The 55,053-nt window shown below is 61.9% G+C and carries 45 protein-coding genes and 1 tRNA gene (1 of these 46 only partly in view); 29 read left to right on the top strand and 17 right to left on the bottom strand.

Features of this window, described 5'->3' with window-relative positions:
- Nucleotides 1-41: 41 nt before the first annotated feature.
- Together imuA and BN2476_RS35210 are read left to right on the top strand one after the other, a co-directional pair.
- Complete coding sequence (gene imuA / locus BN2476_RS35215) at nucleotides 42-752, top strand: translesion DNA synthesis-associated protein ImuA (protein WP_087738811.1); 711 nt, start codon at nucleotides 42-44, stop codon at nucleotides 750-752.
- 48 nt (nucleotides 753-800) lie between these two features.
- Nucleotides 801-1,763, top strand: coding sequence for an SOS response-associated peptidase family protein (locus BN2476_RS35210; RefSeq protein WP_087738810.1), 963 nt, complete (start codon nucleotides 801-803; stop codon nucleotides 1,761-1,763).
- 43 nt (nucleotides 1,764-1,806) lie between these two features.
- Here BN2476_RS35210 and BN2476_RS35205 read toward each other — a convergent pair whose 3' ends face one another.
- On the bottom strand, nucleotides 1,807-2,115 hold the full coding sequence (locus tag BN2476_RS35205) for a hypothetical protein (RefSeq protein ID WP_087738809.1): 309 nt from the start codon (nucleotides 2,113-2,115) through the stop codon (nucleotides 1,807-1,809).
- A 544-nt stretch (nucleotides 2,116-2,659) separates the two neighbouring features.
- Between BN2476_RS35205 and BN2476_RS35200 the strand changes: the two genes are divergently transcribed.
- On the top strand, nucleotides 2,660-3,325 hold the full coding sequence (locus tag BN2476_RS35200) for a hypothetical protein (protein ID WP_087738808.1): 666 nt from the start codon (nucleotides 2,660-2,662) through the stop codon (nucleotides 3,323-3,325).
- Between the two features lie 186 nt (nucleotides 3,326-3,511).
- Here the strand turns inward: BN2476_RS35200 and BN2476_RS35195 are convergent, their stop codons facing one another.
- A complete protein-coding gene (locus tag BN2476_RS35195; RefSeq protein WP_087738807.1) occupies nucleotides 3,512-3,856 on the bottom strand; it encodes an H-NS histone family protein in 345 nt (114 codons plus the stop codon).
- A 182-nt stretch (nucleotides 3,857-4,038) separates the two neighbouring features.
- Here BN2476_RS35195 and BN2476_RS35190 point away from each other — a divergent pair, with 182 nt between their 5' ends.
- Nucleotides 4,039-4,899 carry an H-NS histone family protein gene (locus BN2476_RS35190; protein ID WP_087738806.1) on the top strand — a complete coding sequence of 287 codons (861 nt, stop codon included), beginning with the start codon at nucleotides 4,039-4,041 and terminating at the stop codon, nucleotides 4,897-4,899.
- Nucleotides 4,900-4,969: 70 nt separating this feature from the next.
- On the opposite strand, the gene BN2476_RS48740 is transcribed toward BN2476_RS35190, so the two are convergent.
- The 3 genes from BN2476_RS48740 to BN2476_RS35175 all read right to left on the bottom strand — a co-directional run bounded on the left by BN2476_RS48740 (nucleotide 4,970) and on the right by BN2476_RS35175 (nucleotide 6,744).
- Nucleotides 4,970-5,206 (bottom strand): hypothetical protein, encoded by a 237-nt coding sequence (locus tag BN2476_RS48740; RefSeq protein ID WP_087738805.1) that lies wholly within the window; start codon nucleotides 5,204-5,206, stop codon nucleotides 4,970-4,972.
- 53 nt (nucleotides 5,207-5,259) lie between these two features.
- Nucleotides 5,260-5,571, bottom strand: a complete 312-nt coding sequence (locus BN2476_RS35180; protein WP_087738804.1) for a hypothetical protein — start codon at nucleotides 5,569-5,571, stop codon at nucleotides 5,260-5,262.
- Between the two features lie 405 nt (nucleotides 5,572-5,976).
- Entirely contained in the window at nucleotides 5,977-6,744 is a 768-nt protein-coding gene (locus BN2476_RS35175) for a hypothetical protein (protein ID WP_087738803.1), read from the bottom strand.
- 1,335 nt (nucleotides 6,745-8,079) lie between these two features.
- Between BN2476_RS35175 and BN2476_RS35170 the strand changes: the two genes are divergently transcribed.
- From BN2476_RS35170 to BN2476_RS35145, 7 genes are all read left to right on the top strand, one after another.
- Nucleotides 8,080-9,807 carry an SIR2 family protein gene (locus BN2476_RS35170; protein WP_218274571.1) on the top strand — a complete coding sequence of 576 codons (1,728 nt, stop codon included), beginning with the start codon at nucleotides 8,080-8,082 and terminating at the stop codon, nucleotides 9,805-9,807.
- 2 nt (nucleotides 9,808-9,809) lie between these two features.
- Entirely contained in the window at nucleotides 9,810-11,255 is a 1,446-nt protein-coding gene (locus BN2476_RS35165; RefSeq protein ID WP_087738801.1) for an argonaute/piwi family protein, read from the top strand.
- Nucleotides 11,256-11,344: 89 nt separating this feature from the next.
- The gene (locus BN2476_RS35160) at nucleotides 11,345-13,135 is read left to right on the top strand and encodes an HsdM family class I SAM-dependent methyltransferase (protein ID WP_235851100.1); all 1,791 of its coding nucleotides are present in this window, start codon (nucleotides 11,345-11,347) and stop codon (nucleotides 13,133-13,135) included.
- 263 nt (nucleotides 13,136-13,398) lie between these two features.
- A complete protein-coding gene (locus BN2476_RS35155; RefSeq protein ID WP_173819697.1) occupies nucleotides 13,399-15,891 on the top strand; it encodes a hypothetical protein in 2,493 nt (830 codons plus the stop codon).
- Entirely contained in the window at nucleotides 15,875-16,354 is a 480-nt protein-coding gene (locus tag BN2476_RS47500) for a hypothetical protein (protein WP_173819696.1), read from the top strand. Before BN2476_RS35155 ends, BN2476_RS47500 begins: the two co-directional genes overlap by 17 nt.
- Before the next feature lie 15 nt (nucleotides 16,355-16,369).
- Nucleotides 16,370-20,077, top strand: a complete 3,708-nt coding sequence (locus BN2476_RS35150; protein ID WP_173819695.1) for a DEAD/DEAH box helicase — start codon at nucleotides 16,370-16,372, stop codon at nucleotides 20,075-20,077.
- Between the two features lie 12 nt (nucleotides 20,078-20,089).
- Nucleotides 20,090-22,297, top strand: coding sequence for a DUF8724 domain-containing protein (locus BN2476_RS35145; protein WP_087738800.1), 2,208 nt, complete (start codon nucleotides 20,090-20,092; stop codon nucleotides 22,295-22,297).
- Nucleotides 22,298-22,508: 211 nt separating this feature from the next.
- Here BN2476_RS35145 and BN2476_RS35140 read toward each other — a convergent pair whose 3' ends face one another.
- The 5 genes from BN2476_RS35140 to BN2476_RS35120 all read right to left on the bottom strand — a co-directional run bounded on the left by BN2476_RS35140 (nucleotide 22,509) and on the right by BN2476_RS35120 (nucleotide 28,798).
- Nucleotides 22,509-24,230 carry a site-specific integrase gene (locus BN2476_RS35140; RefSeq protein WP_087738799.1) on the bottom strand — a complete coding sequence of 574 codons (1,722 nt, stop codon included), beginning with the start codon at nucleotides 24,228-24,230 and terminating at the stop codon, nucleotides 22,509-22,511.
- A 174-nt stretch (nucleotides 24,231-24,404) separates the two neighbouring features.
- A tRNA-Met gene (locus tag BN2476_RS35135) sits at nucleotides 24,405-24,481 on the bottom strand.
- Between the two features lie 87 nt (nucleotides 24,482-24,568).
- Nucleotides 24,569-26,227, bottom strand: coding sequence for an MFS transporter (locus BN2476_RS35130; protein WP_087738798.1), 1,659 nt, complete (start codon nucleotides 26,225-26,227; stop codon nucleotides 24,569-24,571).
- Nucleotides 26,228-26,455: 228 nt separating this feature from the next.
- Complete coding sequence (locus tag BN2476_RS35125) at nucleotides 26,456-28,003, bottom strand: sensor histidine kinase (protein ID WP_087738797.1); 1,548 nt, start codon at nucleotides 28,001-28,003, stop codon at nucleotides 26,456-26,458.
- Between the two features lie 9 nt (nucleotides 28,004-28,012).
- Nucleotides 28,013-28,798 (bottom strand): response regulator transcription factor, encoded by a 786-nt coding sequence (locus BN2476_RS35120; protein WP_087738796.1) that lies wholly within the window; start codon nucleotides 28,796-28,798, stop codon nucleotides 28,013-28,015.
- Between the two features lie 248 nt (nucleotides 28,799-29,046).
- Between BN2476_RS35120 and recA the strand changes: the two genes are divergently transcribed.
- The 8 genes from recA (at nucleotide 29,047) to BN2476_RS35080 (ending at nucleotide 37,676) form a co-directional block, all read left to right on the top strand.
- Nucleotides 29,047-30,126: a recombinase RecA gene (gene recA, locus BN2476_RS35115; RefSeq protein WP_087738795.1), complete on the top strand. Its 1,080-nt coding sequence runs from the start codon at nucleotides 29,047-29,049 to the stop codon at nucleotides 30,124-30,126.
- 7 nt (nucleotides 30,127-30,133) lie between these two features.
- Nucleotides 30,134-30,937: a recombination regulator RecX gene (gene recX, locus BN2476_RS35110; protein ID WP_087738794.1), complete on the top strand. Its 804-nt coding sequence runs from the start codon at nucleotides 30,134-30,136 to the stop codon at nucleotides 30,935-30,937.
- A gap of 172 nt (nucleotides 30,938-31,109) precedes the next feature.
- Nucleotides 31,110-31,859, top strand: a complete 750-nt coding sequence (locus BN2476_RS35105; protein ID WP_087738793.1) for a DUF2889 domain-containing protein — start codon at nucleotides 31,110-31,112, stop codon at nucleotides 31,857-31,859.
- Nucleotides 31,860-31,914: 55 nt separating this feature from the next.
- Nucleotides 31,915-33,084 carry an ADP-forming succinate--CoA ligase subunit beta gene (sucC, locus tag BN2476_RS35100; RefSeq protein ID WP_087738792.1) on the top strand — a complete coding sequence of 390 codons (1,170 nt, stop codon included), beginning with the start codon at nucleotides 31,915-31,917 and terminating at the stop codon, nucleotides 33,082-33,084.
- A 112-nt stretch (nucleotides 33,085-33,196) separates the two neighbouring features.
- A complete protein-coding gene (gene sucD, locus BN2476_RS35095) occupies nucleotides 33,197-34,078 on the top strand; it encodes a succinate--CoA ligase subunit alpha (RefSeq protein ID WP_087738791.1) in 882 nt (293 codons plus the stop codon).
- Nucleotides 34,079-34,237: 159 nt separating this feature from the next.
- Nucleotides 34,238-34,960 (top strand): TerC family protein, encoded by a 723-nt coding sequence (locus tag BN2476_RS35090; protein WP_087738790.1) that lies wholly within the window; start codon nucleotides 34,238-34,240, stop codon nucleotides 34,958-34,960.
- Nucleotides 34,961-35,098: 138 nt separating this feature from the next.
- Complete coding sequence (locus BN2476_RS35085) at nucleotides 35,099-35,716, top strand: pilin (protein WP_087738789.1); 618 nt, start codon at nucleotides 35,099-35,101, stop codon at nucleotides 35,714-35,716.
- Nucleotides 35,717-35,882: 166 nt separating this feature from the next.
- Nucleotides 35,883-37,676, top strand: a complete 1,794-nt coding sequence (locus tag BN2476_RS35080) for a PglL family O-oligosaccharyltransferase (protein WP_087738788.1) — start codon at nucleotides 35,883-35,885, stop codon at nucleotides 37,674-37,676.
- Nucleotides 37,677-37,726: 50 nt separating this feature from the next.
- On the opposite strand, the gene moaC is transcribed toward BN2476_RS35080, so the two are convergent.
- A complete protein-coding gene (gene moaC, locus BN2476_RS35075; RefSeq protein ID WP_087738787.1) occupies nucleotides 37,727-38,203 on the bottom strand; it encodes a cyclic pyranopterin monophosphate synthase MoaC in 477 nt (158 codons plus the stop codon).
- Nucleotides 38,204-38,434: 231 nt separating this feature from the next.
- On the opposite strand from moaC, the gene BN2476_RS35070 reads away from it, so the two are divergent.
- On the top strand, nucleotides 38,435-40,123 hold the full coding sequence (locus BN2476_RS35070; RefSeq protein WP_087738786.1) for a M48 family metalloprotease: 1,689 nt from the start codon (nucleotides 38,435-38,437) through the stop codon (nucleotides 40,121-40,123).
- On the opposite strand, the gene BN2476_RS35065 is transcribed toward BN2476_RS35070, so the two are convergent.
- The 6 genes from BN2476_RS35065 to BN2476_RS35040 form a co-directional block, all read right to left on the bottom strand.
- A complete protein-coding gene (locus BN2476_RS35065) occupies nucleotides 40,120-40,734 on the bottom strand; it encodes a DUF2946 family protein (protein WP_087738785.1) in 615 nt (204 codons plus the stop codon). The two genes, BN2476_RS35070 and BN2476_RS35065, sit on opposite strands and share 4 nt — an antisense overlap.
- Nucleotides 40,727-41,812 (bottom strand): hydrolase, encoded by a 1,086-nt coding sequence (locus tag BN2476_RS35060; protein WP_087738784.1) that lies wholly within the window; start codon nucleotides 41,810-41,812, stop codon nucleotides 40,727-40,729. The genes BN2476_RS35065 and BN2476_RS35060 overlap by 8 nt, the downstream gene beginning before the upstream one ends.
- 66 nt (nucleotides 41,813-41,878) lie before the next feature.
- Nucleotides 41,879-42,325 carry a nuclear transport factor 2 family protein gene (locus tag BN2476_RS35055; RefSeq protein ID WP_087738783.1) on the bottom strand — a complete coding sequence of 149 codons (447 nt, stop codon included), beginning with the start codon at nucleotides 42,323-42,325 and terminating at the stop codon, nucleotides 41,879-41,881.
- A 397-nt stretch (nucleotides 42,326-42,722) separates the two neighbouring features.
- Nucleotides 42,723-43,748, bottom strand: coding sequence for a lipopolysaccharide heptosyltransferase II (gene waaF / locus BN2476_RS35050; protein ID WP_087738782.1), 1,026 nt, complete (start codon nucleotides 43,746-43,748; stop codon nucleotides 42,723-42,725).
- 188 nt (nucleotides 43,749-43,936) lie between these two features.
- Entirely contained in the window at nucleotides 43,937-44,131 is a 195-nt protein-coding gene (locus BN2476_RS35045) for a zinc-finger domain-containing protein (RefSeq protein WP_087738781.1), read from the bottom strand.
- Nucleotides 44,132-44,211: 80 nt separating this feature from the next.
- Nucleotides 44,212-45,135: a branched-chain amino acid transaminase gene (locus tag BN2476_RS35040; RefSeq protein WP_087738780.1), complete on the bottom strand. Its 924-nt coding sequence runs from the start codon at nucleotides 45,133-45,135 to the stop codon at nucleotides 44,212-44,214.
- A gap of 293 nt (nucleotides 45,136-45,428) precedes the next feature.
- On the opposite strand from BN2476_RS35040, the gene BN2476_RS35035 reads away from it, so the two are divergent.
- The 9 genes from BN2476_RS35035 to BN2476_RS34995 form a co-directional block, all read left to right on the top strand.
- Nucleotides 45,429-46,175: an AzlC family ABC transporter permease gene (locus BN2476_RS35035; protein WP_087738779.1), complete on the top strand. Its 747-nt coding sequence runs from the start codon at nucleotides 45,429-45,431 to the stop codon at nucleotides 46,173-46,175.
- Nucleotides 46,172-46,495, top strand: a complete 324-nt coding sequence (locus BN2476_RS35030) for an AzlD domain-containing protein (protein WP_087738778.1) — start codon at nucleotides 46,172-46,174, stop codon at nucleotides 46,493-46,495. The genes BN2476_RS35035 and BN2476_RS35030 overlap by 4 nt, the downstream gene beginning before the upstream one ends.
- A gap of 206 nt (nucleotides 46,496-46,701) precedes the next feature.
- On the top strand, nucleotides 46,702-47,895 hold the full coding sequence (locus tag BN2476_RS35025; RefSeq protein ID WP_087738777.1) for a phosphoglycerate kinase: 1,194 nt from the start codon (nucleotides 46,702-46,704) through the stop codon (nucleotides 47,893-47,895).
- Between the two features lie 506 nt (nucleotides 47,896-48,401).
- Nucleotides 48,402-49,838: a pyruvate kinase gene (pyk, locus tag BN2476_RS35020; protein ID WP_087738817.1), complete on the top strand. Its 1,437-nt coding sequence runs from the start codon at nucleotides 48,402-48,404 to the stop codon at nucleotides 49,836-49,838.
- A 247-nt stretch (nucleotides 49,839-50,085) separates the two neighbouring features.
- Nucleotides 50,086-51,150, top strand: coding sequence for a class II fructose-bisphosphate aldolase (gene fba / locus BN2476_RS35015; protein ID WP_087738776.1), 1,065 nt, complete (start codon nucleotides 50,086-50,088; stop codon nucleotides 51,148-51,150).
- Nucleotides 51,151-51,309: 159 nt separating this feature from the next.
- Nucleotides 51,310-52,200: a phosphoribosylaminoimidazolesuccinocarboxamide synthase gene (locus BN2476_RS35010; RefSeq protein ID WP_087738775.1), complete on the top strand. Its 891-nt coding sequence runs from the start codon at nucleotides 51,310-51,312 to the stop codon at nucleotides 52,198-52,200.
- A 28-nt stretch (nucleotides 52,201-52,228) separates the two neighbouring features.
- On the top strand, nucleotides 52,229-52,747 hold the full coding sequence (gene purE / locus BN2476_RS35005) for a 5-(carboxyamino)imidazole ribonucleotide mutase (protein WP_087738774.1): 519 nt from the start codon (nucleotides 52,229-52,231) through the stop codon (nucleotides 52,745-52,747).
- 97 nt (nucleotides 52,748-52,844) lie between these two features.
- Complete coding sequence (locus BN2476_RS35000) at nucleotides 52,845-54,053, top strand: 5-(carboxyamino)imidazole ribonucleotide synthase (protein ID WP_087738773.1); 1,209 nt, start codon at nucleotides 52,845-52,847, stop codon at nucleotides 54,051-54,053.
- 12 nt (nucleotides 54,054-54,065) lie between these two features.
- Nucleotides 54,066-55,053, top strand: partial view of an L-threonylcarbamoyladenylate synthase gene (locus BN2476_RS34995; RefSeq protein WP_087738772.1) — the 5' portion only. It continues 56 nt past the right edge of the window; 988 of the gene's 1,044 nt are visible here — the first part of the coding sequence; it begins with the start codon at nucleotides 54,066-54,068; its stop codon lies beyond the right edge, outside the window.

Below are 55,053 nucleotides of genomic sequence, written 5' to 3'. Positions count from 1 at the left end.
GTGGATAGCCCTTATATTTATACAGGTATATTTGCCACGTCATGAGCGCTTCGATTGCCTGCCCCGAGGACATCCATCCATCGCTGTGGCGCGCTTCGCAGCTCGCTCAGGGTCGCGGCCGGGTTGTCGACACCGGGTATCCCGCGTTGTCCAGGGAGCTGCCAGGCGGAGGATGGCCGCTTGCGGCGCTCGTGGACCTGCTCGTGCAACATCCCGGCGTTGGCGAACTGCGGCTGCTGCGTCCGGCGTTGAGTGCAACCTCGAAGGGAACAATTGCCTTCGTCAATGCACCGCACCAGCCTGACGGCCTTGGGCTGTACCACATTGGTGTACCTATCGACAGGGTTGTTCTGGTCAAAGCGGCGACCACAGCCGATGCGTTGTGGTCCGTCGAACAGCTTCTTCGGGCGGGCACGTGCACCAGCGTCATTTTTTGGGCACTGCACGTCAAGAATTCCTCGTTGAGGCGGCTACACCTGGCCGCTCAATCGGCCGAGAGCCTGTTTGTCATGGTGAGGCCCTTCGCGACGGCGCAAGACGCGTCGCCGGCAATCTTGCGGCTCACTTTGCGACCAACGTCCGAGGGACTGATTGTTGACATCGTAAAGCGCCGAGGCCCGACGCTGGGGGAACCAATTTCCGTGGCGCTGCAGCCGACGCCTGTTCTGCTTTCAAATCGACCCCGGGTTACGCGGCGACCCCTCGAAGAAGTCGGCCAAGTCCCAAGTGCGGTTGAGCCGACGCACGCATAACCGTAGACTTGTAACGCCGCAAAGCCACCGGACGAAATCGGAGGAGCAATGTGCTATTCCGCGCAAATTGAAGCCGACTACAAACGATATGTCAGGATGTTCGGCGCGCACATGGATATCCGCGAATTTGCCCGGCTGTATTGGGAACGCGCGGAGGGACGACTGAAGGCAAAAATCCCGAAGGCGATGGACGAAGCGTTTGCATCGCCGCAGTCTGAAGACGAGCTTGAAATCAAGAAGCTCATCGAGCAGTACAACGTTGCTCAGACTGCGGTGCTCGAGGAAGAGCTCTTTAAGCAGCGCGCACGATTTGTGGCGGCAGAGAGGACACTGCAAACAAAGACAACGAAAGCTGCGACAGAAAGCAAACGCATTGCGACGGACAAAATCGACGCGACGTTGCGCCGGCTCGATGACATCAAGCGCACCGAGAGCGAACCGCAAGACTCACGCATCTTTCCCGGTTACTACGCGCCGGTACTCATCGTCGAAGATGGGCAACGAGTTGTGAAACCCATGCGGTACCAGTGTCGGATTGCGGGCAAGCCCGCAAACTATGACTTCAAATTTCCTGGCACATACAACGCTCGGCGGGATAGCCTGGAAGGGTTTTGGAAGACCCTTTTCGGCTACTCCCACGGACTGATGCTTGTCGACGCGTTTTACGAGAACGTAGCGCGGTCAAAGATGGAAGGACGAGCACTCGCCGACGGTGAGAAAGACGAGAACGTTATCCTTGAATTTCGACCGAACGAGGGGCGGCAAAAGCTTGTGGCGTGTCTGTGGTCAAAGTGGTCGGCGCCCGGTGAGCCGGACCTTTATTCTTTCGCGGCAATCACAGATGAGCCGCCCGAGGAAGTTGCGGCGGCTGGTCATGACCGATGCATCATACCCATAAAGCCTGAACATATCGATGCGTGGCTAAACCCCGACCCGAAGGACCTCGCGGCGCAGTATGCGATTCTTGATGACAGGGACCGGCCGTATTATGAGCATCGGCTAGCAGCCTAAGCCGGAGCTGCAATCGCCCAAATCGAACGACAGCGCAAGGCGGCTACCGCTTGCCCTTCATGGTGAAGGGAGCAAGGAGTGACTGTACGTCGACCTGCTGTCCTTGTAGGAGAAGCAGTCGCGCGTGAAGCACCGTGTTTTCAAGAACAAGCTTCGCCGTGCTCAGCAGGTACATCGCGTGGACGTCGGAGACAGACATGCCCGCCTCAATCACGTGGTGGCGCTCGACGAGTGAATTCATGACGAGGCGCCTGAACTCCTGCTCCGCGAATGGCAGCTCCGCGTAGTCAATGGGGTCCTCGGCTTCGACCTCTCGCAGCATGTCCACAAGCGTTTCGGTGCTCACTTCCACGTATCAGCTCCTTACCTTATTAAGGGCTCGTGCAGCCAAGCTATTCGCACACCTAGCCTAACGGTTCCGGATTCTGCAGTCCAGCCCGAGTCGGCATGAAACACCTATGCAAGGGCTGGCTAGCCGCTTGGGCGCCCAGTACGGCGCTGGTGCGGTCACCGCAGCGTCCGAGCTTGCAAGGGTTCCAAAACGTCGGCCGCCCTGCAGTCAGCCGAGCAAGTCTTGCGCCTGGAACTTTTGCGACTGCCATTTTATAGGCGCACCGCACCACGTTCGGCCATCCCTCGTCTGCACCTCAGCGAGTGCATCGTGACTGCGGACAGGATTTGCCCTTTGTTGGGTTGCAGACAGACAGTCCTTCTGCTGGCTAAGAAGATGAGGAGTGGCTTCACTCGCCCACTTGACAGAGTTGCTCGAAAACTTAGTGGTTAATGTTCCGGACTTGGATTGTGCAGGTTGGACGAAGCACACGTTCCGGATTAGCACTTGCAGGCCGCGCCGAGGGGCTCGTATTGCAACATCAGACGGGGAGAACTCGGACATCATGGACATTAACGACTTGTGGTGTTCAATTGACAAATCGGCGTGGGTGGCCGCGCTTAATCACTATTGGAGCTTCGTCCGTCCTGAGAATCTGGCGTTGGAACTCGCGATGTCAACCCTCGACATCGAGCGACTGCGTAACTTCAGTGCCTTCGACTGGTACGCCTTCCTTGAGGACGAGTACTTTCGCTGGAAATACACGGCCCCTAACCGCTATGCCACCACGACAGCCCATCTTCGCCGCTTCGTCCAAGAGGGCCGTCTGGGCGAGCTCGACACCATCCGGCAAGCGTTGGTGCAATTGGACACGAGCAACATTAGGGCGAGTCTGAACAAAGCCAGCGAAATCCGAGGCTTGGGGACAGCCGGCGCCTCGGGACTGCTTGCGCTAATGTATCCAGCCTCGTTCGCGACGGTAGACCAGTTTGTCGCGCTGCAGCTGCGAGAACTCAATGACTTGCCGGAAAGACAAGAGCTTGCGCGAATGAATCCCACGAATCTCTCTGTACAAAATGGTGTGACGCTCATCGGCATCATGCGGCGCAAGGCAAAAGAACTGAATGACCAGTTCGGCACGAACGAGTGGACTCCCCGCAAAATCGATATGGTCCTATGGTGCAATCGACCGCCGCGACGCAATGCCCGCATGCTGCGGTGCTATCAATGAGCGGACGTCGAAATGTCGACGGCGGTGACTGCTGCTGCATACGCCGCTGTTTCGAATGCAAGAACCTCGGTGCAAAATCGAGCGCTTTGTCTACATCTTTGACCGACAACCGGTCATATTCGTGAAGGCTTGGAATTTGTCACGTGCAGGTGGCAGCAGGGGGCCTGCCAGAGGACATCGACAGCATTAACGTGTTTCGATGGTTGACGTATGCACAGTCGCCAGTCGGCTGCCTGCAAACGGGTCCTGGCTCCAATTGACGCCGGCTTTTGCAGCACCGGGCACTTGCTGCAGTTTGTCGCTCACGGCGAAATGCTCCAGTGATTGGCCCGCGCTGATTGCCTGCTTGAGCCATCGGGGCATCTCGCCTTTGCCCGACCACGTTTCTCCCGTTGCACTGCGATACCTCGCGGATTTCTCGTCGAGGTGGTCCTGTGCTATTGCAGTTGCCACGTCGTCCAACTCAATTCCGAATTCGGCCATTCTGCGGCGCAAGTAAGCGACGATGCTGTCTCGCTTTCGCTCGTCCATTCTGGATTTCCTCTACTTCAAAGACACTGTGGTTTCTAGGTGGGCGTTCCCACCTGTGCGCAAACCCCGTGCCTTCAGAATACCACTATTGATTCGGTACCCATATGGGTCTACCGTTCAATAGCCTATTTCTGCAGTTATGTGGCATAGTGCGGCCATTGCTTATTAAAGGGAAAAGAAAAATGACCACACTGGAAAAGGTACAAGCAAAAATCGCAAAGCTGCAGGCTCAGGCGAGCGCAATGGCTGCAAATCAGTCATCCGGAGCAATCGCAAAGATTCGCGACATTATGGAGCGACACGGTCTGACGACTACGGACATCGAAGCGCACCTTGGTGGCAAGAAGCGTGGGCGCAAGCCGGGCGTCGAGGCTGCCGCAAAGTCGTCGACTTCAGCGGCAAGATATCGCGACCCGAAAAGCGGCGCCACGTGGACCGGTCATGGTCGAGCGCCCGCGTGGATTGCCAAGGCCAAAGACCGCAGTAAGTATCTGATTGAAGGCAATGCCGTCGCTTCGGCACCTGCCGCCAAGAAGACGGCAGCAAAAGCTGGCGCGTATGTGCGTGGTCCTCAGCCGGCCATGTATCTCAATCCGAAGACCGGCGCAACATGGAGCGGCCGCGGCCCCGCGCCGGCATGGTTGGCTGGTGCCAAGGACCGCAGCAAGTTTCTGATTGCAGGTGCAGGAGAGCGCGCGGCGGAGCCGAAGGCGACTGCAGCCGAGAAGGCGTCGGCGAAGAAGGTGGCCACGAAGACGCTGGCTACGAAGAAGAGCGTTGTAGCGGCGAAAAAGGTGAGCGCGAAGAAAGTGGCCGCCAAGAAGACAGCGGCCAAGAAGGTCGTCGTGAAGAAGGCTGCCGCCAGGAAGGCGATGAGCGCAAAGACATCTGCGTCCAGGAAGGCACCGGCAAAGAAAGGGACTGCGAAGAAGGCGGTGCCGGCTGCAAGCAAGAAGGCGTCGACGAATAAAGTATCGATGACAGAGGCGGCCGTGACCGCTCCGATGGTCACAGTCGAGTCTGGCGCCGAGTTGACGACCTAATCGCAGTTGTCAGGTGCCCGGTGGACCAGCGATTTTCTGGTTCCACCGGGTGCACCAACCCGACGACGTTTTATTGCGCCTGCGCTGCCTGACGTTGCGCGGCTTGCTGTTGAGCGTGCTGCTTCGCAAGGTGCCTGCCGACCATACAGCCGCCGACCGCACCAACGACAGCGTGGTGTCCCGCGTAATGTCCAGCGACTCCGCCCACGACCGCGCCTTTGAGGCAGCCGGCGGCGTTTGCTGTGCCTGCCGTCGTAAAGGCCAGCGTCGTTGCAATCAAGGCGGTTCTTATCGGGCTAGCTTTCATTCGAAGATACTCTGAGGTTGGACTTTTCGGATGTGGCGCTTTCCTGCGCTGTTTCAATACCCGCGCCAATCACGATGCTTCTGCCACTCGTGCTCACGCCATTCCTGGCTGCGCCATTGACGTTCACGCCACTCGCGACGTTCGCGCCATTCGCGGGCTCGCCAGTCGTCGTCACCGCCGTACGCGACGGCGACCGGTGCGGGAGCATACACGACGGGAGGTGGCGGTGCGTAGACTGGCTCTGCCGGCGCATACACGGCGCCGGGGATGCCTAAGCCGATGGCGACGTCGACGTGTGCCGATGCTGCAGTTGATGCCGCCAGAACCGCCAGACCAAGTGCTGCGCCAAGAATGTTCTTGTTCATCTTCTCTACTCCTCGCACATTGAGTGCAATGTCAATGACTACGGCTCGGAGTGTAAGGAGCGATGTCGGACACATGTGAAACGGAGGCGCGAGATTGGTAACGCGGCATTACTAGCGTCGGCGTACCGCGAACGCTCTCAGGCACTGCGCTTGTGCCGTGTGTTAGTTGAATTCCAAGAACCCAACGCTCAGGGACCCCGTCGAAGAGTTATCACTCTCTGGAACACGCCGTATCATCCAAGGTGGATTGGCCAGCGCGGGGACTACCCCGTGGACGGTAGTGCGGAGGAAGCCTTTGTGCTTCTTTCGCGCTTTCTTCCCGCAGCGCTAGGCGCTGCGTCTGCCATGTATCACGATATATCTCGGCCCTTAATATAAAAGCCCCACGGTGAGTGGGGCTCGCTATCAGGTTTCGGCCTCTTCTTCTTCTTCTTCGCAGTCGTGGCTTCGCGGGTCGTCTACTGGCAGGTCCTCGCGTTTAAGGAAAAGCTGGCCGCGGAAGTCCCAGTACTCGTAGTCTGTCCAGTCTTCGTCCCACCAGTCCGGCGCGTCGCCTGTTTTCAGCGTCACGCTCTTAAGCACTTCATCCAGGTCTGTCCAGCAGTACTTATCCCCGTAACCCCACCGCACTTCGCGCATGCCGGACTCCCACACAATCACCCGTACACCGTAGTGGCAATCATAGTGCAGGCCCCAGCTTGCCAGCTCGTCACAGCACTGCTCGAACGAAGGCTCCCGGTCGTTCTCGCTCACCCACTCGTTCCGGGCTTGGCCCAGCAGGTGGAGCAGAAAATCGATGGCGTCATATCCGTCGCCACCTCGCTTTAGCATGTCCTCAAGGGAGCAGTTTTCAGCGCTGGTCGCGGTTGGGTACCAGGCTCGCACGAATCGCGCAAGACGGAAGCCGAAGACGTGGTTGTATTTTCCGCCGTCGATGTCAATAAACAGATTTTCGTAGTCGCGGTCGTCCACCTCCGCCACGTGCAAGTCGCACTTGTATTCGCGCCCACTGCCTTCTGCGTCCAATTCCGCCTGACACTGAGCGACATACTCCGCGTGAGTTTGTCCGCAGCTTTCTAGCGAAAGCACGTCCAGTGCGTGGTGCTCATCGCGCGCCTCGTAGTCGCCGAAAAGGTGGCCGGAAGTGGTGTTGCAAATTCGAAAGAGTTTCATTCTGGTGTTCCTTGTTGAGTTTGCTGACACCACATCACGTGTCGTCGACCGGACGCAATCTGCGGCTCATCTTCAGCTGAGGTGTCGCAGCCATATAGCGAATGGATGTTTATCTTGCCGCGAATATGCGTTTCTAAAACTTCAGAAACGCGTGCACAGGGAGCGGGGAAATATTCAACCTTGCTGTAGAGAAGCGCTCGTCGGATATGGTCGGGCAGCTCGGGAGCGAGGCGAGGGCGATGCTTTGTCCGCACGGGAACATTGACGGTACGGATGCGCGCGCCCATCGCCTGCTAATAACTCGCCTACAACTCGGAAAACCCATGGATGGTCTGAAAGAAGTCCTTCTCTCACATAAGACTTTCCAGTTCTGGATTGTGGTGGGCGTCTTGAGCTATGGGGCGAAGCTCCCCCCTAGCCCAGCAGGACGCTGGGCTAGGGGGAGCTTCGCCCCTGAGCCTGCGCGCTGGACTGCGGAGCCGGTCTCTCGTACGGGGCATCGGGGTCGCGTGCATCGCCCCGACTCGGCTGGACTATCACAAGGTATGCACACCTTGCCGCTCACCCTCCAGCCGCTGCTCCCAGGTCGCGCCCCGAGCCTCCCGCTTGGCGCCATTCCGCTGGCCGCGGGGTATCTAGCCCTCTCCTCCAGCCAAGGGTATACGTCGGCGACTTTAAACGCTGCAAGAAATCCAGTTTTGGTGGTTTCGGGCGAGGTTGCTTGCGGACCGCCTTCCGGGACTGCTGGGTCGCCACGGTACCTTGTCGCACGCGGGTCTGAGATGCGAAGAGACCATTCCGGACGCGGAGCAGGGCGGTTCAAGTGCATGGTGATTTCGCTCGACGCACGAGACGCGCCATACTGAGCGGGATAAAGAGCTTCTCTATTGTTGGGCAGCATGCCAGCGGAGTGTAGCTACGGTTCTAAATCAAACGCGGCCCAAAACACCACTAGCAGTGTGCGGCCATGGAGGGAGGTGGTCTGAACACGCGCGCTGGTTGACCAACGGTCCGGCATCTGTTGAACTTTCCGCCGCCGGGTGCCTGTCGAAGGTCCTTAGCGCGTTATCTGGGCTACGATTGCACAGTTGTCGTCGATTGATTGAATCCACTGCTTGGTTTTCGGTGGTTTCGTTTTCGCTACAATGGTTCGGGGAATGCCAGTCACGGGCAGGCCGCAGGTGGGAGATAACCACAGCCATCGGGGGCAGTTTGGCGATTCACACAGTTTCGGGCGCACAGTTCGCTAGGATGTTCTGTCTTCGCCCTACTCAATACGCATGGTTTTTGGGTGCAGGCGCATCGGCGGCAGCCGGCATCCCGACCGGCTACGCAATGATTACCGACTTCAAGAAGCGGATTTTTTGCGAACTCGCCGGCGTGAAGCTCAAGGATGTTGATGCCGACGACCCGCTCTGGATTGGCCGCATCAACTCCTATCTCGAGTCGCGCTCGGACTTGCCCCCACCGGGTGACCCGCGAGAATACGCCACCGCGTTCGAGGCCGTGCACCCCACGCCGGAAGACCGTCGTAACTACATCTCGGCGGCTGTCGAGAAAGGCACGCCGTCGTACGCGCATCGTGTACTCGCCTCTCTCATCACAACGGGCCGGGTTCCGTGCGTTTTCTCGCCCAACTTTGACAATCTGGTCGAAACGGCTGCGATGATGACGGACCAATTGGTCCCGGCGGGCGACCGCGCAAACATCGCGGTGGCTGGTATCGACAACGTCGAGCGGGCGACGCTTGCCCTGCGAGAGAGCCGCCCCCTGCTCGCAAAGATTCACGGCGACTATCAGTCGGTTCACATCAAGAACACCACCGCGGAGCTTCGTCATCAGGACCAGCAGATGCGCCAGGTGCTGACTCTTGCATGCGGTCGGTATGGCCTCGTCATCGTGGGATATAGCGGTCGCGATGAATCAGTCATGCAAGCATTGGCCAGCGCAATTGCACAACCGAACGCGTTCCCAGGTGGAATTCACTGGGTCGCGCGCTCGGCGAAGGACATTCTGCCCGCAGTTCGCGAGTTTCTGGAAGCAGCGGATGCCGCCGGCGTGCGGACCTCTCTCGTAGAATGCCACACGTTTGATGAGCTTGCCGCCGACATCCTCGACAACCTGAGTATGCCGCCAGCGCTTGAGCAGCATATTGGCGAGTTCAACGCACGTGAGGTTCTGCGTCCGGTTCCTTTGCCGACGAAAGACCACGTCTCCTACCCCGTTCTTCGCTGCTCGGCGTTACCTGTTATTTCCATGCCTACGATGGCTCGCCGAATCACCACGGCGAAGCCGCTTACGAGCGCCGACGCCCGGAAGCTGGTTCGAGATGCCGGGGTCTGGGCCATCGTTGCGAGCAACGGGCGGGACGTCGCAGCGTTCGGAGAAGACGCCGCACTCCTTCAAGCCTTTGAGCCGGTTGGTGGACGGTTGGCTGACACAATTGCGCTGTCGCCCGAGCACGACAGCTGGGCGCTCGGTTTGCTCTATGACGCACTCATCCGTGCCGTATGCCGGCGTAGGCCCATCAGAGCACGGATGCGTCGTCAGGGGCACGCCGTAATGGCGCAAGGAGAAACTGATAAGGAAACGTCGGAGGCGCGTGCGCTTCGAGTCGAGCGTCAGGCGAAATTGAAGAACGCGTACTCGGGTTCGCTGTACGGTAAGACGGAACATGGCCACCCCTTCTACGAAGGCGTGCTGCTGCGTCTCGAGCAAGCGGCGAATCGCTGGTGGCTGGCGTTTGAACCAACGACTTTCGTCGATGTGCCTCGCGACCGCTCAGAAGAAGACGAGGGCGATGAATCCGAGAGCTTTGAGCGCAAGCGCTGGGTCGACCCCTCGGTGGACTGGAGACGCGAGCGATGGGCGCGGCGGTACAACAACGTATGGGCGGGAATCATCGATGCTTGGGCACACCTGCTGGCAGGCACTGATGGGGCGGTAGTCCGCGCGACCGGTGTCAAGGAAGATGAAGGTATCGATGCCGTATTCCAGCTTTCTCCGGTGACGGCGTGGAGCCGGCCGGGGCACGATGCACCTTATCTGCATCTTGGGAACTGAAGATGGACTATCAGACATCCAAGCTCCCACCATTTTCACTTCTGGCTGAACCGGAACTCACGTTCAACAGCGAGAATACCGCCCTCGAGGTCAATCCCCTGCGTGGACTCAAGCGTCACGGTGCGTATAACGGCACCGCGTTCGAGGGGTACACGCCGAAGCTCCGCGTGGCGCTTGTGGCACCAGCAGCGGGATGGCCGAAGATTCGGGACCTGGTCGAGACTGTACGCGCTAACCATGCTGCTGGGGACCGGCGCAATTATGTGCCGCATTATCCAGGCTTTGAAGAGCTTTTCCGGGTTCCGATTGTTGCTGCGCCGAAAGGCGTCCACATCAAGTGGCCCGATGACCTGATGGCGCTGGGCGGCGGGGGGGCGCCACACGAGCGACTGTTTGCGGCAATGTCCGAGGCAATGGTGCGCTTGAATGCGATGCATGACGAGTTCGATGTTGTAATCGTGCATCTGCCGGACAGATGGGAAATGGCGTTTACCGGGTTGGGATTCGACGCCCACGACGCATTGAAAGCGTTGGGCGCTCAATATGCAATTCCGACGCAGGTCGTAAACGACCGTGTCTTTAGCTTCAAGTACAAGGCCTCGCTCGCCTGGCGTCTGTCTATTGCGCTGTTCGTCAAGGCAGGGGGCGTGCCGTGGAAACTCGCCCCGATGGAGGGGGTGCCGGAGGACACGGCATACGTTGGTCTAGCTTACGCGCTGCGCGGTGACCCACGCGCGGCACAATTCGTGACCTGTTGCTCGCAGGTTTTCGACGCCGACGGTGGAGGGATGCAGTTCGTCGCCTTCGAGGCTCGCGACCCCGTCGCAGACGTCCAAGAAGCCCGCCGAAATCCTTTCCTCAGTCGTAGTGACATGCGAGCAGTGATGGCGCGCAGCCTGAATCTTTACCTCAAGCGCAACGGCGGTCGGCTGCCGCGCCGGCTTGTCATCCACAAAACGACATCATTTAAGGAAGAGGAGCTGCGTGGTGTCTTTGACGCGTTCTCCACCGTGAAGGAGGTCGAATGCCTCGAAATAGGCAGTAGGGGTACGTGGCGCGGAGTCTGGTTGGTGGCAAGTAGCAAAAAGGGTGTGCATAGCGAACCGGACCGGGCGCCTGTCCCGCGTGGTGCGATGCTGATGCGTACGGGCAATTCGGCGTTGGTCTGGGTCGCAGGCAATGCGCCCACCGCCAGTCTCGGTGACAAGCTCTTCTACCAAGGCGCGAAGAGCATCCCGAAGCCGCTGAACATCATTCGTCACGCGGGTAGTGGACCGCTCGAAATAGCGGCCTTAGAAACAGTTGCGCTGACGAAGATGGACTGGAATAACGACGCACTGTATGACCCTGTTCCAGTGACTATCCGCTATTCACAGAAACTTGCGAAAACCATAGCTAATGTTCCGGGCTTACCAGGCAACCACTATCCTTATCGCTTGTTCATGTGAAACAAGAGGAACGCCGACGGTGTTGAAATGAACGCAGCGCGACAGACAGAGCGGCTGGCTCCCGACGTCTTTACCCAGGAGACCAGGTGATGGCACCGTTGTCGAAGCTTTCTATCAAGCGGCGCATAAGAGGTCTCGGCGTGGCGGTTAATCGTTGCGAAAGCGACGTGGCAACGCTTGTCGGTACGGTGCTGCGCATGTGGTGTAAGACTGCTTTTCCTGGGCTTCCCAAGCCGTCTCTGCCATATTCAAAGGCTCTTGCCGATGAGCCGGAGTTGGCCGCATTTGTCTCGTCCCTCAGTCATATGACTTTTCTGGATGCGACATATTGGCTCAGCTCGTCATACGCAATGCTGGCTGACGAAGGCCATCGGAGACAGCTTGCGATGTATTTCACGCCGGCATCGATTACTGACGGGCTGCTAGATGACCTGATGGCTCAAGGCGTCGATTTCGGAAGTCAGACCTTCTTGGACCCGGCCTGCGGCGGCGCAGCTTTTTTGGCACCGATTGCGCAGCGCATGCGAACAGCGCTGAGGAAACGGGGATTCACATCCCTTAGGTTGCTTAAGCACATTGAAAAGCATCTCTACGGCGCGGACCTGGACAAGACGTTGTGCATACTGTCCCGGCACTTTCTGTGCATGGCCCTGTACGACGATATCCAAGAGACTGGCTACGTTCCGTCGTTCATGGTCCATGTGGCGAATTCGCTGACGCAATTGGGCCCAGTTCTCGGGACGGTGGACGTGGTCGTTTGCAATCCGCCATATCGGAAGATGACGGCCGAGGAGCTACTACCCCTGCGCCCTGTATATGCGGACGTTATTGAGGCCCAGCCAAATCTTTACGCGCTTTTTATAACGCTTTGCGTGCGCCTGCTGCGTATCGGCGGCTATGCCGCGTTGGTCACGCCGACAAGTTTCCTGTCCGGGCAGTACTTCGGGTGCCTGCGCAAGTTCCTCCTCCGAAACACGGATGTGGCACATATCGGTATGGTCAGTGACAGACAGGGCGTGTTCATCGACGTTGAGCAAGAAACCGCACTGACCGTGCTGCGTCGGCGCACCGAAGAGGACCGTACATTTGTGAAAGCCAATGTGTCGGTCGTGTCAGTTACTGGTCAGTACACGAATGTCGGCGAATGCGTGCTTCCCAACGCCGGCTCTGTATGGCCCATTCCCCGCTCCGTCGACGATGTGGTTCTTCTTAAGAGGGCGGCGCTCTCTCGGTTCCGACTCTCAGACTACGGTTATCGCGTACGCATCGGCGCATACGTATGGAATCGCGACAAGCGCCCCAAGTTCGAATCACTCAATGATGCTCGCCGGGTAAAGGCGCACACGGCCATGCCTTTGATGTGGTCACGAGACATCGTTCTTGGCGGAATCGTTCGTCTGGAAGACAAGCCTTCCTATAACGGCGAGCATCGCTTCGTGGATTTGGGCAACAAGAGGCATACGTCGGTGGTTACGTCACCCTGCGTGGTCATGCAGCGTGTGACGTCAAATGACCAGCCTCGTCGGCTGGTGGCGGCAGCAGTATCGCCGGGCGTCTTCGACGCCTATGGCGGATTCATCGGTGAAAACCACATTGTCATCATAGAGGCGGTGAGCGAAAAGCCGGCGCTGCCTCCGACGAAGCTCGCCAAGCTGTTGAGCGCGCGGACGGTGGACCGGTATTTCAGGTGCATCTCCGGCGCCACGAATGTGTCAGCGTTTGAACTCAAGCAGCTCGCCTTGCCGGACCCGCGGGCGCTCATCGCGGCCGCGGTCGGTGGCAGGTCGATGGACGACGCGGTGAATGTAGCGTTCGGACTCGTTCTAGGAAATGACTCGACAGAGCATCAAACAGTACGGATGTCGCAATGTCTCGATTGAAGTCCTTGGCAGTGCGCAAAGCCGACCAGGCGAAAGCTCGAGAAAAGCTTGCTGAACTCGCGCGAAAGCTGACTGTTCAGCCGATGGGACGGACACGTCGACCGGCCAAATCCAAAGCACCTCCAGCCGCCCCCCCTGCACAGCCGACGCCGACGCGTGTGGAACGACCGTGGGCAAAGATTCGCGCCGGAATTGCGCCTCTGACCTACTTTTCTCGCACAGCGAGCGTGCCCATCGCTCCGCAGCCCTGGGCGAAGCAACTTGTGAGCACGATGCTCGCTGCTGCTGACCAAGGTGGGGTATCACTTTGCTTGGTCTGGCCTGCCAAGTTGACGTCTTTGCCGTTGCTGCATGCCTTGGCAGACATCGAGAGGGTATTCGCCAAGGATTTGCGTGGCATACGGACCTTGCTCTATCCGGGCACCCATGCCTGTCGCGCGCCGCTCCACAGCGTTGTCGCCAACCGCGAATTACTGAGCGCTTTCTATCGCAGTCTGTGGGTGCAGGAGAATGACTCTTTCGAAATGAAGTCATGCACGGAATCGCCAGCGTTCCTGGCCGCACTATGGGCTTTGAACGACCTTAGTCAGCACAACCCTGACTCTCCCGACCCCTCACTCGCCGAACTCATTCCGACGTTCGTTTTTGACCCCACCAAGCTTACTTGGACCTCAACAATCTCTAATCCGCTCGAACGCACTCTCGCGAAGGTCGAGCGCCTCGCGCTTCGGCGCGACCTGCGCGAGAAGGTCCGCCTTGAGTGGGATGTTCCTGACAAGGCCCCCGGCGCCCTCATGGTTGTGCATCACTCGGCGAAGAAGGGTGCGTGGCGGACGGCATTGAGTGCCTCGGCATTGAAGGGGCAGGGGCGTCCAGAGGTCTTGCTGCTTGACGCGACAGATGCCGCAACACGCACGAACTATGCTGCCGTTAAGCGCATTCCTAGTTTCCTATCGCTTGCGCACGAGAATGGCTGCTCCGATATGGGGGCCGTTATTGTGACAGATGACCCAAAGACCTTCTTCATCCTGCGCGCGCAACTCCATGAATCCAAGGTCACATTTACATCGAAAGTGTGGGCAGCGGAAGCTGACGAAACGTTGCTCGCGACGCATCCGGTTGCTCCCGACTGGCGTCCAGTGCAGCGCAACAATTCGAACTTCAGCGTCAGTGTCGTCGACCGAGACGCATCGCAGCTTGCTCTGGCGTTTCAACGTCTAGCGGCGTCGGTAGACAATGAGGAAGGTCCGGCCCACCAAGCGCTACTTCATGCGTGCATGTATATCTTGCGGTTGTCAAATATGCCTGCGGGATATACCGACCTCACCGCGATGTCGGCAGAGGTTGATGAAGGCGACTATAGTAGCCAGCAAAATGCCTGGGCACCTGTGAAGCTCGCACTCGTAGCAGCGCTTGCGTCTGGAGCGTTGAACGAGATTCGCGACTCCGTGGAACGAACGATTGCGCGCGCGGAAAGGCTCATCGATGACTGGAGCGATGCCACGCCTATGGCGTCTCGCATGCTGGCTGAACTCCGGAAATATGCGGTCCACAGCCGGCAGGGCATCTCGCTAGTGCTGCCAAGCAAGAGGTATGTGCTGCTCGCTCATCGCTTTCTCGAGCGGAAGCTTGGCAACGACTGGTCCGCTGCCGAGGCGCGCATTGAATGGCACACACTCTCCGCCGTCAACAAGACACTCTCCGGCGAACGGAAAGGCAAGCACCTGGCGTTCGTTGGTATCAATCCCGATGTGCTTCGCGTCTTGGTGACACACCCGGAAGTGCCTCACGGCACCTTGGTCTTGGTCGCCTATCGACAAGCTGAAGCAACCCTAAAGACGCTGACCAGTATGAAGGAGATAGAGGAGTTTAAGGCTTACCGAGGGCGTATCGGTTTACTGGCCTTGGAGCTCGAACGGCGCCTCGCCGAGATTCCGAATCCCTTGGTCATCGGCAAACTCCGCGAGATGCCGCTGACGTTCAAGTTTGACGAGAATGGGCATAACGCTCAAAGCAGTGAACAGACATATTTCAAGTTCGAGCTTGAAGGTGGTGGCCGGGCGTATGTCTCTGGATGGGTTTACCGTTATGCACCTGATGAAGACCCACCATTCCGGCGCGTAACCGCGAGCCAAATTGAGCCTGGCGATTTCATCTTCGATATGAGCGATGAGTTGCGTGCCAAGCTGGAGTCGTCGCTTCAGTTGAACGGTGACGGGACAAGTTCTGTGGTAGACCCCATACGGATGTTGCTTAAGCTTTACCACGATGATGTGCAAAGGCGCTGCACGTTACTGTTCAAATGCACCACGCGGTCGGCGCTAGCACGCGTGATTCATGCCAAGATGGTCGAGCTGGACCCCAAAGCGGTGGAGTGCAAACCGAGTCGCGTGTACTACTGGTTGTCACTGCAAGCGGCGAACGACACGCGCGCTCATGCGCCCCAGGATGCCAAGTACTTCAATGTCTTCTGTAGGGCCTTGGGAATCAGCAATGAAGCCGCCGAACAGCACTGGGCATTCGTCCGTAACGCGCGGCGTTTAAACCAACATCTCGGGAGAGAGCTGGTCGCCCGGTACGCCGAAATACTCTTCCAGCCTGATAGTGCAGCGGCGTATCGCAAGGTGCCCGAGGCCGTCATCCGGGACCTCCAGCAGGAAGCGCTGCACTGTGTCTATCGAGTCGAACGCGTTGTGCCGCCTCCGGCACGTGTGACCACAAGCAAGAAAGGGGAAACCAATGCCCATCCTCAGTGAGAATCCGCGCGGCATTCACCCGGCCTACAAAGAGGCCGTTGTCGACAGCTTGCTCAATGGACTATCTGCGCGACTTGCCGGCCGGGGTGAATTCTACAAGGTCGTTTACGGCACAAAGCCGAGCGCGGCATTGATGTCGGAATTCATCGTGCCGATGCCTGCCGAGGAGCGCGCCGGTGATGAGGAGGCGGACCCCATTCGCATCAGCGCGCACGGCATGGACTTTCAGATTCGCTCGTCTGCGGTGGGCACAACTCTCGGCGTATCGCTGACTGGTGCCGTGTACGTCCGAATCCTGCCGACCGAGGACGAGGTGAAGCTTGGGGGGCGGCTGGAAGCCACGTTTCCGCTGACCAGAGAGGCTCGTGCTGAAATTCGAAGTAAGGTCAAGGACGCGCTGACCAGGCTCATCACTGCGCTGCCTGGCGGCAAGACGAATCCGGACTGGGCCGTGAAGAGCTAGAAGGCGCGCAAGGGCGTGTATGAATCGATGGGCTTGCCTTTCGACAACAGGCTGGACCGCGAGTCGACGGACGGAGAAGCCGAGGCTAACGGCGCCGAAGATGAAACTGGCGAGAACGGCGAGCAGGGCGAATCACGCCCGGCTCAGGAGGTTACTGTCAGCCTCGCCATGCCCGATGGTTTGGTAGACGATATCGCTCCCCCACCGAAATGGGTCCGGCTCGACCTTATTCTGCCGTCATTCGAGTTCACGCCGGCAACCGCGGCGGTCGATGCCCAAAAGGCCACTGTTGCCCTGAACGCGGCCATCGCCACGCAGCTAGCGGATTGGGCGGTCAGTGCCGACCCAGAGATGGGGGGAAAGTTGTGGGGCTACCGTCGAGCGCGCGTCCGTCCCTCCGACGTGCGCGACTGGAAACGCTACTTGGAGGCAGTTCGCGCCTCTAATCTTGCTGTCCTTATACCGAATATCGATTTGCGTTGGGTCGTTCAGGCGGTGCCTGACCCAGTCGACGCGACCCGCATGACTGTCCATGTGGCCTTGGAGAACTGGACTGCGCCACTCACGAAGAACAATTTCAAGGAACTGGAGCCTTCGCTCTTTCAGGTATCGGTGTCCGTGACAGTGCCGGAGGGAGACCACCAATTCCTCCACTTGGACCGAGTCAAGCCGTCCTATCGATACAACCAGTACCTCAAATACCCGGCGTTGGGCTTCAACGGTGGTGTCACTCTCATCACCGACGGTGCGCTGCACCGACTTACGACGACCTGGGCACCCCGCTACGTCTTGCCGCGAATCATCCCAAGTGACACAACCGTCGAACTCAACATTGGGAAGCTGGCGCAACCGGACTGCCTTGCCGGCCTGAAACCCCTCATTAGCGCCTACGAGGCGTGGCGGACCAAGATTGAGGATTGTCCGGTGGAACAGGGGCTTGAGGGGCCGACTGCCGCCGAGCAGCGTGTTGCGGAGCGCGAAAAGTTGCGCCTGGACCTAATGGCGTGGCGTCGTGAGTTGAGCGCCATCCGGTGCGGCCTGGAAATTCTTGAAAAATCCCGCGCGCACTGGAGCGGGCCGGGCGTCCAGAAGTCACCGCTTGGCATCCCATTCGAAGCGTGGGTGTCGATGAACACCGCAATGGCCAAGGTGGCGAAATCGAAGGGTTATTCCGACTGGCGCCTGTTCCAGCTCGCTTTCATCCTGACGTCCATTCCTGCATTCGCGACCCGCATTCCCGAGTTCCACAGCTTCTACACGCCTGATGTTGCCGAACACGCCAATGCGGTGACATTGTTGTATTTCGCGACTGGCGGTGGCAAGTCCGAGGCCTTCCTCGGACTGCTTGCATTCGTGCTCTTTCTTGACCGCCTGCGGGGAAAGCAAAGAGGCGTTTCGACATTGATGCGCTACCCGTTGCGGTTGCTCACGCTGCAGCAGGCGCGCCGGACCTTCGCGACCATCGGCGCGGCTGAAGAGGTTCGGTACTCGCGTGGGCATTTCGGCGAGCCGTTCTCGCTGGGATTTTGGGTTGGCGGCAGTAATACGCCCAACTGGCATTCCGAGGAGGGATACGACGAGGTCCCCAGCGATAGCTGGACTACGCCGGATATGGAGCCGAAACAAAAGGACGTCCAGCCCTACAAGAGCGCCAGGGAACGCTGGTTGAAGCTCGCGTCGTGCCCGTTCTGTGGAAACAAGGACGGTAGTATGCTGGCTCTCCGCCGCCATTCTGGCATAGGTGCCAATGCGATGGGGCACTATTGCACGGCGTCGAAGGAAGCATGCTCTTGGAACGCGCGTTTCTCCAGGCCGACCCCGCTGCCTTTCTATATCGTGGACCAGGACATCTACGACCTGGCGCCATCTGTTCTGTTAGGGACGGTCGACAAACTGGCCGCCATCGGTCAGTCGCAGGGAACTATCCGCAAGTTCTTTGGCATGTTCGGTTTTGCGCCTTTGGTCGAAACCGACAGTGAGCGCTTATACGTGCCGATGAAAGTTAGGGATTGGGATGGGCACCCGGGAGCGGGCACACGCGCGCTGTTTCCTTCCTTCGCGTCGGGAGAAAAAAGGTTCTTCGACCCGTTCCCGGCCTTGCTCATTCAAGACGAGGCGCACCTTTTGGACGAGTCCCTCGGCACCTTCTCCGGACTGTTCGAGTCCGCGCTCGAAGCTGGGTTCGACCAGCTTGCTCCATTGCTGAAGGGGCACTTGTCATATGAACCAGACTCTGCAATCAGACGAAAAATCAAGGTAATCGCCGCATCGGCCACAGTCAGCGAACCGCAACGGCAGATGAGCAACCTCTACCAGCGCGATTCCACAGTTCAGTTCCCTTACCCCGGGCCGACCCTTTACGACTCGTTCTACTCAACGCCCCTCCAACCAGACACCACGTCGAACGATACCGAGCGAGCGGCCGTTCCGGTGGATGAAGTGGAGCTGCGCAGCCATTGGGCACGCGTCTATGCTTCCGTCTTGACCAACGGCCATCGCCACACCGTAGCGATGGCTTCAGTACTTGGCCACTTCCATCTCATGCTCACTGGCCTGTATGAGGGGCTGCGCAGTGAAGACACCGCCAAGACGGAAATCGCGCGCGCCGAGTTGATTCGGTGGGTTTCGCCCGGTCCACTTCAGGCTCAGTTCGTTCGGCTCCTTGAAAGCGCCGATGCTGCGACACTGCTGACGCTGGTGGACCTGCACCGTATCGCGCTGACCTACGTCACCAACAAGAAGGGCGGTGACCAAGTCATTGACACCGAGAAGGTGCAATTCGAGAAACTCCACCAAGCTGACGGATATGCCGACCACATTTTGAACTCCGAGCTCATATCCGGCGCCGTTTCTGCGGCAGACATTCAGGATATTGTCCGCCGAGCCGAGACTCGTGTTGGTGTCAACGAGCCTTTCCCAGAACTCAACAGTACTCTCCGGTCGGTCATTGCCACCTCAGCCATTTCTCATGGCGTCGACGTGGAAGAGTTCAACGCGATGTTCTTCGCGGGTATCCCGTCGGACATTTCCGAGTACATCCAGGCGTCGTCTCGGGTAGGCCGAACACACGTAGGCTTCTCGCTGCTAGTGCCGGTACCACAACGCTATCGAGACCGATTCGTGCTTGAGATTCACGATATTTTCCATCGGTTCCTGGAGCGGATGATACTGCCGGCGGCGGTTGACCGATGGGCCGAAAAGGCGCTCGTGCGTGTGATGCCGAGCTTCTTCCAGGAGTACGTGTGTGGAGTCAACGCTATTGAGTACCTGTGCGCAGCCGATGACGACCGGAAGCGTATCTGCCCCACGTTTGCGAAGGCGCCAGATGTACGAGACTTCCTTGACGTGCCAGCCAACATGAAGGCAACCGAACTCTTTATCGAAAAGGCCCTCGGTCTGTCGTCTTCTCCTCCGCCAGAAGGAAAGAATTACTACCGGTCATTGCTTAAGGGGGAGCTCACTCACTACCAACAAGACCTCAGCGTTGAGCGGTTGGTCAACGCGACGTACTTGGTGAAGTTTTTCGCGGTGCGTAACAGCCTGCTGCGCCCAATGACATCGCTGCGCGACGTGGACCAACCCGGATTGATTCAAGAGTCGCGCTTTGACGCATCATTCAAGCCCGTGAAGGATGGTATGACGGCGCGGGCGATGACCTTCATCCGGCGAGGGTCCGGTGCAGACATCGACTCAACTGACAGTGATACGGAAGCGCGTAGCTGAGGGAGACAAAAAATGGCCAAAGCCAAAACGATGAATCGCTCTCGCAACCAGCTTGCGACGGCCTACGCACCAGAAAGCTTTTTTACATTCGAGGGAGGAATGGGGGCATGCATTGCCCGTTCTTCGGCCGGGGAGCCGGTTCAACTATCCGAGTTGACCATGGACTTGATATTCCATCGCATAAGCGAGCTCGGCCAAGCATGGTTCGATACCGCTTCGTCTGCACGCGATGGCGACGTTACCAAACCTCGCATTCTGCCGGCGCAATGCGTCGACCACGCTATGCTGGACCCGGCTAGGACCGAATTTCAACTGCCGGGCCAAGACCGCTTTTATCTCTGCCGCCCATCACACATGGAGTACACGCCGGCACCTTTGACATTCGTCTGCCGGACATGTGGGATGTTCCAAGGTTATGAGACTCTTGCTGAGCTGGACAAGAATCTCAAGGACCTGACTCCTGAACATTGCCCCAATCCGAAGAAGAAAGGCCAGTGCGACTGGGAGCAACTGGACGTTATTTTCGTGCACTGGTCCGGCCACTGGGAGGCAGCTTTTCCAGGTCAGTGGCACTGGAGCGACCGTGATGCCAAAGTCATCAAGCGCTTTGACAACTGCGTTTGCGGAAGCTTCCAGTTCAAGCTGAACCGACGCTCGGCTGGCATTGGGGATTGGTTCTTCGAGTGTGCCGCTTGTGACAAACCGTTGTCCCCGAAGTGGCTGCAGAACGACCGCGACACGCTGCGCATTCTTGGACCAGCGATGGCGCCTGACCGGCTCACTGAGGTGCGCATGCAGGCGGCTCCTTATCGCGCGTCAAGCGCCTACTATGTCAAGTCGGACCTCTTTATCGACTTCAAGGATGGTAGCCAGCAGTTGCTGACGCGGCTGCTGCCTGGACGCGACGCCGAACTCAAGGATTTCGTTGCCAGGCAGTACGGTTTCACCGCTGAGAGCATCACTGACGATGACGTGAAGAGTGCTTGCGACGGCAAACCCGAGTGTGCCAACGACCTCGCGGACTACCTAGATGCAGTAGGGAAAATTCGGGACGTCGAACCTCACTTGGAATCCTTTCCCGACATTGCACGTGCGGCAATGAAGGGGCTACTGGATACCGCGTACAAAAGCCGACAGCGCATCCTCGATGACCTTCGGCAGAGGCAGATTCTGGTACCGAAGGTAGACTTGCCGATGTCTGTTATGTCGAACATTCGGGACAGGCAGTCCAAGTTCGCGTCGAAATTCGACCCGTTCCGGTTGGCAATCGAACACGCTACGCTCAAGAACACGCGACTCGATGTTGAGAAGAAGACAAACGGTAAGAAGCCGTACGTCTCTTTCACCAGGCTTGATGAGGACCTGGCACCGGAGGACAAGAACAAGACGGGCGAGGTGCAGGCGGTGACGCGTGCTCTGCTCGACAGGCTGGGTCTGGAGGACATGGGCCTTATCCGGGAGTTTGACCTATGCCGCTTTAGTTTCGGTTACTCGCGAATGGAGTCGACGCCCATCCTCCGAGATAAACGCGGTATGGATATGCCGGTCCGCCTGAATTTATTTCCACCCGTCAAGCAGAACGACGCCATACGGTATCCGGTGTATGTTGTGCAGCAGGGCAATGAGGCGCTCTATGTGCGCCTCAAGGAAGAAATCGTTCTTGAATGGCTGAAAAGCCTCAAGTGTTCGGATATGTTCAATTTGAACCCCGGAGAAAAGATTGGCGCCGGTCTGCTGGGCGCGGCGCAGTCGATGAACCCCTTCTTGGATAATCTGCCCGAGACTACGTCACCGCCCGTTTACTTCTACCTGTACACGCTGCTGCACAGCTACTCGCACCTGCTGATGAAACATGTGTCGGAGTACTCAGGTTTGGACTTGGGTTCGCTGGGCGAGTACATTTTCCCGGCAGACTTGGCGTTTGTGGTTTACCGGAACGGCACGACGATGGACTTGGGTAACCTGTCCTCACTCTGGCGCAATGCCGGTACGGCGATGCTGACCGCGTTGCTGGCTTCTAAGGCAACCCAGTGCGGCACGGGTTCTCTTTGCACGGAACGTGGTGGCGCCTGTCCTGACTGCGTGATGATGCCGGAGACATCCTGCATCGCAGGCAACAAGCTGCTATCGCGGTCCGTGCTGCGGTCTATTGGTGGCAGCCCTCGCCTCGACAAGCGAGGGCTGCCAATTCGTGGCTATTTCGATATGGTCCAGCCATAGGTTTCGTAGCATCTGCAAGGAGGCTTCCCGTGCTTCCAAGGAGGCGGCGTTCGCGACGCTCCAGCAAGTTCGGAGTTCACGCGGACGCTGGCAGGTTTCAGCGTGGACACGCAACAGTGGAACCACCGAGGCGTAACCTCCCGTCTGCCGTACTCACGCAGGCATTCGCATATCGTCTGTCGACTGGCCCATGCTCGGGGCGCTGACACCATCATGTGCGGTGCATCAGGTGACCGAGTTCCAGCCCGGGAAAATCCAGTTTCTCCATTGCCTGGACGAGCAGTTCAAACGGCAGCCGTTTGAACCGACCTTCCTTCCTGCCATAACGGCTGTCAGGCGCGTGCCCAATCAGTTCGTCGATGACGTGCCCACTGATGCCCGCCAGCTCGCCAAACGTCTGGAAGGTGTGGCGGAAACTGTGATACACGAGCGCGGGGTCCGTGAGGCCGATGGGCGAGCGCAGGTAGGCGTTGAACCAATTGGAGAACACAGCGCCGCGCTTGCCATACTGGTTGGTCGAGAGGTCAGGGAAGAGCCATGCCGAGCCGCCAGCTGGCCGGCGGGATTCGACGTAGTCGAGCCAGCCAAGTCGCCGCAGGTTACGGTGGACTGGAACGTGGCGCATGACAGTCCGGTTCCCGGTCCGGCTCTCGCGCTTGGAGTCGTGCAGGTGGAAGCACCATGCGCCATCGCGCTGGACCATATCGGCGACCGTGAGCCGGCACAGGTCTTCGACCCGGGCGCCGGTATGCGGGCCGAGCAGCGGCAGCCAGTAGGCGGCCTCGCCACCTCCCTTCCCCGGACGGTGTCCGTGTGTACAGACCGGTGAGGCAAAAATGGCGTTTAGCTGCTCAATGGTAAAGGCGGTGCGTACCGTCTTCCGATTGCGTTCGACCACCTTGGCGGGATATTTCATGCCGCTGAACGGGGTGCTGGCCAGCTTCGTCAGCTTCTTGCGCATGGCGAGCGTGACGAGCGGCGACAGCAGCGACAGAATCGTGTTCACGCGGCCGTGCTCGACTTCGTCCTTCTCGAGGCAGAGCGTCTTGAATCGTTCAACGTGGTCGGGCGTCAGGACCGACAGGGGCAGGTTGCCCACATGCGACTTGAAGCGCTGTACCTGCCTCGTCACGTCGTTGACGGTTTTCGGCGAGGGCATCCGCTCCGCCTTCCAGCATTTGAGGGCGGCCTCCCAGGTATCGTCTTCGTCGACCAGGGGAATCAGTTCGGGCGTCTCGCTGACTTTGCCCTCGAGGCGCCGCAGTTCTTCTTCGACGACGGCCAACTGCGCATCGGTAATCGCCCTCAACAGGGTGACGAACTCCGTCGACGCAGCGGGTAGCCAGGCGCGCTCCCACGTCAGATGTTCCTCGACGGACTCGCGTACGTCCGAAAAGTCGTCCGACGCCCGGGCCCGGCGCAACTGCTGGCGAGCCTCGAGCAACAAGCTTCGGTGTGCCTCGTCGTCGTAGTCGTCTTTGTCTTTGCCTTCGGCTTCGGCTTCGGCTTCGACTTCGTCACTCTTTTTTTTGAAGTAAGTCGGACGCGTTTCGTCATCGTTCGCCAGCGCGTTGACGGTGTAGCGCTCGACCAGTCGGGGAATCTGCACGGCGGAAAGGCGCGTCGTGCCTGGCGGTTGTGCGGTCGGGTGGTACGGATGAGGCTCGTCGTCGTCCGCCGGACGCAGGCTGTGCGGCAGCCAGCTGTCGCAGGTCGCTGCGGCCGCGTCGGCCGCAGCCCGCGCTGGGGCGATGAGGCGTTCGAATTCCAGGGCGGCCAGCGGCAGGCGGGTGATGGCCACCTCCTTGCTGGGCGTTTCGAGGCTGAGCCAGAAGTCCTTGCGTTGGAGCAGGGATTGCAGTTCGAGCGGAATTTTGCGACGGAAATAGTAGTTCGACGAACCGCGACGGGGGGCGAGGTAGGGGTGTTTCACGGTGTGCTCTCCACGGAAGGTAACAGTGGCGTGTAGCACCCGCGCCCGAAAAACGCCCCGCACCTAAAACGCACGCGCGCTTTAGACGCCCAACGCGCCTGTTCGGGCGCATTCCCGGCGTTCCAGAACAAAAAAGCCGCTGTCCTGGCGGAGCAGCGGCTTTTCTGTTGAAGCTGGTGGCGAATCAGGGACTCGAACCCCGGACCTGCGGATTATGATTCCGTCGCTCTAACCGACTGAGCTAATTCGCCGAAAGAAGCGAAATTATGAAGATGCCGTTGGAAGCTGTCAACCCCCGCCGGCATCTTTTTTGCGGCTCCTCGTCAGTTGCGCGGTGCTCAGTCCTGCGCGTAGATGTTGGAGTCCTTGGTCTCACGCACGAAAAGCAGGCCGATCACGAAGGTGCCCAGCGCGATCACGATCGGATACCACAGCCCCGAGTAGATGTTGCCCTTGGCCGCAACAATCGCGAACGCGGTCGCCGGCAGGAAGCCGCCGAACCAGCCGTTGCCGATGTGATACGGCAGCGACATCGACGTATAGCGGATGCGCGTCGGGAACATCTCGACCAGCATCGCCGCGATCGGGCCGTACACCATCGTCACGTAGATCACGAGGATCGTCAGGATCACGACCGTCATCGGCCAGTTGAGCTGCGACGGGTCGGCCTTCGGTGGATAGCCGGCAGTCTTCAGAGCGGTGTTCAGGGTCTTGTCGAACGTCGCGCCGGCTTCCTTGGCGCCCGCGGCCTTGCCGTCATAGGTGTCGATCGTCGTGTCGCCGACCTTGATCTGCGCAAGCGTGCCCGCCGGCGCAGCCACGTTGTCGTAGTTCAGGCCGGCCTTCGACAGCGCGCTCTTCGCGATATCGCAGGACGTCGTGAACTTGGCCGTGCCGACCGGGTTGAACTGGAACGAGCACTCGTCCGGATTTGCGATCACGACGATGGGCGCCTTTTGCGTCGCGGCTTCGAGAGCCGGGTTCGCGTAGTGCGTCAGCGCCTTGAACAGCGGGAAGTACGTCAGCGCCGCGATCAGGCAGCCCGCCATGATGATCGGCTTGCGGCCGATGCGGTCGGACAGCGAACCGAAGAACAGGAAGAACGGCGTGCCGATCAGCAGTGCGATCGCGATCAGAATGTTCGCGCTCGCGCCATCGACCTTCAGCGTTTGCGTCAGGAAGAAGAGCGCATAGAACTGGCCCGTGTACCAGACAACAGCCTGGCCGGCCGTTATGCCGATCAGAGCCAGGATCACGATCTTGAGATTCTTCCATTGGCCAAACGCTTCCGAGAGCGGCGCCTTCGACGTCTTGCCTTCAGCCTTGATCCGCGCGAATGCCGGCGACTCGCTCAGTTGGAGGCGAATCCACACCGAAACGCCCAGCAGGAACAGCGATGCAATGAACGGAATGCGCCAGCCCCAGCTGCCGAACGCTTCTTCGCCCATCGCCGTGCGCACGCCGAGAATGACGAGCAGCGACAGGAAGAGGCCGAGCGTCGCCGTCGTCTGGATCCACGCGGTGTAGAAGCCACGCCGGTTGGCTGGAGCGTGTTCCGCGACGTAGGTCGCTGCGCCGCCGTACTCGCCGCCGAGGGCGAGGCCTTGCAGCAGACGCATCGCGATGAAGATCACCGGTGATGCGAAGCCGATCGCCGCATAGCCCGGCAAGAAGCCGACCACGCAGGTCGACAGACCCATGATGACGATCGTGATCAGGAACGTGTACTTGCGGCCGACCATGTCGCCGAGCCGCCCGAACACCAGCGCGCCGAACGGGCGCACCGCGAAACCGGCCGCGAAGCCGAGGAGGGTAAAGATGAAGGCGGCCGTCGGATTGACGCCGGAGAAAAAGCTCTTGCTGATGTAGGCCGCGAGGGAGCCGGCCAGGTAAAAGTCGTACCACTCGAAAACCGTGCCCAACGACGACGCGAAAATCACCCGTTTCTCGTCTTTCGTCATCGGCGCGTGCGAGATTTGCCCGCTTACGGTAGCCATATGTCGTCTCCAGTATTGATATCAGTCGCGGTTCGCCCGGACAGGCGTTGCCGTCTAGCGATTATTGGAGCGGAAACTTACGGCGTTCTGACTCGGCGCGTATGCTTTTGGGAGTCATCGAAATTGGCTAAAGTTGGCCAATTTCGCGCTAATTTCGTCTATTAATGCGCGAATCGTCTGAAAACCGTCCGCATGCGATTGCTGACGGAAACGGGCCAAACTGACGGGTTAGGGTAAGTCCTGTGCACGTTCCAACATCTGCAGGCTGACACGGACGAGCGTCCCGGCGAGACGCGGCGACGCTTGATACACGTTGTCGTCGATGCTGAGCTTGCCGCCGTGCATCGTCGCGATTTCGCGGACGATCGCGAGACCGAGTCCGCTGCCGTCTCCTTCGCGTCCGAGAATTCGGTAGAAGCGCTCGAGCACGCGCTCGCGCTCCGCGGGAGGAATGCCCATGCCCGTGTCTTCGACTTCCAGATGGGCCATCCCCGCGACATCGTCGCGCCGCACCCGCACGGTGATGCGTCCGCCGGCGGGCGTGTAGCGGATCGCGTTGTCGATCAGGTTGGACAGCATCTCGCGCAGCATGACCGGGTTGCCTTCGACTTCGATCGCTTCTTCGGGCGTTTCCGGTCCTTCGTAGCCGAGATCCATCTGCTTCGCGAGCGCGGCCTGGACCCAGTCGCGCACGGCGCTGCGGGCGACGTCGCCGATTTCGACGCGCGTGAAGATCTGCCCGGACATGCGATTTTCCGCGCGCGCCAGCGCGAGCAGCTGCGTGACGAGCCGCGCGGCATGCTCAGAACTGGTCGCGATCTGTTCGAGCGAACGATGCACTTCCGCCGACGCATCCTGCCGCAGCGCCAGCTCCGCCTGAGTGCGCAAGCCCGCGAGAGGCGTCTTCATCTGATGGGCGGCGTCAGCGATGAAGCGCTTTTGCAGCTCCATGTTCTGTTCGAGGCGCGTCAGCAGGTCGTTGAACGATGTGACGAGCGGCTCGATTTCGGGCGGCGCGCGGCGCGCTTCGAGCGGCGACAGGTCGTCGGGGCGGCGCGCGCGGATATGCGCCTGCAGCGCGTGCAGTGGCGCGAGCCCGCGCGACAGCCCGAACCACACGAGCAAAATTGCGAGCGGCAGGATCACGAACTGCGGCAGGATCACGCCCTTGATGATGTCGTTGGCGAGCGCGCTGCGTTTGTCGAGCGTCTCGGCCACCTGCACGAGCACGGGCTGCGCGCCGGGCGTCTGCGGAAACTCGACGGTCGTATAGGCCACGCGGATGTCGTTGCCGCGCAGCAGATCGTCGCGGAACTCGACGATGCCTGGCTGCGGCCGGTCTTCTTCACGCGGAAGCGGCATGTCGCGATCGCCGGCGACCAGTTCGCCGCGCGTGCCCAGCACCTGATAGAACACGCTGTCGATGTTGTCGGCGCGCAGGAAATCGCGCGTAGACTCGGGCAACGTCAGTTCGGCGACGCCATTGACGGGATGAATCTGCCGCGCGAGCACGTACGCGTCTGTTTCCAGTGCGCGGTCGAACGGCCCGTTCGCAATCGACTTCGCGACCAGATACGTGACGGCGAGACTCATCGGCCACAGCAGCAACAGGGGTGCGAGCATCCAGTCGAGGATTTCGCCGAACAGCGAGCGCGGACGCGTCTCCGTGGCCGCTTCGGTTTCGTCGGGCGGCGCGAACGGATTCGCGTAACGGGCGTCGCGGACTTCGTCGATATCCGCCGCGTGCGCCGTGGCGCGTGGTGCGCGGACGGACATGGAGCGCCTTTACTTGAAGTGGTGGCTGGCGGGCATCGCCGCCGACGCGGCCGCCTCGGATTGCTGTGGCGCCGGCGTCTGCGGCGATGCCTGCTCGCTAGCCGTTTGTGGTTGCGTCTGCGGTGACGGCGCGGCCTTCTCGAGGCAATAGCCAAGCCCGCGCACGGTGATGATGCGTACTCCGCTCGGTTCGATCTTCTTGCGAAGCCGGTGCACGTACACCTCGATCGCGTTGTTGCTGACTTCCTCGCCCCATTCGCACAGATGATCGACGAGCTGTTCCTTCGATACCAGCCGCCCGATCCGCTGCAACAGGACTTCGAGCAATCCTAGCTCACGCGCGGAGAGATCGATAACCTGCTCGTTGGCATAGGCAATTCGGCCGACCTGATCGAACGACAGCGATCCGTGCCTGACGACGGTCGGGCCGCCGCCCGCGCCGCGCCGTGTCAGCGCGCGCACGCGTGCTTCGAGTTCGTTGAGCGCGAAGGGCTTGGCCATGTAGTCGTCGGCGCCGAGGTCCAGTCCCTTGACGCGCTCGTCGACGCTGTCGGCGGCCGTCAGGATCAGCACGGGCAGGTTCGAATTGCGCGCGCGCAGACGCCGCAGCACTTCGAGGCCGGACATTTTCGGTAGTCCGAGATCGAGAATCAGGAGGTCGAAAGTCTGCATCGACAGCGCGGTATCTGCTTCCGCGCCCGTCTTCACATGGTCAACGGCGTATGCCGATTGGCGGAGTGATCGGACGAGACCGTCCGCGAGTATGCTGTCGTCTTCGGCAATGAGAATTCGCATGTTGCGCCTTGCCCGGCCGGCACCGGGGCGCTCCGGCGCACAGCGTCTCCGAAAATTTTTTGTGGGTAGCGAGTGTGGCCCGCTTCGCACATGTGGACGTCCACATGTGATTCGGGCTTGCCAAAACTACTGTTTTTTTATACAGTGTCTGCGTTTAGCGTGCTGGCTGTTCATACCGTGTTCAAAGCGGTGTCGAATCAGCCGGTGCACCTGCCTCAGACGCCGTTCATCATAGCAAAGGACGATTCATGGAAGAAAGCAAGAAAGGCTCGGCTGGACTGACTGCGGAAAAGAGCAAGGCACTTGCTGCCGCGCTTGCGCAGATTGAAAAGCAGTTCGGCAAGGGGTCGGTCATGCGGCTCGGCCAAGGCGAGGCAGTTGAAGATATCCAGGTGGTCTCGACGGGATCGCTGGGCCTCGACATCGCGCTGGGCGTCGGCGGTCTGCCGCGTGGCCGTGTGGTGGAAATCTACGGGCCGGAGTCGTCGGGCAAGACCACGCTGACGCTGCAGGTCGTCGCCGAAATGCAAAAGCTCGGCGGCACGGCGGCGTTCATCGACGCGGAACACGCGCTCGACATCCAGTACGCGCAAAAGCTCGGCGTGAACGTGAGCGACCTGCTGGTCTCGCAGCCGGACACGGGCGAACAGGCGCTCGAAATCGCGGACGCACTGGTGCGTTCGGGCTCGATCGACATGATCGTGATCGACTCGGTTGCCGCGCTCGTGCCGAAGGCTGAAATCGAAGGCGAAATGGGCGATTCGCTGCCTGGCCTGCAGGCGCGTCTGATGTCGCAGGCGTTGCGCAAGCTGACGGGCACGATCAAGCGCACGAACTGCCTCGTCATCTTCATCAACCAGATCCGCATGAAGATCGGCGTGATGTTCGGCAATCCGGAAACCACGACGGGCGGCAACGCGCTGAAGTTCTACGCGTCGGTACGTCTGGACATTCGCCGTATCGGTTCGATCAAGAAGAACGACGAAGTGATCGGCAATGAAACGCGCGTGAAGGTCGTGAAGAACAAGGTGTCGCCACCGTTCCGCGAAGCGATCTTCGACATCCTGTATGGCGAAGGCATCTCGCGTCAGGGCGAAGTCATCGATCTCGGCGTGCAGGCGAAGATCGTCGACAAGGCCGGTGCCTGGTACAGCTACAACGGCGAGCGTATCGGCCAGGGCAAGGACAACGCGCGTGAATTCCTGCGTGAGAATCCCGAGATCGCGCTCGAGATCGAAAACCGTATCCGTGAGTCACTCGGCGTGAGCGCAATGCCGACGGACACCGCGGTGGCCGCGGACGCGGAAGTCGCGGGCGAAGAAGAATAATCGTCGCGTGATACGCAAGGGCCGCCGCGGTTCTTCGCGTCCTGCTTCCTTCACCAAGGACGCAGGACACGATGCGGGCGGCCCGCGTGACGACGAGGCATTCGAATCGTCGTCACGCTCATCTTCAGTTTCATCTGCGCCTGTGGCCTCGTCGTCGCGTAAACACGACTCGTCATCGGAAGATTTCGATCCGTTCGAGTCGTTCGATGCCCACGATCGTGCCGCGGGGCTCGGTCCGTCCCGTTCGTCTCCTCCCAACCGCTCGGGCGACGACAGTGGCGAGACACCCTACACCCGATCACGTCGCCAGCCTGGCGAAGCCAAATCTGCCGATACGGCAAGCCGCACATCACAACGTCCCGCGCGTTCGCTCAAAGGCCGCGCGCTCGGCTACCTTTCGCGCCGCGAATACAGTCGCGCCGAGTTGTCACGCAAGCTCGCGCCCTACGCGGAGGAGGGCGAATCCATCGACGAACTGCTGGATTCGCTCGAAAGCGAAGGCTGGCTATCCGATTCGCGTTTCGCGGAAAGCCTGATCAACCGGCGTGCGTCACGCATGGGCGCGGGCCGCATTGTCGGCGAACTCAAGCGCCATTCGGTCGGGCAGGCGCTAGTCGAAGAAGTCAGCGCGCAGTTGCGCGAAACGGAACTGGCGCGCGCTCAAGCTGTATGGCGCAAGAAGTTCGGCCAACTCCCCGAGACGCCCAATGAGCGGGCGAAGCAGGCGCGCTTCCTTGCCGCGCGTGGGTTTTCGCAGGCGATCATTGGGAAAATCCTCAAGGGTATCGACGAAGACTGGGCGTCGGAATAAGGCGAGTAAGTCGGGCGCGTTCCACGACAGAAGCGCCGGATGAAACGCGCCTAAGACCTGTGCCGCAACTCCGCGCAACTCCCGTCGGAACAAGCCCCTGCGGGCTTCGGCCAGTCTCAAATACCCAGTATGCTAAAATTCAACGGTTCTTCAATCCGGCCTTTTTTCTCGCATGCCGCTCTCCCCGCCAGTGTCCCGACAATTGCGCCATCGCCGCGCAATCCGAGTGGATGCATACGAGCGTGAAGATGACCTGTGGGATATCGAGGCGTGCCTCACCGACGAAAAGCCACGTGATGTGGCGCTTGCGTCGGGTGTCCGGCCGAACGGCCTGCCGATCCATGAACTCTGGCTCCGCATCACGATCGATCGCAAGCTCAATGTCGTCGACGCTGAAGCGTCGTCCGACTGGGTGCCGTATCCCGGTCTGTGTGAAGCCTCCAATCCCGCCTATCGCGCCCTCATCGGGCTCAATCTGTTCCGCAACTTTCGTCGTGATGCCGCCCGCTTGCTGGCGGGCACGGCTGGCTGCACGCATCTCACCGAGTTGTGCGCAGTCCTGCCGACGGCGGCCATCCAGGCATTCGCCGGCGACGTGTGGAACACCGCGAGGGGAAAGCCGGGGGACGGGCAGCAAGCGGGTTCGCAAAACGGATCGGGAGACGGTTCGAGCCAGCACGCACTGGGCAGCAACGGACGGGACGTACAACTCAACGCTTCGAGCGAGCACGCGAGCGGTCAAGCAAGCGAGCAATCAAACGACAAACCGCCATTCCAGCTGGGTCGCTGCCATGCGCTGCGATTCGACGGCGAGGCGGTGCGCCAGTTTTATCCGCGCTGGTATGGCCACGCGCCGCGTTCAGCGGATCGTGCGGACGTCGCAGCCGACGGACAGACCGTGAAGACGGCGCGTCCCGAGTAAGCGGTCCAGGCGGAAGCGAAGTTCAATCCAACTCTCAGACTGAAGGGAATCACGCATGAAGATTCACGAGTACCAGGGTAAGGAAATCCTGCGGAAATTCGGAGTCGCGGTACCGCGCGGCAAGCCGGTCTTCTCGGTGGACGATGCGGTCAAGGCCGCTGAAGAGCTGGGCGGCCCGGTGTGGGTCGTGAAGGCTCAGATCCACGCGGGTGGCCGTGGCAAGGGTGGCGGCGTGAAGGTCGCGAAGTCGCTCGACCAGGTTCGCGAATACGCGAACCAGATTCTCGGCATGCAGCTGGTCACGCACCAGACGGGCCCGGAAGGCCAGAAGGTGAATCGTCTGCTGATCGAAGAAGGCGCTGACATCAAGAAGGAACTGTATGTCGGTCTCGTGATCGATCGCGTGTCGCAGAAGGTCGTCGTGATGGCCTCGAGCGAAGGCGGCATGGACATCGAAGAAGTCGCGGAGAAGACTCCGGAAGCGATCCACAAGGTCGCTGTCGACCCTGCCAAGGGTCTGCAGGATTCCGAAGCCGACGATCTCGCGAAGAAGATCGGCGTGCCCGACGCATCGATTCCGCAAGCGCGCGCGATCCTGCAAGGTCTGTACAAGGCATTCTGGGAAACGGACGCATCGCTGGCCGAAATCAACCCGCTGATCCTGACGGGCGAAGGCAAGGTGATCGCGCTGGACGCCAAGTTCAACTTCGACTCGAACGCTCTGTTCCGTCATCCGGAAATCGTCGCTTACCGCGATCTGGACGAAGAAGATCCCGCTGAAGTGGAAGCATCGAAGTTCGACCTCGCGTACATCTCGCTCGACGGCAACATCGGCTGTCTCGTGAACGGTGCGGGCCTCGCAATGGCAACGATGGACACGATCAAGCTGTTCGGCGGCGAGCCGGCGAACTTCCTCGACGTCGGCGGCGGCGCGACGACGGAGAAGGTCACGGAAGCCTTCAAGCTGATGCTGAAGAACCCGAACCTGACGGCGATTCTCGTCAACATCTTCGGCGGCATCATGCGCTGCGACGTGATCGCGGAAGGCGTGATCGCGGCTTCGAAGGCGGTCGATCTGCAAGTGCCGCTCGTCGTGCGCATGAAGGGCACGAACGAAGACCTCGGCAAGAAGATGCTGGCTGACTCCGGCCTGCCGATCATCTCGGCGGACAGCATGGAAGAAGCTGCGCAGAAGGTCGTCGCGGCTGCCGCAGGCAAGGCCTGATCGCCCCGGCGCTTATCACCGGATTACGAATGGCGGCGTGCGAGCGGCGCGGGTAGAGAGTTTTGCCGCAAGACGCTAATGCGCATGTCGCCAAACGAACAGAGGTCAATACATGTCGATTCTGATCAACAAAGACACCAAGGTCATCACGCAGGGCATCACCGGCAAGACCGGTCAGTTCCACACGCGCGCATGCCGTGAATACGCTAACGGCCGCGAAGCGTTCGTCGCGGGCGTGAACCCGAAGAAGGCTGGCGAAGACTTCGAAGGCATTCCGATCTACGCGAGCGTCAAGGAAGCGAAGGCAGAAACGGGCGCGACCGTCTCGGTCATCTACGTGCCGCCCGCAGGCGCTGCCGCTGCAATCTGGGAAGCCGTCGAAGCCGATCTCGATCTCGCGATCTGCATTACGGAAGGCATCCCCGTTCGCGACATGATCGAAGTGAAGGACCGCATGCGCCGCGAAGGCCGCAAGACGCTGCTGCTCGGGCCGAACTGCCCGGGCACGATCACGCCGGACGAACTGAAGATCGGCATCATGCCGGGCCACATCCACAAGAAAGGCCGCATCGGCGTCGTGTCGCGTTCGGGCACGCTGACGTACGAAGCAGTCGGCCAGCTGACGGCGCTGGGCCTCGGCCAGTCGTCGGCGGTCGGTATCGGTGGCGACCCGATCAACGGTCTGAAGCACATCGACGTGATGAAGATGTTCAACGACGATCCGGATACGGACGCCGTGATCATGATCGGTGAAATTGGCGGCCCGGACGAAGCGAACGCGGCGTACTGGATTAAGGAAAACATGAAGAAGCCGGTGGTCGGCTTCATCGCCGGCGTCACGGCGCCTCCGGGCAAGCGCATGGGCCACGCCGGCGCGCTGATCTCGGGCGGTGCGGATACGGCCGACGCGAAACTGGAAATCATGGACGCCTGCGGCATTAAGGTCACGAAGAACCCGTCGGAAATGGCACGCCTGCTGAAGTCGATCCTGTAAGACGTGTGGCGATAGCGCCGGAAACGCCCGCTGGTTGCGGCGTTTTTTGATATTCTTACGAAATTCTTTCGTAAGACGCAGTTCAAAGCGAGGGAGCGAGCGATTGCTCCCTCGCTTTTTTGTTGCCTGCGGCTTTCGCCACCTTTTATTCTGCTTTCCATGCTCGAGTTCCTCGCCACGCTCCATTGGGGCGCCGTTTTCCAGATCATCGTCATCGACATCCTTCTGGGTGGCGATAACGCGGTCGTGATCGCGCTCGCCTGCCGCAATCTGCCGGCGGCGCAGCGCACGCAGGGCGTGCTGTGGGGCACGCTGGGCGCGATTCTGCTGCGCGTGGTGCTGATTGCGTTCGCCGTCGCGCTGCTCGACGTGCCGCTGCTCAAGTTCGCGGGTGGCCTGTTACTGCTGTGGATCGGCGTTCGCCTGCTCGCGCCCGCACCCGACGCGCACGCGAACGTCAAACCCGCCGACAAGCTGATCACGGCGATCAAGACGATCGTCATTGCCGATGCCGTGATGAGCCTCGACAACGTGATCGCGATTGCAGGCGCCGCCGAGGCCGCCGAGCCGCATCACCGCATTGCCCTGGTCGTGTTCGGGCTGTTCGTCAGCATTCCGCTGATCGTGTGGGGCAGCCAGCTCGTTCTGAAGCTGCTGGACCGCTACCCGATCGTCGTCACGGTCGGCGGCGCGCTGCTCGGCTGGATCGCGGGCAGCCTCATCGTCAACGACCCGGCCGGCGACCGCTGGCCGATCCTCGACACGCCGCTTGCCGAGTACGGCATGCGCATCGCCTGCGCGCTGTTCGTCGTGATAGCCGGCTACGCGCTGAAGCGGCGAAACGCGGCGCGCATCACCGGTACGCCGCCGGGAATGCATTGACGCCATTCACTCTACCGATGCATTCGCACGCGCACCATTAGCCATTCGGCCGACTGCCGGCGCCATTCGCGGCTCGCTACGATCGAAGCGCCTGTCCTGATTCCCGGGGCAGGCGCTTTCGTTTTGAGGAGTCTGCCGATGATCGCTACTGTTGCCGTTGCTTCGTTGTCCACCCTTCATGCCCCCGGGCGGCGCGCCCGTTCGATGCCCCCATGGTCCGCCGCCCTTGCGCGCATCGGGCGATTCTGGGGCTTCACGCTGATCGAGCTGATGATCGTGCTGGCGATCGTCGGCGTGATTGCGGCGTATGCCATTCCAGCCTATCAGGACTATCTCGCGCGAAGCCGCGTCGGCGAAGGAATGTCGCTGGCGGCGGTCGCACAGTTGACGGTCGGCGAGAACGCCGGCAGCGGCAACGCGTTCGGCAGCGGTTATGCATCGCCGCCCGCCACGCGCAATGTCCAGTCGATCCACATCGACGACGACACCGGCCAGATCACCATCGCGTTCACCGCGCGCGTCGCGCAAGACGGCGCGAATACGATCGTGTTCGTGCCGTCCGCGCCCGATAACGCCGACACGCCGACTGCGCGCGTCGCGCTTGCGAAGGGCGCGGTACAGAAAGGCACGATTACGTGGGAATGCTTCGCGGGCGGCAAGGCCGCATCGTCGCTGCCCGCGCCGGGCGCCGGACCCATGCCTGTCGACGCTCCGACGTTGGCGTCGAATCTCGCGCCGCCGGAGTGCCGCAGCTGACGGGAACTCGATGAAGAGTGGCGCGTCCTGAATCTGTTGAACATCGTCAAGGGTCACGGCAAAAGCTTTCGTGCCGTGGCCCGATTCGAGGTTATTTCGGCCGGCCGGCGCACAGCGCAAGGATTTTTTTGTATAGTGCGCCGGTTGCTGAGATCCCCGCTTACTCATGCCCAACCCCTTTGCACGTTACCTGTCCTTATTCCTGTTGGCCTGTGCGTTGATCCTGCCGTATGCCGTCGTCAACCACACGTACCCGATCCCGACGTTCTATGCCGAATTCACGGCGCTTTCGCTGTATCTGCTGCTGGGCGCGGGCGTCGCCTTTCTGGTGTCGACGGCCCGGCCGCGCGTGGCGTTCGCGTCACCCGTGGTGGCGCTGGTGCCTCTGGCGTTCGGGCTCGTGCTGATTGCGCAGTCGATCGTGCTGCCCGTCGCGCAGCCGTCGATGAACTGGCTCGGCGCGGGCTTCCTGCTTGCCGCGTTCATGGCGGTGCACGCGGGCTATGGGTTCAGCCGGGCGAATCTGTCGGAGACTGTGGTGACGGTGGCTGCATTCGCGCTGGTGGTCGGCGGGCTGTTTGCCGTCTTCTGCCAGGTGATGCAGCTGTTCCACCTGGAGGTGAAGGTGACGCCGCTCGTCGTCGCGTACAACCTGACGTCCGACCGCCGGCCGTTCGGCAACATGGCGCAGGCCAATCACCTCGCAACCTGCATCGCGTTCGCGACGGTGGGCGCGATGTACCTCGTGCAGACGCGACGCATCAACGTCTTTATCTGGCTGCTGGTGTCGGCAATTTACTCGGGCGGGTTTGCGTTGACCGTGTCACGCGGTCCGTGGCTGCAGATGGGCGTGATCGTCGTCGCGGGCTTCTGGATGGCGTTCGCAGAGCAGCGGCGCAATGTGTCCCGACGACGCGGCAGTCGCGAGTGGCTGTTGCCCGTCGTGCTCGCCGTGTTGTTCATCGTGGTGAATGCGGCGATCCGTTGGGCGAACCTGCATTACGACCTCGGTCTTGCCCGGTCCGCGGCGGAGCGCATGAAGGACGCAGGCCAGATCGCGCCGCGTCTCGCGCTGTGGAAATACGGCCTGACTATGTTTCGCACGCACCCGTTGCTCGGCGTCGGCTGGGGCGAATTTCCGCGCTACGAGTTCGATCTGGCAAAGGCGCTGGGCGGCGTGGAGATCGCGAACAACTCGCATAACATATTTATCGATCTGCTCGCAAAGACGGGTCTGATCGGCCTCGGCATCGTGCTGCTCGGGCTCGGTGCGTGGTTCGTGCGCGTCGTGCGCGCGCCGCACACGGCTGCGCGCGTGTTCGGCCTCGCGATGATCGGCGTGCTCGTGATGCACGCGCTCGTCGAATATCCGCAGCAGTACATGTTCTTCCTGTTGCCCGCGATGTTTGTCTTCGGCCTGCTCGATACGAAGCCGCTGCGTCTGATTCCGGGCGGCGTGTCGTTCGGCGCGTTCGTCGTGATCGTGTTCGGCGGGCTGGCTGCGCTGTATCCCGTCTATCGCGATTACGCGCGCTCGGAGGTGTTGTACTACGGCTCGCGTCCGTTCGACCAGTATCGCGAGGACCCGTCGTTCCTGTTCGGCGCATGGGGCGAGTACGGCATGGCGACGCTTCTGCCGATCAATGCGCAGGATCTGCCGCACAAGCTCGCGATGCATCGTCAGGCGATCGCGTTGCTGCCGGGCGAAACGGTGCTGCGTCGCTATGCGGTACTGCAGGCGCTCGCCGGCGATACGAACGGCGCGTTCGATACCGTCGACCGTCTGAAGATCTTCGCGGAAGAACTGCACGACTGGCCTTCACAGCTCGCGTATCTGTACGATCTGTGCGATCAGCAGAAGACGCTCGGGGCGTTCAAGGCGGAACTGATGAAGAAGTATGGAACGCCGCCGAAGGGCATCAATGACAATGACGAGGAAGATAGCGACGACGAAAGTTGAGTCGCCCGTTCCGATGTCGTAGAAACGTGAGCGGCGCGCTCAGCGCGCCGTCACTGCGCCACCCAATCCCCCGACTTCCCGCCGTGCTTTTCTAGCACCTTCACATCGGTGATCGTCATTCCGCGATCCACCGCCTTGCACATGTCGTAGACAGTGAGAAGGCCGACCTGCACGGCTGTCAGCGCCTCCATCTCGACGCCCGTGCGCCCCAGCGTCTCGACCTGCACGCGGCAATGCACGGCGGGCACCGTCTCGTCGAGTTCGAAATCGACGGCCACGCGCGTAAGCGCGAGCGGATGGCAGAGCGGAATCAGATCGGCGGTGCGCTTGGCGCCCTGGATCGCGGCAATGCGCGCGATGCCGATCACATCGCCTTTCTTCGCTTCGCCCCTGCGGATCAGCTCGAACGTCGCTGGCAGCATGCGGATCGATCCACGCGCGACGGCGATGCGTTTCGTTTCCGCTTTGCCGCCGACGTCCACCATATGCGCCTGGCCGGCTGCGTCGAAATGAGTGAGTTCGGGCATGTTGGCTCCTTCAGAGGGCGCCTATCATAGCAGCGCAGGATGCCGCCGCGCACTCGGGCGCGAATCGCCATCAGTTCACGATAGCCTGGATCGCGTGAAAGCGCCTGATCGCGCGCGAGCCGCCGCCCAGGCGTTTCAGCTGGTCTGCACATTCGCTGCAGTCGGTACAATCGCAACAGGCCCGTTCCTTCCGGCTCCTTACGCCGCTTTCGATTTCGCCCATCGTCCGCAATGCGTCTGAAACGGTTTATCGCTGCGTTGTTGTCCGTCACGCTCGCCGTTCCGCCCGCGATCATCGCGCAGCCGTCGAATACCTCGGAGCTGCCGCTCGTCACCGGGCCGCTCGACGCGTATGGCGATGCCCCCGTGCCGCACGACATCGCGCAAGGCGTGTTCGGCATGTATGGCGGCGCGCAGGCGCGCCTCTCGGGCAACTCCGGCGGCAATGCGAGCCTGCGCGCGCCGATGTCGACGCAACAGCTGCCGGACCTCGGCGACGGCTCGGGCGGAACGCTCACGCCTCAGGCCGAGCGCAAGCTCGGCGAGCGCGTGATGCGCGAAATCCGCGCCGATCCCGACTATCTCGACGACTGGCTGGTGCGCGACTATCTGAACTCGATCGCCGGGAAGCTCGCCGCCGCCGCGGTCGCGCAATACGTCGGCGGCTATCGTCCGGACTTCGATCTGTTCGCGATGCGCGATGCGCAGGTCAACGCGTTTTCGCTGCCGGGCGGCTTTATCGGCGTGAACACTGGCCTGATCGTCTCGACGCAGACGGAATCGGAACTCGCATCGGTGCTCGGTCACGAGATGGGCCACGTGTTGCAGCGGCATATCGCGCGCATGATCACGGCGGGCGAGCACAGCGGCTACGCGGCGCTGGCGGGGATGCTGCTCGGCGTGCTGGCGGGCGTGCTCGCGCATAGCGGCGATCTGGGCAGCGCGATCGCCGTCGGCGGCCAGGCCTACGCCGTCGACAACCAGTTGCGCTTCTCGCGCGCGGCCGAGCACGAAGCGGACCGCGTCGGCTTTCAGTTGCTTGCGGGTGCGGGCTACGATCCATACGGGATGGTCGCGTTTTTCGAGCGGCTCGATCGCGCGGCGATGAGCGACGCAGGCGCGCCCGCCTACGCGCGCACGCACCCGCTGACGGGCGAGCGTATCGCCGACATGTCCGACCGCGCGCGCCGCTCGCCGTACCGGCAGCCGCGCCAATCGTCGGAATACGCGTTCGTGCGCGCGCGGGCGCGCGTGCTGCAGGACCGCTCGCGCAGCGAGTACGCGGACGACATTTCGCGCATGCGCTCGGAGATCGAGGACCGCACCGCGATCAACGTGGCGGGCAACTGGTACGGCATCGCCTACGCGCAGACGCTGCTCGAACGCTACGACGATGCAGCCGCATCGCTCGCCAATGCGCGCGCAGCGTTCGAGTCGGCTGAGCGCGCGGAGGGCGACGCGACGCGCAGTTCGCCGAGCCTCGATGTGCTTGCCGTCGATATCGCGCGGCGCGCCGGCCGCAACGACGAAGCCGTGCGTCTCGCGGAACTCGCGCAAAAGCGCTGGCCGCAATCGCACGCGGCCATCGAGATGCATCTGCAGACGCTCCTGACCGCGCGCCGTTTCAGCGAGGCGCAAGCGCAGGCGCTGCGCGAGACGCGCTCCGATCCGCAGCAGCCTGTCTGGTGGCGCTATCTCGCGCAGGCGAGCGTCGGCACGGGCGATGCGCTGACGCAGCATCGCGCGCTCGCGGAGAAGTTCGCGCTGGAAGGGGCGTGGCCGTCGGCCATCCGGCAACTAAAGGAGGCGCGCGACATCAAGTCGGTCGGCTACTACGACCTGTCGACCATCGACGCGCGTCTGCATGAACTGGAGGCGCGCTACAAGGAAGAGCGCGAAGACGAAAAGAACAGCAGCTAGCGTGCGGACTTGTCCGAATCGGAGGCTGCCTCTGCCGCGGCGCGTGCAGCGGGACTTCCGACGAATCCGAAGCGCTTCTCGACTTCAGCCTTGCGCACCGGCTCCAGCGTCAACACAAGGTCGTCGCGCCAGAGGAACTGGCCGCTGCGGCCGTCGCCGGCGAGTTCCGCGTGCTCGGAGAACAGGTCGAGGTCGTGATCGTGCAGGACCGCGATGCGTGCGGGCGATGATTTGTCCGTGAAGAGAATGCCGCCTTCGTCGTCGAGATACGCGGCGGCGGGTTCGAACGCTGCGCCCGCCTGATCGGTCAGCGTGAGCTTGCCAGTCGCGTCGTCGGTGGCGAGCCGCACGACGAACGGCGTGTAGACGAGTTCGACGTACACGCGCTGCGGCCCGTTCTGGAAGAACCATTGGCCCTCGTCGTCGGCTTCGTAGTTGCGGTTGATGAAGCCGAGCAGCGCGGTGTGGCGGATCGGCTCGCCGAGTGCGCCAGCCGCTTGCGCCGCTTCGTCGCGCATGCGCCAGTTGCCGCGCCTGTCGAATAGCAGCCAGCCGGTGCAATGCGGCACGTTCGGCCATTTGGCGAGTGCCTGCCTGACGATGTCATCCATGATGCGTGAACGGATCGAAATAGCCGAAGACGCGGCGCGAAAGCCAGTCGATACGGCCGGGGAAAGGGCCCGTCATGAAGCCGACGTGTCCGCCGTGCTCCGGTTGATCGAGTTGCACCGCCGATGATACCTCGCCGCGCGACGGCAGCACGGCGCCTGGCAGGAAAGGGTCGTTGCGCGCATTCAGCACGAGCGTCGGCACGGTGATCTCCGGCAGCAGCGGGCGGGTGGTCGCGCGGGTCCAGTAGTCGTCGGCATTGCGGAAGCCGTGCAAGGGCGCCGTCACGACGTCGTCGAACTCATACATCGTGCGGCTCGCGAGCACATCGTCGAGATCGAACAGGCCCGGATACTGCGCGAGTTTTTGCTGCGCCTTCTGCTTGAGCGTCTTCAGGAAGCTGCGCGTGTAGATCATGCCTAAGCCTTGCGACAGCGCGTGGCCCCCGGCGTGCACATCGAGCGGCGCGGAGATCGCTGCCGCCGCCGCGATGATCGACGCGTCCTCGCGGCGCTCGCCGAGCCAGCGCAACAGCACGTTGCCGCCGAGCGACACGCCCGCCGCCACGATCGGCCCCGTGTGCCTCTCGCGCAGACGGCGCAGCACCCAGTCGACTTCATTGCTGTCGGCGAGATGATAGAACCGCGGCAACAGGTTCATCGAACCGCTGCAACTGCGAAAGTGCGGCACGACACCATGCCAGCCCCGCGCGTAGGCGGCCGCCATCAGCGTGCGCGCGTAATGCGAGTCCGAACTGCCTTCGAGTCCATGAAATAGCACGAAAAGCGGCGCGTCAGGACGCGCGCGATAACCGGTGAGTGGATCGGGCGCGAGCCAGTCGAGATCGATGAAATCGCCGTCGGGCGTGTTCCAGCGCTCGCGCCGGTACGAGACCACGGGAGGGCGGCCGAACAGGGCGGGGACGATCGTCTGGATATGGCTGTTGGGCAGCCAGAGCGGGGCGCGGTAGAGCAGGTCGACAGTCGCCTCGACGGGAATTCCCACCGCAGCCTCTACGGCCGCCGCCGCTGCACCGAGGGCCGGTCTGGAAGAAGCTTTCTTGTCGTGGGTCGTGCTCATGCCAACACCGGTATTCAAGTGAAGCCTCAAGGCGAGGCTTCGACAAAGCAGGTCTCGCGGAGCGCTTCAGTGCAGCGCGCCCTGACCATGTCTCATTTTGGCAGCAAACTGCGTGGCCGTTTCGTTCGGCATCGCACTCGCGTGGATATGCGCGATCTTCCACTCGCCGCGCTCGTGAACCATCACATAGGTCGTGAAGATCATCGACGGAACGGCCGCCGGGTCAGCCGGACGATGCGCTTCGGCAATCGCATAGACGACCGTGCCCAGGCTGTCGTAGACGCGGATGTCGAGCGGTTCGATCGACACGGGCTGCGCTTCGAGCTGAAGCGTGAGGCCAGCGCGGATCGCGTCGAGGCCGTGCAGATGCGAGCCATCGGCGCAGATGCAACTCACGAACTCCTCGTCGATCCACAGGCCCATCAAGCTGTCGATATTGACCTCCGCGACCGCCTGGTAGTAGGCGTTCAACGTGTCCGCAGCGGCTTCGAAGATGTGGGCAAAACGTGGCATGGCTCGTCAGTCTCTTGCGCGCTAGGCGCGCGGTTGCGGGTCAGTGGTCGGCTTTTCGCGCCGCCCGCGGCAAAGTTCGCGCGGGCTGGCTCGTGGCACGGATGCACAGGCTGTCTCCACGCCTTTTCCAGAACAGCTCCGGGCCGATTTCAGGTCGATCCGAGGTCAATTCCAGGTCAACTCTCCGGCCTGTTTTCAGCCGATGTTCCGGGCCTTTCCCCAGGCGCCTGCAAGGCCATCCGCCAGCATGCCCGCGCTGCAAGACGCGAGCATGACGCATCGAGCGGACGCGGCGCGCTTCGCGCACGACACATGACCGATGGCCGCCGACCTGCCCGCGACGCGTTCCAGCGAGCGCGCAACAGGCAACTTTCGACAGGCGGCGCGGCCCGAACGCTCAGCGTTGCGCGAGCAGCATGCCGCGCAGATCGTTGAATACCTGCTCGGCGCTCAGTTGCCGCAGGCAGTTCAGATGACCCAGCGGGCATTCCCGCTGGAAGCACGGACTGCACTCGAGATGCAGCCATTGTACCTTTGCGAGGTCCGACAAGGGCGGCGTGTGGCGCGGATCGGTCGATCCGTACACGGCGACGAGCGGACGGCGCAGCGCCGCTGTGACGTGCATCAGCCCGGAGTCATTGGTCACGACGGCGCTTGCCCGCGAGATCAGCGCGCTCGCTTCGCCGAGCGCCGTCTGGCCGCACAGGTTGCGCACGTTCGGCGCGCGGTCGGCGATCGCCTGGGCGATGGGCGCGTCTTTCGGCGAGCCGAGCGCGACGATCTTCGTGTACGGGAACGACTGGCCGACCATCTGCGCGAGCGCTGCGAAATGCTCGGGTGGCCAGCGCTTCGCGGGGCCGTACTCGGCGCCGGGGCAGAAGACCAGCAGCGGCACGCGCGTGTCCAGGTTGAAGCGGGTCGAGACGCGCGCCGCTTCGTTCAGGTCGGCGTCGAGACGGGGCTGCGTCAGATCGTCGGGCACTTTCGCGCCGGGCGCGTAGGCGAGCGCGGCGTAATGGCCGACCATGGGCGGACGCTCGTCCTTGCGCGGGTTTCCGTGCCGCACATTCAGCAGACCGTAGCGGCTTTCGCCCGTATAGCCGATGCGCAGCGGAATGCCCGCCATCCACGGAATCAGCGCGGACTTCAGCGAATTCGGCAGCACATAGGCGGCGTCATAGCCGACGTCGCGCAGGTCGCTTGCCAGTTGCCAGCGGCGCAGCATCTGCAGCTTGCCGTGCGCGAGATCGGTCGCGTAGACATCGCGGATTTCAGGCATCCGTTCGAGGATGGGGGCGACCCAGCTGGGCGCGACCGCGTCGATCGCGATACGCGGATGCAATTTCACGAGGCGCGCAAGCAGAGGCTGCGCCATCAATGCGTCACCGATCCAGTTCGGTGCGATAACCAACGCGCGACGCATCAGGGGGAGTTTCCGATGTCGAAAATAAAGCGCCGCGCGCCTGAAGCGCGCGGGGCCGGGGTTGTCAGGAACATTGGACTGCGGCCCAGGCTATATCGGCGTGCGCGGCGAGAAGTCCGGCTTCCAGCGCGGATTGCCGAACGACGCGTGACGCCGCAGCCCGTGCCGCAGACGAAGCGAGTCGCGGATCAGTGACCCTTGACCACTTCGCCGTCGCGCAGCTTGTAGCGCGTGCTGCAGTAAGGGCAGCGCGCTTCGCCGTGCGTCACGTCGATAAAGACGCGCGGATGGTTGCTCCAGCGCGGCATCGACGGGTTCGGGCAGTACGCAGGAAGATCCTTCGCCGACAGTTCGACCAGCGGCATTTCCTTGATTTCACTCATAGGGACTTTCTCGTTGTATGCAAAGAGCAGGCGCGGCTGGCGTTTGCCTTCACGTGTGGCCGCAGCCGCGCCCGCGGAATTCAGATCTTCGTGAGCCAGTGCGCGTACTTCTCGCTCTTGCCGTTCACGATGTCGAAGAACGCCGATTGCAGCTTCTCCGTGATCGGGCCGCGCGCGCCCGAGCCGATCGTGCGGTTGTCGAGTTCGCGGATGGGCGTGACTTCGGCGGCCGTGCCAGTGAAGAACGCTTCGTCGGCCGTATAGACTTCGTCGCGCGTGATGCGCTTTTCGATCACCTCGATGCCCGCGTCCTTCGCCAGCGTGATGACGGTGTCGCGCGTGATGCCGTCGAGGCACGACGACAGGTCGGGCGTGTACAGCTTGCCGTTGTTCACGAGGAAGAAGTTCTCGCCCGAGCCTTCCGACACATAGCCGTCGACGTCGAGCAGCAGCGCTTCGTCGTAGCCGTCGGCGGTGGCTTCCTGGTTCGCGAGGATCGAATTGACATACCAGCCCGATGCCTTCGCGCGGACCATCGATACGTTCACATGATGGCGCGTGAACGACGACGTCTTCACGCGGATGCCCTTCTTGATGCCGTCTTCGCCGAGATACGCGCCCCACGGCCATGCGGCGATCGCGACGTGAATGGTATTGCCCTTCGCCGACACGCCCAGCTTTTCCGAGCCGACCCAGATGATCGGGCGTAGATAGCACGACTCCAGCTTGTTCTCGCGGACGACTTCGCGCTGCGCGGCGGCGAGCGTTTCGTGGTCGAATGGCACGTCCATCTGGAAGATCTTGGCCGAGTTGAGCAGGCGCTTGGTGTGCTCGTTCAGACGGAAGATCGACGTGCCGCCGTCGACCGTCTTGTACGCGCGCACGCCCTCGAAAACACCCATCCCATAGTGCAGCGTATGGGTGAGGACGTGGATTTTGGCGTCGCGCCATTCGATGAGCTTGCCATCCATCCAGATCTTGCCGTCGCGGTCGGCCATTGACATACGGTTCTCCAGGCAGTGCGGGTTCGGGTTCTAACGTTCCAACGTTCCGACGTGATACGGACTTGTTGTGACGCGCGCTGCGCGTGGCGCGCCGACTACACGAAGCGCCGGGGACACGCGGCAAACGCGATATTTTACCGTCATTTGCAGAGGCAACGGGCATTCGCGGGCACCCTGGACGCTATAATCCGGCGGTCGCTGAAAAGAAAACCGCATGCGCCAGCGGCTGCCTTACGATCTGGCGCTGACCTCCAGCCGTCGCGGCGTTCATCGCGCCGCATTGCCTTCGCCTCATGCTCGCTCGCCTGTCCGATCTCGATCGCCGTGCCTTCCGTGATGGCATGCGCGCCTACTCGCCGACCTTGATGGCGATCTTCTCATGGGGCCTCGTGACGGGCATCGCGATGAGCAAATCGGTGATGACGGTGCCGCAATCGCTCGCCATGTCGCTGCTGGTCTATGCGGGCTCGTCGCAACTGGCCGTGCTGCCGCTGATGCTCGCGAAGCTGCCCGTCTGGACCATTCTGCTGACGGCCGCGATGGTCAACACGCGTTTCATCATCTTCAGCGCCGGTCTCGCGCCGCATTTTTCGTATCTGCCGCTGTACCGACGGTTGCTCGTCGGCTATTTCAACGGCGACGTCATCTACCTGCTGTTCCAGAAGAAGGCCTTTCAGACCGGCTATGTGCCCGGCAAGGAAGCGTATTTCTGGGGCATGGCCGTCTCGAGCTGGCTGTCGTGGCAGGTGTCGTCGATCGTCGGCATTCTGCTCGCGAGCCTCTTTCCCGATAACTGGGGCCTTTCGCTCGCGGGCACGCTCGCGCTGATTCCCGTGATGGTATCGGCGATCTCGTCGCGCTCGACGCTCGCGGCCGTCAGCGTCGCGGGCATCGTCGCGCTGATCGCGTTCGACCTGCCGTACCGGCTCGCGCTGCCGCTCGCCGTCCTGACGGCGATCGTCGCCGGCAGCGCCGCCGACGCGATGGCCGAGCGCGCCGACTTGCGCCGCATTCGCAACAGCACGGAGAACCCGCGATGACCACGCTGCAGATCTGGCTCGCGATCATCGGCATGACGTTTGTCACAGCGCTGACACGCGCGCTGTTTCTGATCGGGGGTGAGCGCACGGTTTTGCCCGAGCGCGCGCAACGGATGCTGCGCTACGCGCCCGCGGCGGCGCTCGCGGCCGTCGTCGTGCCGGACGTGCTGGTGACGGACAGCGGCGTGTCCGTCGCGCTGTCGAATCACGAGCTGTACGGCACGCTCGCGGGCCTCGCGTGGTTCCTCTGGCGGCGCACGATGCTGGGCACGATCGTCGTCGGGATGCTGGTGTTCACGGCGTTGCGGCTGATCTTCTGATGCGGTGCACGGATGTTGCGGTGCAATAACCTGCCGGGCCCCACTGGCGCCGCCAAATACCGGGATTCTCGCGCCACGGGATAGATCGGTCTGTCGATCGGTTAAAATACCCGTCTCCCGGAACACGCGCGAAGCCGCCGGCACCGTTCGCGAGAGGCCGTTCGCGCAGCGTCCGCACCGCCTTCCAATCAACTCGCATACGAATCATGAAACAGGTATTGCGTCTCTCCGATCTGATCGCCGAAGGCAAGCTATCCGGCAAACGCGTCTTCATCCGCGCCGACCTGAACGTACCGCAGGACGACGCCGGCAACATCACCGAAGACACCCGCATCCGCGCTTCCGTGCCCGCCATCAAGTCCGCGCTGGACGCCGGCGCTGCCGTCATGGTCACGTCGCACCTGGGCCGCCCGACGGAAGGCGACTTTAAACCCGAAGACTCGCTCGCGCCCGTTGCGAAGCGCCTGTCCGAACTGCTCGGCCGCGACGTGCCGCTGGTGTCGCAGTGGGTCGAGAACGGCGTGAACGTCGCGCCGGGCCAGGTCGTGCTGCTCGAAAACTGCCGCGTGAACAAGGGCGAAAAGAAGGATTCCGACGAGCTCGCGCAGAAAATGGCGAAGCTCTGCGACGTCTACGTGAACGACGCGTTCGGCACCGCTCACCGCGCCGAAGCGACGACGCATGGCATCGCGAAGTACGCGAGCGTCGCGTGCGCGGGCCCGCTGCTCGCCGCCGAACTCGAAGCGCTCGGCAAGGCGCTCGGCTCGCCGAAGCGTCCGCTCGTGGCGATCGTCGCGGGCTCGAAGGTGTCGACCAAGCTGACCATCCTGAAGTCGCTGGCCGACAAGGTCGACCAGCTGATCGTCGGCGGCGGCATCGCGAACACGTTCATGCTTGCGGCAGGTCTGAAGATCGGCAAGTCGCTCGTCGAAGCGGATCTCGTCGACGAAGCGAAGGCGATCATCGAATCGGCGAAGGCGCGTGGCGCGTCGGTGCCGATCCCGAGCGACGTGGTTACGGCCAAAGAGTTTTCGCCGACGGCCAAGGCCGAAATCAAGAAGGTCGCTGACGTTCAAGACGACGACATGATCCTCGACATCGGACCGGAAACGGCGAAGGCGCTCGCGTCGCAGCTCGAGAAGGCTGGCACGATCGTCTGGAACGGCCCTGTCGGCGTGTTCGAGTTCGACCAGTTCGGCAACGGCACGAAGACGCTGGCTGACGCGATCGCGAAGTCGTCGGCGTACTCGATTGCAGGCGGCGGCGACACGCTCGCGGCCATCGCGAAGTACGGCATCCACGACAAGGTGAGCTATATCTCGACGGGCGGCGGCGCATTCCTCGAGTTCCTCGAGGGCAAGAAGCTGCCCGCCGTCGCAGTGCTGGAATCGCGGGCCTGATAATGGCGACGCGCTCCCCCAACAAGCCTCAGAAGACGCGCAACGCGTCGCGCACGGCAGCGGCAGGGGAGCGCGCAGCGCGCTCCGCAAAAGCGCTGCAACCCGAGGCCGCCGCGCAGGCGGCTTCGCAACCTTCCGGCAACGCGCCAGCGGCAGAGACCGCAGTCGTTGCCGCAGACCGCTCAGATCGAGCGGAACAGAATACGGAACTGGCCTCCGACGCCGTCGCCGCAAACGCAGCGACAGACGCGCAAGCAGAGGCCGGTTCAGGTGCAACGGTGTCCTCCGCCTCGCACACCGAAGCCGATGATGAGTCTTTGCGCGCGGCCGATCAGCCGTCGCCGCGGTTTCATGATGTCGCAGCAGTCCCCCACGATACGACGCCGGGCCTTCAAGGTTCGAAGGGAACGAACGGCGCACTGCCCCATGTAGCACCTGTCGTTGCGCAGCCTCCGCATCCGACTCCTGACGTTCATCCCAGCGATCTCATCCAAACGAGGAGACTCATGCATCGCGCCACCAAGATTGTCGCAACCATCGGGCCGGCTTCCAGCACGCAGGAAATCCTGCAGCAAATGATCGAAGCGGGCGCCGACGTGGTGCGCCTCAACTTTTCCCACGGCACCGCTGACGATCACCGTCAGCGTGCGGAGTTCGTGCGTGCAGCGGCCCGGCAGGCAGGCCATGAAGTCGGCATCATGGCCGACTTGCAAGGCCCGAAGATCCGGGTCGGCAAATTCGAAAACGGCAAGACCACGCTGGTCGCCGGCAACACCTTCATCCTCGACGCCGATTGCGAGCTCGGCAACGACGAGCGCGTCGGCCTCGACTACAAGGACCTGCCGCGCGACCTGAAAGCCGGCGACACGCTGCTTCTGAACGACGGCCTGATCGTGCTGAGCGTGCAGCGCGTGATCGGCAACGAGATTCACACCGTCGTGAAGATCGGCGGCGACCTGTCGAACAACAAGGGCATCAACCGCCAGGGCGGCGGCCTGACGGCGCCCGCGCTGACCGCGAAGGACATGGAGGATATCCGCACGGCGATGTCGCTGGGCGCGGACTATGTCGCCGTGTCGTTTCCGAAGAACGCGACGGACATGGAAATGGCGCGCCAGCTCGCAAACATCGCGGGCGCGCCGTACGGCATCAAGCCGAAGATGATCGCGAAGATCGAGCGCGCCGAGGCGATCCCGGCGCTGCAAGGCATTCTCGAAGCATCGGACGGCATCATGGTCGCGCGCGGCGATCTCGCCGTCGAAGTCGGCAACGCGGCCGTGCCCGCGCTGCAAAAGCGCATGATCAAGATGGCGCGCGAGGCGAACAAGTTCGTCATCACGGCCACGCAGATGATGGAATCGATGATCAACGCGCCCGTGCCGACGCGTGCCGAAGTCTCGGACGTGGCGAACGCGGTGCTGGACGGCACCGACGCCGTGATGCTGTCGGCGGAATCAGCGGCGGGTAAATACCCGGTGCAGACGATCGAAACGATGGCCGCAATCTGCGTCGAAGCGGAAAAGTCCGAGCACGTCGAACTGGACAAGGACTTCCTCGACCGAACCTTCACCCGCATCGACCAGTCGATTGCAATGGGCGCGCTTTTCACGGCGTATCACCTGGGTGCGAAGGCGATCGTCGCGCTGACGGAGTCGGGCTCGACGGCGCTGTGGATGTCGCGTCACTGGACGCATGTTCCCATCTTCGCGCTCACGCCGCGCGAGGGCAGCGAGCGCGCGATGCAGATCTACCGCAACGTGAACCCGCTACATCTCGACACCAGCAGCGATCGCGACATCGCGCTCCAGCAAGCGCTCGAAGTGGTCGTCGGCAAGGGCTATGCGGCGCGCGGCGACATGGTCGTGCTGACGGTCGGCGAGCCGATGGGCCAGGCGGGCGGCACGAACACGCTGAAGATCGTCCGCGTCGGCGAGCCGGTCTGATTTACCGGCACGCCATCGATAGCCGTAAGCGCGAGGAAATACGAGCCGTCGCGCGACCGTAAAGGAACCGCGACGGCGAGCCGAACGGCGCGCGTGAAGCGGAGCGCCGTGTCCCCGAAAGAGAGGCGGCGCACGCAGTTTGGGAAGGGTGCGCTCGGGACACGGTCTGCTTCACGATAAAATTGCATGAAATTGCATAAATAGATGCCGTCGGCACAGGATTCGTTTCAATCTAAGGAGTACATCAATGCCTCTCGTATCAATGCGTCAACTGCTGGACCATGCCGCCGAACACGGTTATGGCCTTCCGGCATTCAACGTAAACAACCTGGAGCAGGTGCAGGCGATCATGGCGGCGGCCGATCAGGTCAACGCACCCGTGATCATGCAGGCATCGGCAGGCGCGCGTAAGTACGCCGGCGAGCCGTTCCTGCGCCATCTGATCGAAGCGGCCATCGAATCGTATCCGCACATTCCCGTCGTGATGCACCAGGACCACGGCCAGTCGCCGGCAGTCTGCATGGCCGCGATCCGCAGCGGCTTCACGAGCGTGATGATGGACGGCTCGCTCGAAGCCGACGGCAAGACGGTGGCGTCGTACGAGTACAACGTCGACGTGTCTCGCAAGGTCGTCGAAGCGGCGCACTCGATCGGCGTGACGGTGGAAGCGGAACTGGGCGTGCTCGGTTCGCTGGAAACGATGAAGGGCGACAAGGAAGACGGCCACGGCGCGGAAGGCACGATGACGCGCGAACAGCTTCTGACCGACGTCGAGCAGGCAGCGGACTTCGTGAAGCTCACGCAGTGCGACGCACTGGCGATCGCGATCGGCACGTCGCACGGCGCGTACAAGTTCTCGAAGAAGCCGACGGGCGATATCCTGTCGATTCAGCGCATCAAGGAAATTCACCAGCGCATTCCGAACACGCACCTGGTGATGCACGGTTCGTCGTCGGTGCCGCAGGAACTGCTCGCGGAAATCCGCGAATTCGGCGGCGACATGAAGGAAACCTACGGCGTGCCCGTCGAGGAAATCCAGGAAGGCATTAAGAACGGCGTCCGCAAGATCAACATCGACACCGATCTGCGTCTTGCGATCACGGGCGCGATCCGCCGCTACATGGCCGAGAACCGTTCGAAGTTCGATCCGCGCGATTACCTGAAGCCGGCTCGCGAAGCCGCGAAGAAGGTCTGCGTGGACCGTTATCTGGCGTTCGGCTGCGAAGGCCAGGCGTCGAAGATCAAGTCCATCTCGATGGACAAGATGGCTGAGAAGTACAAGGTGGGCGAGCTCGCGCAAGTCGTCCGCTAAGCGGCGGGCGGGTTTGCCCCGCTCGCGCGCTGCACGAGCATCACGCGCCTGGCCATCTGGCCAGGTTGTCGTCCGATCGCCGTTCCCGCATGATCCGGGGAACGGCGTTTCCCTTTTGTTCCGGGCCGTTTTTCAGCCCCATTTTAGTGAATCACGACGATGTCTACCCTTTACGAATCCACGCTCCGCTCGCTGCAGCTGCTCGGCCGCGGCAAAGTCCGCGACAACTACGCGGTGGGCAACGACCAGTTGCTGATTGTCACGACGGACCGTCTGTCCGCGTTCGACGTGGTCATGGGCGAGCCGATTCCGGGCAAGGGGCGCGTGCTGAACCAGATGGCCAACTTCTGGTTCGACAAGCTGAAGCACGTCGTACCGAATCATTTGACGGGCGTTGCGCCGGAAACCGTCGTCGCGCCCGATGAAGTCGAGCAGGTGAAGGGCCGCGCGGTCGTCGTAAAGCGCCTCGAGCCGATTCTCGTCGAAGCCGTGGTGCGCGGCTATCTGGCCGGGAGCGGCTGGAAGGACTATCAGGCGACGGGCGCCGTGTGCGGCGTGAAGCTGCCCGAGGGCCTGCAAAACGCGCAGAAACTGCCCGAGCCGATCTTCACGCCGGCCGCGAAGGCCGAGATGGGCCACCACGACGAAAACATCACATACGAAGAGATGGAGCGCCGCATCGGCACCGAACTCTCGGCGACGATCCGCGACATCTCGATCCGTCTCTACAAGGAAGCCGCCGACTACGCGGCGACGCGCGGCATCATCATCGCGGACACGAAGTTCGAATTCGGTCTCGACGACAAGGGCCGGCTCTATCTGATGGACGAAGCGCTGACGGCCGATTCGTCGCGCTTCTGGCCGGCGGATCAATACCAGGTCGGCACGAACCCACCGTCGTTCGACAAGCAGTTCGTGCGCGACTGGCTGGAAACGCAGCCGTGGAAGAAGGAGCCGCCCGCGCCGAAACTGCCGGACGAAGTCGTCGAGAAGACGTCGCAGAAGTATCAGGAAGCGCTCGAGCGCCTGACGGGCCAGAAGCTCGCCTGAGCGCCACGCACACGGAACAAGCAACATCATGAGTGAAGTTCAGACAGCACATACCCATGACGCGCCGCTCGTCGGCGTGCTGATGGGTTCCAGCTCCGACTGGGAAGTCATGAAGAACGCGGTCGCCGTCCTGCAGGAATTCGGCGTGCCGTACGAAGCGAAGGTCGTTTCCGCGCACCGCATGCCTGATGAAATGTTCGCCTATGCTGAAAGCGCGCGCGAACGCGGCGTGCGTGCGATCATTGCGGGCGCCGGCGGCGCGGCGCATCTGCCGGGCATGCTGGCCGCGAAGACGACGGTGCCCGTGCTCGGCGTGCCCGTGGCAAGCAAGTATCTGAAGGGCGTCGATTCGCTGCACTCGATCGTGCAAATGCCGAAGGGCGTGCCTGTCGCGACGTTCGCGATCGGCGAAGCAGGCGCGGCGAATGCGGCGCTGTTCGCGGTGTCGATGCTGAGCGGCACGTCGCCGGAATATGCGGAGAAGCTCGCCGCCTTCCGCGTGCGCCAGAACGAAGCGGCTCACGCGATGACGCTGCCGCCGCTGTAAGCGCCTCAGATGCGCAGCGGCTAGTACCCGAAGAAGTTCAACGCAGTCCAACGCTTTGACCGGCCGATCCTCACATCGGCCGCGAACGACCACCAAGATGAATCCAGACAACACTCCGGTATCACCGATTATGCCCGGCGCATGGCTCGGCATGGTTGGTGGCGGCCAGCTTGGCCGCATGTTCTGCTTCGCCGCGCAGGCGATGGGCTATCGCGTCGCCGTCCTCGATCCGGACGAAAACAGTCCGGCGGGTGCCGTCGCGGATCGTCATCTGCGCGCGGCCTATGACGACGAAGCGTCTCTCACCGAACTCGCGCGCCTGTGCGCGGCGGTGTCGACCGAGTTCGAGAACGTGCCGGCGGCGAGTCTCGATTTCCTCGCGCGCACGACGTTCGTTAGCCCCGCTGGACGTTGCGTCGCCGTCGCGCAGGACCGCATCGCGGAGAAGCGCTTCATCGCGTCGTCGGGCGTGCCCGTTGCGCCGCACGTCGTGATCGAATCGTCGGATGCGCTCGCCGCGCTCGACGATGCTGCGCTCGAAGCCGTGCTGCCGGGCATCCTGAAGACGTCTCGGCTCGGCTACGACGGCAAAGGCCAGGTGCGCGTCGGCAACGCAGCGGAAGTGCGTGCGGCGCATGCGTCGCTGGGCGGCGTCGCTTGCGTGCTCGAAAAGCGCTTGCCGTTGAAGTTCGAAGTGTCGGCGCTGATCTCGCGCGGCACGAACGGCTCGTCGGCCGTCTATCCGCTCGCGCAGAACACGCATCGCCATGGCGTGTTGTCGCATACCATCGTGCCCGCACCCGACGCCAATGCGACGCTCGTCGAACAGGCGCAGCTGGCCGCGCTGCAGATCGCGGACAAGCTCGGCTATGTCGGCGTGCTGTGTGTCGAATTCTTCATTCTCGAAGACGGCACGCTGGTCGCGAACGAAATGGCGCCGCGTCCGCACAACTCCGGCCACTACACGGTCGACGCCTGCGCGACGAGCCAGTTCGAGCAGCAGGTGCGGGCGATGACGGGCATGCCGCTCGGCGACACGCGCCAGCATTCGCCCGCCGTCATGCTGAACATCCTGGGCGACGTGTGGTTCCCCGTCAACGCGAAGGGCGAAAGGCCGAGCGCGGCCGTGACGCCACCGTGGCATGAAGTCGCCGCGATGCCGGAAGCGCGTCTGCATCTGTACGGCAAGGAAGAGGCGCGTCCGGGCCGCAAGATGGGTCACGTGAACTTCACGGCCGCGACGCTCGAGCGTGCACGCACGGCGGCCCGCGACTGCGCGCGCCTGCTGCATATCCCGACTAGCTGAGCGGTAGCCGTCATGCCGGATCAAACGAAACCTGCCGATGTAGCGTCGCGCGTCGGCGCCGACGAGATCGCGTACTCAGCGGCGCTGCTCGATGCGGGACAACTCGTAGCGTTTCCTACGGAGACGGTCTACGGGCTGGGCGGCGATGCGGAGAGTCCCGAGGCCGTCGCGCGTATCTACGCGGCGAAGGGCAGGCCGGCGAATCATCCCGTCATCGTGCATCTCGCGCCGAACGGCGATCCGAATTACTGGGTCGAGCAACTGCCGTCCGATGCACAGCGTTTGATCGACGCGTTCTGGCCGGGTCCGCTTACGCTGATTCTCAAGCGTGCAGCGCATATCCCGGCTGCCGTGAGCGGCGGCCAGGATTCGGTCGGACTGCGCTGTCCGTCGCATCCTGTCGCACAGGCGTTGCTCGAAGCATTCAGCGCGCTGCGCAACGGACATGGCGGCGTGGCCGCGCCGTCCGCGAACCGTTTCGGGCATGTCAGTCCGACCACCGCGCAGCATGTGCGCGACGAGTTCGGCGATACGATTCATGTCCTCGATGGCGGGTCGTCGGATGTGGGTATCGAATCGACGATCATCGATTTGTCGCGTGGGTTTCCCGCGCTGCTGCGCCCGGGTCACGTGACGCCGCAAGATATCGCCGACGTGCTTGGCGAGATGCCGCGCTTGCCGGACGGAACGGATGCAAGCGCGCCGCGCGCGTCCGGCACATTGAAGGCGCACTATGCGCCGCGCACGCCGCTCGCGCTGCTGCCGTTCGACGTGCTCGAACCGATGCTCGCCGCGCGCGCGCCCGACGAGCGCGTCGCGCTGGTCGCGCGTGCCTCGCGCGCGGGACGCTGGGCCGACGCGGATGGCGTGCATTTCGTCGCCGCGCCGGAAGATCCGCATCTCTATGCGCGCGACCTGTACGGCTTGCTGCGAGCGCTGGATCGCGCGAACGTATCGCGCATTCTGATCGAGAAGTTGCCCGATACGATCGAGTGGATCG

It is taken from the genome of Paraburkholderia piptadeniae, assembly GCF_900007165.1.
GTDB lineage: Bacteria > Pseudomonadota > Gammaproteobacteria > Burkholderiales > Burkholderiaceae > Paraburkholderia > Paraburkholderia piptadeniae.
This window is presented reverse-complemented; position numbering and strand designations above follow the sequence as displayed.

Bases quoted from the DNA above. Each gene is read 5' to 3' on its own strand.
- BN2476_RS35040 (WP_087738780.1), bottom strand. From the start codon at position 45,135: ATGTCAATGGCCGACCGCGACGGCAAGATCTGGATGGATGGCAAGCTC.
- BN2476_RS35030 (WP_087738778.1), top strand. From the start codon at position 46,172: ATGACCACGCTGCAGATCTGGCTCGCGATCATCGGCATGACGTTTGTC.
- BN2476_RS35120 (WP_087738796.1), bottom strand. From the start codon at position 28,798: ATGCGAATTCTCATTGCCGAAGACGACAGCATACTCGCGGACGGTCTC.
- purE (WP_087738774.1), top strand. From the start codon at position 52,229: ATGAGTGAAGTTCAGACAGCACATACCCATGACGCGCCGCTCGTCGGC.
- BN2476_RS35070 (WP_087738786.1), top strand. From the start codon at position 38,435: ATGCGTCTGAAACGGTTTATCGCTGCGTTGTTGTCCGTCACGCTCGCC.
- BN2476_RS35055 (WP_087738783.1), bottom strand. From the start codon at position 42,325: ATGCCACGTTTTGCCCACATCTTCGAAGCCGCTGCGGACACGTTGAAC.
- BN2476_RS35025 (WP_087738777.1), top strand. From the start codon at position 46,702: ATGAAACAGGTATTGCGTCTCTCCGATCTGATCGCCGAAGGCAAGCTA.
- BN2476_RS35080 (WP_087738788.1), top strand. From the start codon at position 35,883: ATGCCCAACCCCTTTGCACGTTACCTGTCCTTATTCCTGTTGGCCTGT.
- imuA (WP_087738811.1), top strand. From the start codon at position 42: ATGAGCGCTTCGATTGCCTGCCCCGAGGACATCCATCCATCGCTGTGG.
- BN2476_RS35060 (WP_087738784.1), bottom strand. From the start codon at position 41,812: ATGAGCACGACCCACGACAAGAAAGCTTCTTCCAGACCGGCCCTCGGT.
- BN2476_RS35105 (WP_087738793.1), top strand. From the start codon at position 31,110: ATGCCGCTCTCCCCGCCAGTGTCCCGACAATTGCGCCATCGCCGCGCA.
- BN2476_RS35190 (WP_087738806.1), top strand. From the start codon at position 4,039: ATGACCACACTGGAAAAGGTACAAGCAAAAATCGCAAAGCTGCAGGCT.
- BN2476_RS35065 (WP_087738785.1), bottom strand. From the start codon at position 40,734: ATGGATGACATCGTCAGGCAGGCACTCGCCAAATGGCCGAACGTGCCG.
- BN2476_RS35085 (WP_087738789.1), top strand. From the start codon at position 35,099: ATGATCGCTACTGTTGCCGTTGCTTCGTTGTCCACCCTTCATGCCCCC.
- BN2476_RS35145 (WP_087738800.1), top strand. From the start codon at position 20,090: ATGGCCAAAGCCAAAACGATGAATCGCTCTCGCAACCAGCTTGCGACG.
- BN2476_RS35090 (WP_087738790.1), top strand. From the start codon at position 34,238: ATGCTCGAGTTCCTCGCCACGCTCCATTGGGGCGCCGTTTTCCAGATC.
- waaF (WP_087738782.1), bottom strand. From the start codon at position 43,748: ATGCGTCGCGCGTTGGTTATCGCACCGAACTGGATCGGTGACGCATTG.
- BN2476_RS35045 (WP_087738781.1), bottom strand. From the start codon at position 44,131: ATGAGTGAAATCAAGGAAATGCCGCTGGTCGAACTGTCGGCGAAGGAT.
- BN2476_RS35000 (WP_087738773.1), top strand. From the start codon at position 52,845: ATGAATCCAGACAACACTCCGGTATCACCGATTATGCCCGGCGCATGG.
- BN2476_RS35170 (WP_218274571.1), top strand. From the start codon at position 8,080: ATGATTACCGACTTCAAGAAGCGGATTTTTTGCGAACTCGCCGGCGTG.
- BN2476_RS35165 (WP_087738801.1), top strand. From the start codon at position 9,810: ATGGACTATCAGACATCCAAGCTCCCACCATTTTCACTTCTGGCTGAA.
- moaC (WP_087738787.1), bottom strand. From the start codon at position 38,203: ATGCCCGAACTCACTCATTTCGACGCAGCCGGCCAGGCGCATATGGTG.
- BN2476_RS35210 (WP_087738810.1), top strand. From the start codon at position 801: ATGTGCTATTCCGCGCAAATTGAAGCCGACTACAAACGATATGTCAGG.
- BN2476_RS35175 (WP_087738803.1), bottom strand. From the start codon at position 6,744: ATGAAACTCTTTCGAATTTGCAACACCACTTCCGGCCACCTTTTCGGC.
- sucC (WP_087738792.1), top strand. From the start codon at position 31,915: ATGAAGATTCACGAGTACCAGGGTAAGGAAATCCTGCGGAAATTCGGA.
- BN2476_RS35180 (WP_087738804.1), bottom strand. From the start codon at position 5,571: ATGAACAAGAACATTCTTGGCGCAGCACTTGGTCTGGCGGTTCTGGCG.
- fba (WP_087738776.1), top strand. From the start codon at position 50,086: ATGCCTCTCGTATCAATGCGTCAACTGCTGGACCATGCCGCCGAACAC.
- recA (WP_087738795.1), top strand. From the start codon at position 29,047: ATGGAAGAAAGCAAGAAAGGCTCGGCTGGACTGACTGCGGAAAAGAGC.
- sucD (WP_087738791.1), top strand. From the start codon at position 33,197: ATGTCGATTCTGATCAACAAAGACACCAAGGTCATCACGCAGGGCATC.
- BN2476_RS35035 (WP_087738779.1), top strand. From the start codon at position 45,429: ATGCTCGCTCGCCTGTCCGATCTCGATCGCCGTGCCTTCCGTGATGGC.
- BN2476_RS48740 (WP_087738805.1), bottom strand. From the start codon at position 5,206: ATGAAAGCTAGCCCGATAAGAACCGCCTTGATTGCAACGACGCTGGCC.
- BN2476_RS35195 (WP_087738807.1), bottom strand. From the start codon at position 3,856: ATGGACGAGCGAAAGCGAGACAGCATCGTCGCTTACTTGCGCCGCAGA.
- BN2476_RS35160 (WP_235851100.1), top strand. From the start codon at position 11,345: ATGGCACCGTTGTCGAAGCTTTCTATCAAGCGGCGCATAAGAGGTCTC.
- BN2476_RS35010 (WP_087738775.1), top strand. From the start codon at position 51,310: ATGTCTACCCTTTACGAATCCACGCTCCGCTCGCTGCAGCTGCTCGGC.
- BN2476_RS35130 (WP_087738798.1), bottom strand. From the start codon at position 26,227: ATGGCTACCGTAAGCGGGCAAATCTCGCACGCGCCGATGACGAAAGAC.
- BN2476_RS35200 (WP_087738808.1), top strand. From the start codon at position 2,660: ATGGACATTAACGACTTGTGGTGTTCAATTGACAAATCGGCGTGGGTG.
- BN2476_RS35125 (WP_087738797.1), bottom strand. From the start codon at position 28,003: ATGTCCGTCCGCGCACCACGCGCCACGGCGCACGCGGCGGATATCGAC.
- pyk (WP_087738817.1), top strand. From the start codon at position 48,402: ATGCATCGCGCCACCAAGATTGTCGCAACCATCGGGCCGGCTTCCAGC.
- BN2476_RS47500 (WP_173819696.1), top strand. From the start codon at position 15,875: ATGCCCATCCTCAGTGAGAATCCGCGCGGCATTCACCCGGCCTACAAA.